The 50,396-nt window shown below is 58.2% G+C and carries 75 protein-coding genes (1 of these 75 running past the window's edge); 8 read left to right on the top strand and 67 right to left on the bottom strand.

All coding sequences use genetic code 11. From position 1 onward, the window contains the following. Positions 1-45: 45 nt before the first annotated feature. From AB4Y43_RS01535 to AB4Y43_RS01505, 7 genes are all read right to left on the bottom strand, one after another. Positions 46-531 (bottom strand): hypothetical protein, encoded by a 486-nt coding sequence (locus AB4Y43_RS01535; protein ID WP_368726861.1) that lies wholly within the window; start codon positions 529-531, stop codon positions 46-48. Positions 532-540: 9 nt separating this feature from the next. Continuing rightward, positions 541-846: a hypothetical protein gene (locus AB4Y43_RS01530; RefSeq protein WP_368726860.1), complete on the bottom strand. Its 306-nt coding sequence runs from the start codon at positions 844-846 to the stop codon at positions 541-543. Beyond that, positions 843-1,091, bottom strand: a complete 249-nt coding sequence (locus AB4Y43_RS01525; RefSeq protein ID WP_368726859.1) for a hypothetical protein — start codon at positions 1,089-1,091, stop codon at positions 843-845. The genes AB4Y43_RS01530 and AB4Y43_RS01525 overlap by 4 nt, the downstream gene beginning before the upstream one ends. A gap of 99 nt (positions 1,092-1,190) precedes the next feature. Further along, the gene (locus AB4Y43_RS01520; RefSeq protein WP_368726858.1) at positions 1,191-1,499 is read right to left on the bottom strand and encodes a hypothetical protein; all 309 of its coding nucleotides are present in this window, start codon (positions 1,497-1,499) and stop codon (positions 1,191-1,193) included. A gap of 40 nt (positions 1,500-1,539) precedes the next feature. Then, positions 1,540-1,827, bottom strand: coding sequence for a hypothetical protein (locus AB4Y43_RS01515; RefSeq protein ID WP_368726857.1), 288 nt, complete (start codon positions 1,825-1,827; stop codon positions 1,540-1,542). 2 nt (positions 1,828-1,829) lie between these two features. Beyond that, positions 1,830-2,450, bottom strand: coding sequence for a hypothetical protein (locus tag AB4Y43_RS01510; RefSeq protein ID WP_368726856.1), 621 nt, complete (start codon positions 2,448-2,450; stop codon positions 1,830-1,832). Between the two features lie 8 nt (positions 2,451-2,458). Next, positions 2,459-3,160, bottom strand: a complete 702-nt coding sequence (locus tag AB4Y43_RS01505; RefSeq protein ID WP_368726855.1) for a hypothetical protein — start codon at positions 3,158-3,160, stop codon at positions 2,459-2,461. Between AB4Y43_RS01505 and AB4Y43_RS01500 the strand changes: the two genes are divergently transcribed. Beyond that, a complete protein-coding gene (locus AB4Y43_RS01500; protein WP_368726854.1) occupies positions 3,159-3,548 on the top strand; it encodes a hypothetical protein in 390 nt (129 codons plus the stop codon). The genes AB4Y43_RS01505 and AB4Y43_RS01500 overlap by 2 nt on opposite strands. 721 nt (positions 3,549-4,269) lie before the next feature. Here the strand turns inward: AB4Y43_RS01500 and AB4Y43_RS01495 are convergent. From AB4Y43_RS01495 to AB4Y43_RS01475, 5 genes are read right to left on the bottom strand one after another with little or no spacing between them, the layout of a single operon-like run. Continuing rightward, the gene (locus AB4Y43_RS01495) at positions 4,270-4,704 is read right to left on the bottom strand and encodes a hypothetical protein (RefSeq protein ID WP_368726853.1); all 435 of its coding nucleotides are present in this window, start codon (positions 4,702-4,704) and stop codon (positions 4,270-4,272) included. A 3-nt stretch (positions 4,705-4,707) separates the two neighbouring features. Further along, complete coding sequence (locus AB4Y43_RS01490) at positions 4,708-5,064, bottom strand: HNH endonuclease (protein ID WP_368726852.1); 357 nt, start codon at positions 5,062-5,064, stop codon at positions 4,708-4,710. A 58-nt stretch (positions 5,065-5,122) separates the two neighbouring features. Next, positions 5,123-5,710 (bottom strand): glycoside hydrolase family 19 protein, encoded by a 588-nt coding sequence (locus AB4Y43_RS01485; RefSeq protein WP_368726851.1) that lies wholly within the window; start codon positions 5,708-5,710, stop codon positions 5,123-5,125. Between the two features lie 10 nt (positions 5,711-5,720). Next, positions 5,721-6,074, bottom strand: a complete 354-nt coding sequence (locus AB4Y43_RS01480) for a hypothetical protein (RefSeq protein ID WP_368726850.1) — start codon at positions 6,072-6,074, stop codon at positions 5,721-5,723. After that, positions 6,071-6,514, bottom strand: coding sequence for a hypothetical protein (locus AB4Y43_RS01475; protein WP_368726849.1), 444 nt, complete (start codon positions 6,512-6,514; stop codon positions 6,071-6,073). The genes AB4Y43_RS01480 and AB4Y43_RS01475 overlap by 4 nt, the downstream gene beginning before the upstream one ends. On the opposite strand from AB4Y43_RS01475, the gene AB4Y43_RS01470 reads away from it, so the two are divergent. The 4 genes from AB4Y43_RS01470 (at position 6,513) to AB4Y43_RS01455 (ending at position 9,302) form a co-directional block, all read left to right on the top strand. Next, positions 6,513-6,797, top strand: coding sequence for an XRE family transcriptional regulator (locus AB4Y43_RS01470; protein WP_368726848.1), 285 nt, complete (start codon positions 6,513-6,515; stop codon positions 6,795-6,797). The genes AB4Y43_RS01475 and AB4Y43_RS01470 overlap by 2 nt on opposite strands. Positions 6,798-7,018: 221 nt before the next feature. Continuing rightward, positions 7,019-7,660 (top strand): SGNH/GDSL hydrolase family protein, encoded by a 642-nt coding sequence (locus AB4Y43_RS01465; RefSeq protein ID WP_368726847.1) that lies wholly within the window; start codon positions 7,019-7,021, stop codon positions 7,658-7,660. Between the two features lie 4 nt (positions 7,661-7,664). After that, positions 7,665-8,360, top strand: a complete 696-nt coding sequence (locus AB4Y43_RS01460) for a hypothetical protein (RefSeq protein WP_368726846.1) — start codon at positions 7,665-7,667, stop codon at positions 8,358-8,360. 225 nt (positions 8,361-8,585) lie between these two features. Continuing rightward, positions 8,586-9,302, top strand: coding sequence for a class I SAM-dependent methyltransferase (locus tag AB4Y43_RS01455; RefSeq protein WP_368726845.1), 717 nt, complete (start codon positions 8,586-8,588; stop codon positions 9,300-9,302). Between the two features lie 199 nt (positions 9,303-9,501). On the opposite strand, the gene AB4Y43_RS01450 is transcribed toward AB4Y43_RS01455, so the two are convergent. The 3 genes from AB4Y43_RS01450 to AB4Y43_RS01440 all read right to left on the bottom strand — a co-directional run bounded on the left by AB4Y43_RS01450 (position 9,502) and on the right by AB4Y43_RS01440 (position 13,104). Further along, the gene (locus AB4Y43_RS01450; protein WP_368726844.1) at positions 9,502-10,776 is read right to left on the bottom strand and encodes a hypothetical protein; all 1,275 of its coding nucleotides are present in this window, start codon (positions 10,774-10,776) and stop codon (positions 9,502-9,504) included. Positions 10,777-10,968: 192 nt separating this feature from the next. Next, on the bottom strand, positions 10,969-11,676 hold the full coding sequence (locus tag AB4Y43_RS01445) for a hypothetical protein (RefSeq protein ID WP_368726843.1): 708 nt from the start codon (positions 11,674-11,676) through the stop codon (positions 10,969-10,971). A gap of 3 nt (positions 11,677-11,679) precedes the next feature. Further along, positions 11,680-13,104, bottom strand: coding sequence for a baseplate J/gp47 family protein (locus AB4Y43_RS01440; protein WP_368726842.1), 1,425 nt, complete (start codon positions 13,102-13,104; stop codon positions 11,680-11,682). Positions 13,105-13,141: 37 nt separating this feature from the next. Here AB4Y43_RS01440 and AB4Y43_RS01435 point away from each other — a divergent pair, with 37 nt between their 5' ends. Further along, complete coding sequence (locus tag AB4Y43_RS01435) at positions 13,142-13,660, top strand: helix-turn-helix domain-containing protein (protein WP_368726841.1); 519 nt, start codon at positions 13,142-13,144, stop codon at positions 13,658-13,660. Beyond that, a complete protein-coding gene (locus AB4Y43_RS01430; protein WP_368726840.1) occupies positions 13,657-13,965 on the top strand; it encodes a hypothetical protein in 309 nt (102 codons plus the stop codon). The genes AB4Y43_RS01435 and AB4Y43_RS01430 overlap by 4 nt, the downstream gene beginning before the upstream one ends. Positions 13,966-14,311: 346 nt before the next feature. Here the strand turns inward: AB4Y43_RS01430 and AB4Y43_RS01425 are convergent, their stop codons facing one another. The 52 genes from AB4Y43_RS01425 to AB4Y43_RS01170 form a co-directional block, all read right to left on the bottom strand. Beyond that, positions 14,312-15,025 (bottom strand): hypothetical protein, encoded by a 714-nt coding sequence (locus tag AB4Y43_RS01425; RefSeq protein ID WP_368726839.1) that lies wholly within the window; start codon positions 15,023-15,025, stop codon positions 14,312-14,314. Further along, complete coding sequence (locus AB4Y43_RS01420) at positions 14,985-15,974, bottom strand: hypothetical protein (RefSeq protein WP_368726838.1); 990 nt, start codon at positions 15,972-15,974, stop codon at positions 14,985-14,987. The genes AB4Y43_RS01425 and AB4Y43_RS01420 overlap by 41 nt, the downstream gene beginning before the upstream one ends. Further along, positions 15,975-16,244 carry a hypothetical protein gene (locus AB4Y43_RS01415; RefSeq protein WP_368726837.1) on the bottom strand — a complete coding sequence of 90 codons (270 nt, stop codon included), beginning with the start codon at positions 16,242-16,244 and terminating at the stop codon, positions 15,975-15,977. Next, complete coding sequence (locus AB4Y43_RS01410) at positions 16,241-16,981, bottom strand: hypothetical protein (protein ID WP_368726836.1); 741 nt, start codon at positions 16,979-16,981, stop codon at positions 16,241-16,243. Before AB4Y43_RS01410 ends, AB4Y43_RS01415 begins: the two co-directional genes overlap by 4 nt. Then, on the bottom strand, positions 16,981-18,837 hold the full coding sequence (locus tag AB4Y43_RS01405) for a lytic transglycosylase domain-containing protein (RefSeq protein WP_368726835.1): 1,857 nt from the start codon (positions 18,835-18,837) through the stop codon (positions 16,981-16,983). Before AB4Y43_RS01405 ends, AB4Y43_RS01410 begins: the two co-directional genes overlap by 1 nt. 124 nt (positions 18,838-18,961) lie before the next feature. Beyond that, complete coding sequence (locus AB4Y43_RS01400) at positions 18,962-19,516, bottom strand: hypothetical protein (RefSeq protein WP_368726834.1); 555 nt, start codon at positions 19,514-19,516, stop codon at positions 18,962-18,964. A 42-nt stretch (positions 19,517-19,558) separates the two neighbouring features. Further along, positions 19,559-20,008: a hypothetical protein gene (locus AB4Y43_RS01395; RefSeq protein WP_368726833.1), complete on the bottom strand. Its 450-nt coding sequence runs from the start codon at positions 20,006-20,008 to the stop codon at positions 19,559-19,561. A 10-nt stretch (positions 20,009-20,018) separates the two neighbouring features. After that, positions 20,019-21,398 carry a hypothetical protein gene (locus tag AB4Y43_RS01390; protein ID WP_368726832.1) on the bottom strand — a complete coding sequence of 460 codons (1,380 nt, stop codon included), beginning with the start codon at positions 21,396-21,398 and terminating at the stop codon, positions 20,019-20,021. 9 nt (positions 21,399-21,407) lie between these two features. Then, the gene (locus tag AB4Y43_RS01385; protein WP_368726831.1) at positions 21,408-21,782 is read right to left on the bottom strand and encodes a hypothetical protein; all 375 of its coding nucleotides are present in this window, start codon (positions 21,780-21,782) and stop codon (positions 21,408-21,410) included. Positions 21,783-21,847: 65 nt separating this feature from the next. Then, entirely contained in the window at positions 21,848-22,774 is a 927-nt protein-coding gene (locus AB4Y43_RS01380) for a hypothetical protein (protein ID WP_368726830.1), read from the bottom strand. 1 nt (position 22,775) lies between these two features. Beyond that, entirely contained in the window at positions 22,776-23,264 is a 489-nt protein-coding gene (locus tag AB4Y43_RS01375; RefSeq protein WP_368726829.1) for a hypothetical protein, read from the bottom strand. Beyond that, on the bottom strand, positions 23,261-23,734 hold the full coding sequence (locus tag AB4Y43_RS01370) for a hypothetical protein (RefSeq protein WP_368726828.1): 474 nt from the start codon (positions 23,732-23,734) through the stop codon (positions 23,261-23,263). The genes AB4Y43_RS01375 and AB4Y43_RS01370 overlap by 4 nt, the downstream gene beginning before the upstream one ends. After that, on the bottom strand, positions 23,734-24,243 hold the full coding sequence (locus AB4Y43_RS01365) for a hypothetical protein (protein ID WP_368726827.1): 510 nt from the start codon (positions 24,241-24,243) through the stop codon (positions 23,734-23,736). The genes AB4Y43_RS01370 and AB4Y43_RS01365 overlap by 1 nt, the downstream gene beginning before the upstream one ends. Positions 24,244-24,411: 168 nt before the next feature. Next, positions 24,412-25,428, bottom strand: a complete 1,017-nt coding sequence (locus tag AB4Y43_RS01360; RefSeq protein WP_368726826.1) for a major capsid family protein — start codon at positions 25,426-25,428, stop codon at positions 24,412-24,414. 9 nt (positions 25,429-25,437) lie between these two features. Beyond that, positions 25,438-26,316 carry a hypothetical protein gene (locus tag AB4Y43_RS01355; protein ID WP_368726825.1) on the bottom strand — a complete coding sequence of 293 codons (879 nt, stop codon included), beginning with the start codon at positions 26,314-26,316 and terminating at the stop codon, positions 25,438-25,440. 2 nt (positions 26,317-26,318) lie between these two features. Beyond that, positions 26,319-28,181, bottom strand: a complete 1,863-nt coding sequence (locus AB4Y43_RS01350) for an NUDIX hydrolase (protein ID WP_368726824.1) — start codon at positions 28,179-28,181, stop codon at positions 26,319-26,321. Further along, on the bottom strand, positions 28,172-28,381 hold the full coding sequence (locus tag AB4Y43_RS01345) for a hypothetical protein (RefSeq protein ID WP_368726823.1): 210 nt from the start codon (positions 28,379-28,381) through the stop codon (positions 28,172-28,174). The genes AB4Y43_RS01350 and AB4Y43_RS01345 overlap by 10 nt, the downstream gene beginning before the upstream one ends. A 36-nt stretch (positions 28,382-28,417) precedes the next feature. Beyond that, the gene (locus AB4Y43_RS01340; RefSeq protein WP_368726822.1) at positions 28,418-29,224 is read right to left on the bottom strand and encodes a hypothetical protein; all 807 of its coding nucleotides are present in this window, start codon (positions 29,222-29,224) and stop codon (positions 28,418-28,420) included. Further along, on the bottom strand, positions 29,221-30,645 hold the full coding sequence (locus AB4Y43_RS01335) for a phage portal protein (RefSeq protein WP_368726821.1): 1,425 nt from the start codon (positions 30,643-30,645) through the stop codon (positions 29,221-29,223). Before AB4Y43_RS01335 ends, AB4Y43_RS01340 begins: the two co-directional genes overlap by 4 nt. A 36-nt stretch (positions 30,646-30,681) precedes the next feature. After that, on the bottom strand, positions 30,682-32,226 hold the full coding sequence (locus tag AB4Y43_RS01330) for a terminase family protein (RefSeq protein ID WP_368726820.1): 1,545 nt from the start codon (positions 32,224-32,226) through the stop codon (positions 30,682-30,684). Further along, positions 32,162-32,659 (bottom strand): DUF2280 domain-containing protein, encoded by a 498-nt coding sequence (locus tag AB4Y43_RS01325; RefSeq protein WP_368726819.1) that lies wholly within the window; start codon positions 32,657-32,659, stop codon positions 32,162-32,164. The genes AB4Y43_RS01330 and AB4Y43_RS01325 overlap by 65 nt, the downstream gene beginning before the upstream one ends. Positions 32,660-32,690: 31 nt before the next feature. After that, the gene (locus tag AB4Y43_RS01320) at positions 32,691-33,347 is read right to left on the bottom strand and encodes a putative metallopeptidase (RefSeq protein WP_368726818.1); all 657 of its coding nucleotides are present in this window, start codon (positions 33,345-33,347) and stop codon (positions 32,691-32,693) included. A 42-nt stretch (positions 33,348-33,389) separates the two neighbouring features. Continuing rightward, complete coding sequence (locus AB4Y43_RS01315) at positions 33,390-33,758, bottom strand: hypothetical protein (RefSeq protein ID WP_368726817.1); 369 nt, start codon at positions 33,756-33,758, stop codon at positions 33,390-33,392. Then, the gene (locus tag AB4Y43_RS01310) at positions 33,755-34,081 is read right to left on the bottom strand and encodes a hypothetical protein (protein ID WP_368726816.1); all 327 of its coding nucleotides are present in this window, start codon (positions 34,079-34,081) and stop codon (positions 33,755-33,757) included. The genes AB4Y43_RS01315 and AB4Y43_RS01310 overlap by 4 nt, the downstream gene beginning before the upstream one ends. Positions 34,082-34,137: 56 nt before the next feature. Beyond that, on the bottom strand, positions 34,138-35,232 hold the full coding sequence (locus AB4Y43_RS01305) for an RNA-guided endonuclease InsQ/TnpB family protein (RefSeq protein WP_368726815.1): 1,095 nt from the start codon (positions 35,230-35,232) through the stop codon (positions 34,138-34,140). 526 nt (positions 35,233-35,758) lie between these two features. After that, positions 35,759-35,950: a hypothetical protein gene (locus AB4Y43_RS01300; RefSeq protein WP_368726814.1), complete on the bottom strand. Its 192-nt coding sequence runs from the start codon at positions 35,948-35,950 to the stop codon at positions 35,759-35,761. A 322-nt stretch (positions 35,951-36,272) separates the two neighbouring features. Then, positions 36,273-36,608, bottom strand: coding sequence for a hypothetical protein (locus tag AB4Y43_RS01295; RefSeq protein ID WP_368726813.1), 336 nt, complete (start codon positions 36,606-36,608; stop codon positions 36,273-36,275). Next, positions 36,605-37,330, bottom strand: a complete 726-nt coding sequence (locus AB4Y43_RS01290) for a GIY-YIG nuclease family protein (RefSeq protein WP_368726812.1) — start codon at positions 37,328-37,330, stop codon at positions 36,605-36,607. Before AB4Y43_RS01290 ends, AB4Y43_RS01295 begins: the two co-directional genes overlap by 4 nt. 129 nt (positions 37,331-37,459) lie before the next feature. Continuing rightward, positions 37,460-38,629, bottom strand: coding sequence for a hypothetical protein (locus tag AB4Y43_RS01285; RefSeq protein WP_368726811.1), 1,170 nt, complete (start codon positions 38,627-38,629; stop codon positions 37,460-37,462). A gap of 201 nt (positions 38,630-38,830) precedes the next feature. Then, entirely contained in the window at positions 38,831-38,965 is a 135-nt protein-coding gene (locus tag AB4Y43_RS01280; RefSeq protein WP_368726810.1) for a hypothetical protein, read from the bottom strand. Positions 38,966-39,347: 382 nt separating this feature from the next. After that, positions 39,348-39,782 carry a hypothetical protein gene (locus AB4Y43_RS01275; RefSeq protein ID WP_368726809.1) on the bottom strand — a complete coding sequence of 145 codons (435 nt, stop codon included), beginning with the start codon at positions 39,780-39,782 and terminating at the stop codon, positions 39,348-39,350. A 102-nt stretch (positions 39,783-39,884) separates the two neighbouring features. Further along, complete coding sequence (locus AB4Y43_RS01270; RefSeq protein ID WP_368726808.1) at positions 39,885-40,115, bottom strand: hypothetical protein; 231 nt, start codon at positions 40,113-40,115, stop codon at positions 39,885-39,887. Between the two features lie 8 nt (positions 40,116-40,123). Then, the gene (locus AB4Y43_RS01265) at positions 40,124-40,387 is read right to left on the bottom strand and encodes a hypothetical protein (RefSeq protein WP_368726807.1); all 264 of its coding nucleotides are present in this window, start codon (positions 40,385-40,387) and stop codon (positions 40,124-40,126) included. Positions 40,388-40,497: 110 nt separating this feature from the next. Then, positions 40,498-41,415 carry a DNA cytosine methyltransferase gene (locus AB4Y43_RS01260; RefSeq protein WP_368726806.1) on the bottom strand — a complete coding sequence of 306 codons (918 nt, stop codon included), beginning with the start codon at positions 41,413-41,415 and terminating at the stop codon, positions 40,498-40,500. Positions 41,416-41,422: 7 nt separating this feature from the next. Then, on the bottom strand, positions 41,423-41,950 hold the full coding sequence (locus AB4Y43_RS01255; RefSeq protein WP_368726805.1) for an endonuclease VII domain-containing protein: 528 nt from the start codon (positions 41,948-41,950) through the stop codon (positions 41,423-41,425). A 421-nt stretch (positions 41,951-42,371) separates the two neighbouring features. Beyond that, on the bottom strand, positions 42,372-42,584 hold the full coding sequence (locus AB4Y43_RS01250) for a hypothetical protein (protein WP_368726804.1): 213 nt from the start codon (positions 42,582-42,584) through the stop codon (positions 42,372-42,374). Beyond that, entirely contained in the window at positions 42,581-43,072 is a 492-nt protein-coding gene (locus AB4Y43_RS01245; protein ID WP_368726803.1) for a hypothetical protein, read from the bottom strand. Before AB4Y43_RS01245 ends, AB4Y43_RS01250 begins: the two co-directional genes overlap by 4 nt. A 413-nt stretch (positions 43,073-43,485) precedes the next feature. After that, on the bottom strand, positions 43,486-43,674 hold the full coding sequence (locus tag AB4Y43_RS01240; protein ID WP_368726802.1) for a hypothetical protein: 189 nt from the start codon (positions 43,672-43,674) through the stop codon (positions 43,486-43,488). Further along, complete coding sequence (locus tag AB4Y43_RS01235) at positions 43,658-43,861, bottom strand: hypothetical protein (RefSeq protein WP_368726801.1); 204 nt, start codon at positions 43,859-43,861, stop codon at positions 43,658-43,660. Before AB4Y43_RS01235 ends, AB4Y43_RS01240 begins: the two co-directional genes overlap by 17 nt. Further along, the gene (locus AB4Y43_RS01230) at positions 43,854-44,066 is read right to left on the bottom strand and encodes a hypothetical protein (protein WP_368726800.1); all 213 of its coding nucleotides are present in this window, start codon (positions 44,064-44,066) and stop codon (positions 43,854-43,856) included. Before AB4Y43_RS01230 ends, AB4Y43_RS01235 begins: the two co-directional genes overlap by 8 nt. Further along, entirely contained in the window at positions 44,063-44,302 is a 240-nt protein-coding gene (locus AB4Y43_RS01225; RefSeq protein WP_368726799.1) for a hypothetical protein, read from the bottom strand. Before AB4Y43_RS01225 ends, AB4Y43_RS01230 begins: the two co-directional genes overlap by 4 nt. Continuing rightward, positions 44,299-44,559, bottom strand: coding sequence for a hypothetical protein (locus AB4Y43_RS01220; RefSeq protein WP_368726798.1), 261 nt, complete (start codon positions 44,557-44,559; stop codon positions 44,299-44,301). The genes AB4Y43_RS01225 and AB4Y43_RS01220 overlap by 4 nt, the downstream gene beginning before the upstream one ends. A 91-nt stretch (positions 44,560-44,650) precedes the next feature. Then, entirely contained in the window at positions 44,651-44,980 is a 330-nt protein-coding gene (locus tag AB4Y43_RS01215) for a hypothetical protein (protein WP_368726797.1), read from the bottom strand. Further along, complete coding sequence (locus AB4Y43_RS01210; protein ID WP_368726796.1) at positions 44,977-45,354, bottom strand: hypothetical protein; 378 nt, start codon at positions 45,352-45,354, stop codon at positions 44,977-44,979. Before AB4Y43_RS01210 ends, AB4Y43_RS01215 begins: the two co-directional genes overlap by 4 nt. An 11-nt stretch (positions 45,355-45,365) precedes the next feature. After that, complete coding sequence (gene ssb / locus AB4Y43_RS01205; RefSeq protein WP_368726795.1) at positions 45,366-45,842, bottom strand: single-stranded DNA-binding protein; 477 nt, start codon at positions 45,840-45,842, stop codon at positions 45,366-45,368. 11 nt (positions 45,843-45,853) lie between these two features. Next, on the bottom strand, positions 45,854-46,153 hold the full coding sequence (locus AB4Y43_RS01200) for a DUF1064 domain-containing protein (RefSeq protein WP_368726794.1): 300 nt from the start codon (positions 46,151-46,153) through the stop codon (positions 45,854-45,856). Between the two features lie 89 nt (positions 46,154-46,242). Beyond that, positions 46,243-46,401, bottom strand: coding sequence for a hypothetical protein (locus AB4Y43_RS01195; RefSeq protein ID WP_368726793.1), 159 nt, complete (start codon positions 46,399-46,401; stop codon positions 46,243-46,245). After that, on the bottom strand, positions 46,401-46,805 hold the full coding sequence (locus AB4Y43_RS01190; RefSeq protein ID WP_368726792.1) for a hypothetical protein: 405 nt from the start codon (positions 46,803-46,805) through the stop codon (positions 46,401-46,403). Before AB4Y43_RS01190 ends, AB4Y43_RS01195 begins: the two co-directional genes overlap by 1 nt. Next, the gene (locus AB4Y43_RS01185; RefSeq protein ID WP_368726791.1) at positions 46,802-48,586 is read right to left on the bottom strand and encodes a toprim domain-containing protein; all 1,785 of its coding nucleotides are present in this window, start codon (positions 48,584-48,586) and stop codon (positions 46,802-46,804) included. Before AB4Y43_RS01185 ends, AB4Y43_RS01190 begins: the two co-directional genes overlap by 4 nt. A gap of 2 nt (positions 48,587-48,588) precedes the next feature. After that, positions 48,589-49,476, bottom strand: a complete 888-nt coding sequence (locus tag AB4Y43_RS01180) for a replication protein (protein ID WP_368726790.1) — start codon at positions 49,474-49,476, stop codon at positions 48,589-48,591. A gap of 9 nt (positions 49,477-49,485) precedes the next feature. Continuing rightward, positions 49,486-49,647 (bottom strand): hypothetical protein, encoded by a 162-nt coding sequence (locus tag AB4Y43_RS01175; protein WP_368726789.1) that lies wholly within the window; start codon positions 49,645-49,647, stop codon positions 49,486-49,488. Next, positions 49,644-50,108, bottom strand: coding sequence for a hypothetical protein (locus AB4Y43_RS01170; RefSeq protein ID WP_368726788.1), 465 nt, complete (start codon positions 50,106-50,108; stop codon positions 49,644-49,646). Before AB4Y43_RS01170 ends, AB4Y43_RS01175 begins: the two co-directional genes overlap by 4 nt. Positions 50,109-50,215: 107 nt before the next feature. Here AB4Y43_RS01170 and AB4Y43_RS01165 point away from each other — a divergent pair, with 107 nt between their 5' ends. Continuing rightward, positions 50,216-50,396, top strand: partial view of a hypothetical protein gene (locus AB4Y43_RS01165; protein WP_368726787.1) — the start only. 761 nt of this gene lie beyond the right edge of the window; 181 of the gene's 942 nt are visible here — the first part of the coding sequence; it begins with the start codon at positions 50,216-50,218; its stop codon lies beyond the right edge, outside the window.

Here is a 50,396-nt window from a genome sequence, read left to right as displayed (position 1 = left end):
CTGCGGTCCCGCTATTTTACACCCAATTACTTCGGATTGCTTAAATCACACGCCGCTCGCAGCCGAAGCCGGTACAGCGACAGCCGGGGCGGATGCGGCGCTAGCCGCCGCCGCATTCTGAACAGCCGTCACAGTGCCAACGCCGAGTTCGGCCAGCAGGATTGCGCCTTGAATCTGCGCCTTCGTGTTCTGGTTGAGCACAGCATCGGGAGCAGCGCCAACAACCACGCTGACAGCCGGGAACACGGTTGCCACGAACTTCGCGGGCGTGTCCGTCGAGATCGTTGCGCCGGCCGTACAAGCAGCATCAACGATGGGCTTGGCATCGGCGATCTTCGTCTGACCATCGGCGGGGATGAGCGCCGTCAAGGTCGGAGCGACTGCCATGGCTTGCTTGACGGACGGGCAGACGGCAGCGACGAATTGTGCGGGCGAGAGTTTCGGCACGGTCGGAGCCGAGCCATTGCAGCCGGCGAGGAAAGCGACAGACGCAACGAGTCCTACCGCCGCAGCGGTATAGAGAGATTTCATGTGGGAACCTCAGGGAGCGAGTTTGATTGCGGCAGCAGCAGCCGAGGAAACGGCACCCGCCACGGCAGAAACAGATTGGGATTGAGCGGTTATCGGAGCAGTCGCACCGATGGCGGTTGCGGTGTAGTGGACGACGATCGAGCCGTCAGCGGACTTGTTGGCGTCGACAGTCAGTGAGCCGATGTCGCGCCAGTCGAGAGCATGGAAGGCGCAACAGACCATCTGCCCGGCCTCGTCGCGGAATGGGCGGACATCGAATGTCGCGCTGCCCGCGCATCCGCTCAAGGCGAGGCAGAGCAGGGTGGCGCGGATCATTCGTTCACAACCTGCGTAGGCGCAGGAGCGTTGGAAGCAGCTTGAGCGACAGCATCTGCGGCAGCCTTCTGTGCGGCACGCGCGGGGCCAGTGGTCACGTGATACAGACCGAGGCCGCCGAGAAGGATCTTGATGTTCTCGACGTAATCTGTCGGCGCGACCTTGCCCATGAACACGAGCGCGGACCATGCGCCAAACAGAACGGCGCCAACGAGCAGTTTTTGAACGGTAGGAGAGAGGTTCATAGTTGCCTCACTTATGGATAATGCGGACGTGGAACGCCCGCACGTGCGGAACGGCGAGACGAACGGTCTTGCGCCGGCAGAACCACGTCAGCCACTTCATCACTGCACCTGAACGGCCACGCTGACCACGTTCGGGATGTCAATCGAGACATCGGGCTCGACAGTGAATTGCGCCGACGAGACCGAAGCGCCGAGCGGCTTGCCATTCGCATCGATACCCTGGACCGAGGCGCTGTACGTGCCGGCCGGAACGTTGGCGAACGACACCGACCACGGAGCGGTGGTGACGACTTGAGCAGGAACGGGATTGCCGGAAATGCTGACGCTGAGGCCGCCGAGCGTAGTGCCAGCGGGTGCGGTTACTGCGGTGGTGCCTTGAACGTCGAGGGTGACGATGACAGTTGCCAAAATTTGCTCCAGAGAATTGAGATTGACCCCGAGGTCTTTCTTATCGGCTCATGCACTGCAGTTGGAAACTCCGGCTGTCAGTGCGGCCTTGATTGGTTTGGATTTCGCACTCTATGAGGTACGAATTGAATGTCGTGCCGCCCGAGAGCCAGAACGTCACGACGCCTGCGTTGATGCTTGCGCCTTGTGCGAGCGTGATGCCGGTCGGAACGTTGATCGTTGCGGTGGAGATGGTTTCGTTCGTCGCCAGCCACGCCGACCAATCGAACGCGTAATCGAGCGTGCTGAGCGGATCTTTGTTGGGGATGGTCTGCGACAGGAGCGCCATGATTAGCTCAGCGCTTGCGAAAGGGCTGCAGCGGGGAAGGACGGAGCCGCATCCCCGCTGTTGAGTGTCTTGGGCGTCGAAAGTGCAGAAAACGACCAGCCATTACCCGATGTCGAAGCATCCGTGAGCATTACGCCGAACACGATCGTTGGGCCGCTCGTCGGGGCGCCAAACGTGATTGCGTTGTTGTTGCTAACGAGCCCCGACGATCCGCTCGATGCGACGGTCGTACCTGCGCCCTGAGTGCCCGACCAGTTAGCCAGCGACGAAGCAACCGACACACGCGCGTAGCCGGTATAGGCCGCTTCGGGGAACGTACCGCCATTCATCGCGGTCGTCTGTTCCGTCCACGTCACGCCACCATCGGTCACGGTGCCGCCTGCCGTGGTGGGCCACGTCGGCGCAGACGAGCTGGAGGTGCCAGCAACCGTACACTTATAGAGCCTGCCATTGCCACCAGTCGGGATGACCGTATCGCCCGAGCTATAAGCGGTTGATGCTGCCCAATAACCTTTGGTCGGTGCGATCAGCGCCACATAAAACGTCGCCGGCAAGCTGTTGGTCTGGCCGCGAAACAGGTTGTCGAGGATCTTGTTCTGCGCGTAGTTCGTGAAAGAGGCCATTGTTTTCCTTAAGCGGCAACCTTTAGGGTCCGCGATTCAGATGCGACTTTTAGGATTCGCGACTCAAGTACGACCTTGAAAACTCGCGATTCAGATGCGACCTTGAATGTCCACGGCTCGACCGTGACCCTGTATTTCCGACTCTCCGCCTGGACGGTGAATGTGATTGGGTTGACTGGGTTAAACGAGAGGAACGACGCGCGGAACGTTGCCGACCCAACAAGTGCTGCAGCGATCGGATTGATGGCGGCAGAAAGCGCTGCGGACAGCGACCCTTGTTCGGTGAGCGCAGCGGCGAGAGTCGCCGGGAATGACGCGGAAAGCACTTCCGTTTCAGCGAGTGATGCGGAAAGCCGGATGCTCGTCGTCAGGCCGGCAACGACGGCGCCATTCTCAGAAACGCTGGCCGATAGTTGAACGACCGTCTGAAGCCCTGCGGATACCGAACCGGATTCAACGAGACCGGAAACAAGGTTGACTTGCGTCGTCAGGCTCGGCGTCAGGAACGATGATTCGTTCGCCGCGGCCACTAGCCTGATGCCCGTCGTAAGCGCCGCTTGAGACGTACCCGACTCGACCAGCGCCGCAAACATCGAAGACGTCGGCAGCGAGCCTGTGACGGTTCCGCTTTCCGCCAATGCCGCATTGAGCAGCACTGAAGTCGAGAGAGACGATGTGACAGATTCAGTCTCAGCCAGAGAGGCCGCCATGTTGACAGCGGTCGTCAGGCTTGCCGATGTCGAGCCGGACTCGGCCAACGCAGCCGAGAACGAAGCCGCGTTGGCTGCGAATGACCCGCTAACGGACCCGACCTCGGCGAGCGAGGCAGACATCAGGACCGACGTCGTCAGAGCGCCTGAGACTGCGCCGCTTTCAACTAACGACGCCGAAGCATTGACGCCCGTCGTCAGTGCTGAAGTGACTGACTTGGATTCGGTCAAAGCGGCGGCGAGTTGGACCGAGGTCGTCAACGCCGCGCTAAGCGAACCAGTTTCCGCCAGAGCAGCCGCGCCCGTGACCGAAGTAGTCAGAGATGCACTGAGCGTTTCGGTTTCAGATAGCGGGCCGGCGAATGTCGAACCAGTCGAGGCCGAATAGGTGATGCGGATTTGAGCCCCGCCGCCGGTGCCGCCAGCACCGCCGCCACCCGCGCCACCTCCGCCAGCGCCAGGAAGCCCAGCGTTGCCGCCTAGACTCGCAGTGCCGCCATCATCGCCGCCACCTCCGCCACCTCCGCCGTTTGCTGCTGACGTACCTACCGAGCCATTGCCAGTGCCACTGCCGTTGCTGCCTGCGCCACCCGCACCCCCGAGAGAGTTATCGCCAGTGCCGCCAGTGCCGCCAAGCGAACTTGTGGCATTCGTCCCGACCGCTCCAAGTCCGTCCGGGCCAGGAGCGCCAGCCCCGCCACCACCATTGCCGCCACTGTATGAGTTACCACCAGCGGAGCCTGCGCGGAGGATTTCTCCAACGGCACCAGTAGTCGAAGCGCCCGCACCACCTGTGGGTGCATCGTTGGCGACATTGGTCGCGCCGTTCGCGCCGCAATACGAGGTTGCGAGCGATGTGCCGCCGAAATAGCAGGGTGACTGCGATCCACCGGCGGGAATTGAGACATTGAATGTCCCGCTTAGACTCGCAAGAACGCTAGAACGAGACTCGGATGAATAGCCGCCCGAACCTGCACCAGCAGCCGGAGTGCTGCCGCTGCGGTTGCTCGCGGTTCCGCCATTCGCGCCCGGCCCCCACGTTTCGAGGAGCGTGATCGTATTGCCAGCGGGAAGCGACCACGACGTACCTGACGTGATAATCGCTATCGTCATAGCAGGCTAGCCGACAGGGAGGACGACTCGTGAATGGCTGCTGCCATCAGCGGGAACATCGGCGTCGTGGGCGTGCCAAGCGATGTATTGGGCGACGTTGATTCCAGCGTCAGAACGACATTGCCCGGCAACCCCATACCGTGCGAGTAGTAGGCCAACCCGGACGCGATGAGCATTTCCGTCGAGACCGGATCGACGCCATCGGGAAACGCGACCTGCAGTGAACACTTGCATAGCTGAAGGCCGGGAACCTGCGGATTGGCCACGCTCGATGTCGGATCAACCGAGATCGATGTAACGATAGAGTCGCCGCTATATCCCGCGTCCTGCATGGCGAGCTGGACAACGCCGGCTGAGACACCCTCAATCTGCGCAGCGGTGTACGTGACGGGGAGGTCTCCGTAGACGGTGTATATGCCGAGCCAGGTCATGTGTCAGGTATCAGCAAGAGGGCGATTCTTGATCTTTGCAGACCATTCGGCGGCATCAGTGCGAACGTCGACGTTGAAGCTGCGGAAATTCCCGAGGTGACCGGCAAAAAGATGGCAGTTCACGCCGCCTTTCTTCGCCTCGCACAAGACGATCAAATTCGCGGGGTCTAACTCGAGATCGGGGTGCAGATGGAAAGGGCGCACGTGGTGTACGGTCAGGGTGTCGTTGCCGCCGCACAATTCGCACGCCGGGTGCAGCTTCAAATACTCTTCGCGAACCTTCGGCCAATGCGACGAACGCGCAGCGGTGATCGGATGCTTGCCTTGGGCAGCATCAATGAGATGGCGAACGATGGGCATAAAAGAAAAAGCCCGCGAGTGCGGGCTAGTGAATATCAGTGATACCGATTTCTGCGGATTATTGCTGTAGCGAATTAGCCAAGCCGAGCGCCTTTTTCGCCGCTCCGTACAGAGCCAGGCGTTGCGAGTACTGCAGCGGCGTTCCGGTCGAATGGGGATTGCCTAGGTTGATGGCACGCGAGACGGCCAGGAAGTTGCCGGCATCGGCCCACTGATTCAGCTTGTTGTTCGACCAGAACCACGCGGCGGAAAGGGCGGCGTTGTCGGGCTGTTGAAGCAATTCAGGATGGTCGATCAGCGGGAGATTGAGCGCGAGGCCGCAGATGGCGTAGTTGGCCTTTCCGGTGATCTGGATGAGGCCGCGCCCGCGGTATTTGAAACCGTCGCCCGGATCGGTATTGCCGAGGCCCTTAGCCTTCACTGATGGCGGGTCGTATTCCTGCTGGGCTAGCGTCGGGCCCCACAGCTCGGCGGTGAAGACTAGACGCCCAGATTCGACGCCAATCTCAGCCAGGAATGCCGCCACGCGAAGCGGCGTATCGATCTGGTAGGCATTGCATGCCGACTGGATCGGGGCTAGCCATTGCATCGCTCGAGCAATTGGAGCGCCACACCCAGCGCTCACGATGGATGCGGTCAACTCCATGTCAACTCCTTCAAACGATCTTATGTGGAATCCAGGCGTTCGGGTCGCGGATCAGGACGCCACAACAGCGGTGCCATCCGTCCGCAATAATTACTGGCCGTCCTCGCAGGAGTAGGATCGGAGACATGGGCGTTCCCTTGTCCATCTTTTCAAGGTCATGCGCCACCGCGTGATCCTTGGCTGTCAGCGGCACGTCGCCAGACATGCGGATGATGTCTTTCGCCTTGGTGCGCGTGATCGGGGCGGCCCGCAGTTTCTTGACCACTGCGGCGCAAAACTCGTCATCAAAGGCGAGATTCAAATACGAGTAGGCCGCGTCGTAGTCATGAGCCTCGACGTCATCCAACCATTGAATCTGTTTCACGACGCGCTCCCCGGCCACTTGCCATGCGCCAGCGCCCATACCGCAGCCGCAAACGCGATGAACGGGCCGAACCACACCACCATCTTTCTCAGCACGCGCCCTGTCGCCGTGAAGAAGCCAACGCCAGACTTGGCGAGCTTCAGCAGCTCAACCAGTTCTTTCGTATTCGATTCGACGCGCAACGTTGCCGCTGTGTTGTCGGCCAGTGAGGTTTCAATGCTGTTCATGCGCTCTTCAAGCGCGTGGATGCGGTCGTTGGTCATGGGCTGAAAAGAAAAAGCCCGCGCGGGCGGGCAGGTTTGTTTGTGCTTGACCAACGTACCCGTTGGCCCTATCATTAAATCACTGGGCTTCGCATCGTGCGCGGTCCGACACTCCGAAAGGAACCCATCGTGAAAACCTTTTTTCGCGCGCTTGCTCGCGCTCTTGGACCTCGCCATGCGTTACGAACCTCCATCAGCGGAGGCCCTGGACAGGCTGAAGAACGAACTCGGCAAGACCAGTTCCGAGATGGCGAAGCTGTTTGGCCTTTCGACTGGTCGGGCATGGCGCCGGTACTCATCCGACGTCGAGGGGAATCATCGGGACATGGGCATGCACATGCTCTTCTTCGCGATGGCGCGGCTCGAGCTGGGCGAAGAGAGTGTCGAGCGCGTGCTAGAGCGCATGCGCAAGGTCGGAGCGTCGGTCGATCTTTCGGCGGATGGTGGCGAGCAGGAGTAATTGGTGCTTTCTCGGCGTGTCTCGCTGCTTGCGGTGGTGGCGAGAAGCCCACCGTAGCGCCTGACGTCATCGCCACAAACCCCAAGTCATCCGCGCAAGTCGTTGTGCCGGCATCGGATGCGGTGGCGAGTCAGCCAGCGGCAACGGGTCCGACGACTCCTGCATCGGAACCGGTAGCGGCGTCATCGCCCGCGGCTTCTGAGCCGGTGGCGGTGGCTCCTGTGCCGGCCAGCACGCCCATCGTTCAACTTGCCGTCTTCGGTGACGATCAGGCCATGGGCATCGGCTACACGTCGATGGGGATGGCCCAGCCGATCACACCCAATGCGCCAGCAGCGCTCCAGGCGTTGTTGCAAAAGCAGCTTTCCGACACCGGGATTCAGGTCTCGGACCTCGCTACTGGCGGCCGAGCATCGAGCTTGGCGAATCTGTTGGATGGGATGGACGGGGGCGGGGCTCCGTTCGCGCAACGACTCACGGCCAACCCAGCATCAATCGTCGTCATCTCATACGCGATCAACGATCAATACGGCGGTGAGACACCCTCAGACTTCGGCGGCTATCTCACTCAGGCCATCCAGACAGCCCAAAGCGCCGGCCGCACGGTTGTCCTAGAAGAGCCATCACCAACCTGTGATACGGACCATCCGCGCCTCGCGGATTACTCATCTGCCATCGATGCGGCAGGGAAGGCGCTTGGCGTGCCTGTCATCCAACAATTCGCCTTCGTCTCGAGCATCCAGGGATGGCAAGCGCATATGGATGCTTCATGCACCGTGCCTGACGCCTACATCGACGCCATCAAGGCCCAGCAAGAACTCGCGGTGATCGCGCCGCTTGTCCGGAACCTAATCAAGGGGTAATTCCATGCGCACGATAAATATCGCGACCGCGGTCGCGGGGGCGGCGCTCGTCCTGGCGATTCAGAATGCTTCGGCGCAGAGTTTCTTCGAGATCGAAGCGGGTGCCGGAGCAACTTACTACACCCTTACCGAAGGCAAGTGGTTTCAGGACGGGGCGCTAGACAATCACGTTGTATCGCATGCCCCTGCGCTGATGATCGGCCTGACGGGAAATGTCATCGATCGTGCTAATTGGGGCGTCGACTGGCACGCGGACCTGAACTACTTCGGGGGCGTCTCGGCGTCGTGCCAGTGCACAATCTCGGATGCGGATTACAATCCGTCGACGCACCAGGTGCGAAAGGGTGCGACCACCGAAAGCTATTACGGTTCGGGGCACGCGATGGGCGTCTCACTCATGCTCGAACCGTACCTCAAATACGGCGGCTGGAAGTTCGGCGCTGCGGCTGGCGTGCTCGGTTACAGAAAGACATGGGTCGAGAACGTCTCCGGCTGGGCTGGCAACTTCGGCGATCCGCGACCGGTTCCGGTGCACCTGGAATCTGCGCACGGAATCAGTTTCGCGCCGGCTGTCGGCTTGGACGTGTCGTATGAGCGATTTACGTTCTCATACCGCTACTACTTTACAAGCCGTAATGAGGGCAACACGCCGCCCTTGTGGGATGACGTGCAGACGATGATGGTGACGTATAGGTTTTGAGGTGCCGCGCTCGACCATGGGCGGGTTTGATACACTCACGCCGATAGCCGCCAAGGAGATTCTATGAAAGCTTTACGTCAGTTCGTCCATAAGCTTGAGTTCACATGCGGGTTTGCATGTGCGTGCGTTGCCGGCATTTCTATAATGCTCGGATCGGTCGCGCTTGTACTGCTGCCCGATTCTCGCGCCCGTCAATCGCTGGTGAAAGCACTGATGCATTAAGACATGAAACAGGACAACAAATGGCCGAAGGTTTTCCCGCCGCTATCTCCTGAGCAGAGGCGAATCAGCGACGATTTCATGAAATATTGGCATGAGGTGTTGCCGGCGCGCTATGGCGTCGTGAACAAGTTCAATCACGGCTACCCCGTGAAGAATGCACCGGCTGGATTCATGAGAACGCTGGAGATCGGTTGCGGAGACGGCGAGCACCTGACTTACGAGACGCTGACGCAAGAACAGAAGAATGGGTACTACGCGGTCGATATCCGGCAGAACATGGTCGATGCGCTAAAGAAGCGCTTCTCGGAGATCAATGCCGTCGTTTCAGACTGCCAGGAGCGCATGCCATTCGACGATGGCTACTTCGATCGAATCCTCGCGATCCACGTGCTTGAGCATCTTCCGAATCTTCCCGCCGCTGTGCGCGAGTTGCATCGCCTCTGCGACAAGCAGAAAGGCATTCTTACCGTAGTAATTCCTTGCGAGGGAAGTCTAGCTTACAGCTTGGCGCGCAAGGTGTCTGCCGAGCGAATATTCATGAAGCGCTACAAGCAATCCTACGACTGGTTTATCAGCCGGGAGCATATCAATGTTCCCCGCGAAATTCTCGGGGAACTCGATCCATATTTCGAGGTTATCTCAAGTTCCTACTTCCCAATACCGCTGCCGATCATGTCGTGTAATCTCTGCATAGGACTTACGTTTAAGCCAAAAACATAACGTCCTATTGATTACACGGGCGCCGGAAGACCCTGCTGCGCACTCCATGGCTGCGCAGCGAAGTAGGTATGCCATTTCGTATCGGACGTATCGATGGTTCCTTGATTCGCATACCAGTCAGCAGGTTGCGGACTGGAGAAGTACGAAATAATCGCGGTTTTCGTGCTATCTGAAAACTGTACGTTAATGGTCGCCATGATTAGATCGAATAGCCCGAAACGAAGATTGTGAAAGTCGGCGTACCGGAAGAACTGGCCGTCGAATAGACCATGGTCTGAGCGGAAGATAGTTTAAGACGGTTAAATGTACCACCAAAGCCCGTGCCAGCCGCAACCGTTCCAGTTATCTGCTGGTAGCCCACACCAACAGTAGATTCAAGGACGGCTAGAGTAATGTTGGAAAGGGCCGTGGAGTTAACTGACAAGCTGCCCGATACAGTAACCGCATTAACGGGGATGTTAGAGGTCAAGGACAGTGATGCGCCGCTCACAATCGATGAACTGCCCAATACTGCCACATTTGCTATACCAATATCACGGTCTCTCTGCATGCCAATCACAAACTGCCCACTCCCGTTCGTAGGCCAGACCGAAAGCAGGGCGCTCGCCGTATACCCGGCAGGCATATTCGCGCCGGAATAAACGTTAGTGCGCAACGTCGATGCGTTCTGCGCTACCAACGCACTCGCCCCCGTAGTCGGGTTATAGATCGCATACAGCGCGACGAAGCCCGATACCGGAGCCGTCCCCGTATCCATCCCTCCTGCGCCAGTAGTAGCGAGGTTGATGGTTTTGGAGAAGGAGGGGAGGCAGTAGCGCAGACCGCCGAGTGCAGTCTCGACGATGATTTCGTCTGCCGTGAGCGTGGCCGTTGCGCTGGCTGCGGTGACGGACATCACGAGGTTGCGGACGGAGCCGACTACGCCGGCTACCTGGCCGAACTGCACCGCATGCTGGCTTGCAGTGGCGGGGGAAACCTGTGTGGCGCCCCCAGTGTTCTCGAGCAGGATGTAGACGGGGTTCCCGCCGTTCAATGTCGGGTTGTATTCGACCTCGACATACCCGTTGGCGATGATTTCGCCACCCTGGATGGCCGAGTGTGCGGAGCCCCAGATGGGGTAAGCCGTGCCGCCGTTGACTGCAAGCGTCGACGCACCAGTGTTGGCGTGGGCGGCCGTGAAGCCGACGATTGCGCCTTGGGCTAGTGTCGGGGCGGGTGAAAGCGCTACCGCATACGCGTTCGCTGCGCCCGTGTCGGCGGCATACGTGTACGAGTTGTTCTGGACGCCCGGGATCTGAGCCTTAGCCGCATCCTGTCCCTGCGTGTAGAAATTGTTCGCTAGGTCGCCGGCCAGCCACGATTTGGCAGTCGTGCCTTCCTGCGCCCGCACCATCGACGTGATCGTGTCGCCCGAGCGGCCCGTCACATAGACGATCTCATTGTTCAGGCCCGTCGCTGCGTCGACAAACGTCATCGCGAATTGCTGTCCTGCGCCGGGATTCGGGAAGTTCGCGCCAGTCCCGGGGGCGAGTGCGCACGTTGTGGCGGACGCCGATATTGCGCCCGCAAGCGTGGTAGACGCGTTATTCGCAGTGAGGAAGATCGTCATGTTTCAGGCAATAAAAAAGCCGCCTCAGTGGGCGGCTTGATTGGACTCAGGAGGGCGTCAGATCACGTTGACAACGTAGGTGAACTGGAATGGCAGCTGCAGCGCTCCGGACTGGATGGCTGAGGCGAGAATCTGGGCGCTAGGTAATGGCGTGAGCCCAACCGTCGAAACCTTGTAGGCGTTGAACGTCGATCGGTTAAAGCCGAACCGGTTGAACATTGCCCCGCTCTGGAGCGAGTCGTTGTTCTGTCGGATGTTGATGTTGACCTGATTGTTGAGGCCGAACGTCACGCTAATCTGGTTGGTTTGACTGATGCCGGGGTCAGTGCCATTCGTGCCGAGGAGGAAACGCAGCACGCGCCGTTTCAGCCATCGGATGTTGAAGACCTGCCCATCACCCTTGTAGAAGTTCCATGTGATGACGCGCTTGAAGATGTCGTCGTTCGTCTGGTAGTAGGTCGACGAAGATTTAACCTGACGACCGTTGAGGGGAAGGGTATTGAACGCGACGGTGTTGAGCGGGCCGAATATCCTCGTTTGCCCAGCACCCGGGAGCGAGGGGCGGACAATGCCGTAAAGACCCTGAGCCACCCAGTCCAGCAGTGCGCCGACGATCAACGTTCCGGTATAGATGGGAAGGCCAATCTGGTTGAACCAGTTCACGTACTCTTGCGCGAGCGTGTTGAACGCCGTGATGAAGGCCTGGATATCCTGGTCGTCGTTGTATTCTTCGTAGGCGTAGCTGGGTATGAGCGTGTTCAGCATGCCTTACCCCTGGTTCACCGTGATATTGGCTGTGGTCGTGTAGAAATACGATTCTGGGTCGCCTGCGATGACCCCGGTCCCGGTTCCTGGCGCGACAATCACTCCATTGATGATCACCTGGAACACCATGCGCGTCAGTAGCTGGGGCGGAATCACGGCCGATACCGCGCTCTGGAAAACGTTCTGCAACTCGAACAGATTCATCGGCTGCCCCACGGCAATGCCATTGACGTAGTTAGCCAGTGGTTGCTGGGCAAGCTGGGCTATTGCGGCCGGCGAGATGAAGTTGGTCGAGATCGTGTTCCACGTCACCGTGATGGACACGGTTTGCTGCGGAGGGTTGACGAAGACGACTTGATATTGGTCCGGATAATCGTTGATCGAGACCGTGACGTTCCGCGGATTCGGAGAGAGCGTCGCGCCGCTCACGTATGCGCCGAATCCGCTGCCGTTCGTTGTCGTCGTAATCGTCGTTGCCGTGGCCGACGCCACCGTATAGGTCACGTTATATGCGCTCGGCGTCGCGCCCGTCACCGTGACCGTCTGGCCTGCGGTATAGCCATGGTTCAGGTTTGTCGAGATGACAACGGGATTGGCATTCGTCATTCCCGTGATGGCAAGTTGCGAGCCGATCAGCGTCGATATATCGAACAGGGCCGAATAGATCGCATAGGCGGTCTGGTATGGGTCGCCACCGCCACAAATGACCCTCCACCCACCGCTCGCACCCTGCTGGACAGAAATCAGGTTGGGTTGCACGCCCGAGACGTTTTGAAGCAACGTCTTCAGATGCGTCGCCATGCCCTGAGACGTTGCCAGGCCGGCTTGCAATACTTGTGCGCGATATGCCTGCTCGGATTGCGATGCGAGGCCTGGCGTGCCAGCGTTCGGGTTGTTAACCGTCAGAGCAATGGTCGACGGAACCGAGGTGATGAGCTGCTTGACCGTGTTCTGCGGTACGGCCCACGTCCCCGGTAGAACCGCCACGCAGAACAGCGGGAGCGACGTTCCGCCCGAGCCAATGATGCCGCCGTCCTGAACGATGTACTGGTTTGTGCCATCGGACACAGTGAAACCCTGCGTGATGACATATCCTGCCGGGCCGGTGAACACGACATAGACCGACGTGTTAGAACCGACGCCCTGTTGAACGCCATAGATCGCGCCAAGCTGCGTCAGGAGCGACGGATTGGCGGCGAACGGACTGAGGGAATTGATCAGATCGGCGCGAGCCTGATCGATCATCGCCAGTGCGGCCGTGTCCGTGCTCGAGATATCCTCGATGAGCGAGCCGGGGAGGTCTGCCGTCAGGCCGGGCGATAGTTGGGTGGCCAGCGCGATCAGTTGCGCGTTTAGAGAAGTCGGAGATTGCGGCTGCGGCCCCGCCGACGTCATGGTCAGCGGCGGCACGGTCACGATGTCGGTCATGGGATAAACTGGGGAATTCCTCCCCGAGCTTTAGGAAATGAGAACGGTGCGCGTCCACCCTGAGCAGCGCGTTACGCTTACTCGCGTGGCCGCGTGCGTGCGTTTTGTCTACAACTACATGCTTCGGCTGAGATCCGACACGTGGTACTTCAGGCAGACCAGAATTGGCTACCCGGAGACGGTCAGCGCTCTCACGGTCATTTCGGGGCTGAGGGAATATCGGTTTCTTGCCGAGGCTCCGCCGAAGTCACTCGACGAAGCGCTGCGCGATCTGGAAGAGGATTTCCGCGCGTTCTATGTTAGAGAGGCGCACTATCCGAGGTTCAGGGGCATGGAAGCACCGGAGCCAAACCTGTCCGAGAGCCGCGATTATCCGACCGCCAATCGATGTCACGACTGCGGATACTTTCTCGAGCAGATACCGCGGACACCCGAATGGACGTGCCCCGACTGCGGCGTGGTTCACAGGACTTCAGAGAACACGGCGCGCAACGTCGAGGCGGTAGCGCGTTCGATAGCATTCAATGCCTCGAAACTAACCGACAAGCCACCATGAAATCACTGCTGTTCGCACTCCTGCTCTCCATCTCCATCAACGCTTCCGCCGCAGTCGATGTATGCAAGCACGGCCCGCGCGCCATTTCATCATTTGTGAAGGCGCGCGATAGCGGAACGTCTTATGAGATCGTCAGGGATTCGATCGAATCTGCACCAGGGCAGCAGACGGAGATAAAAGACTTCTATCTCGATATGGCTGGATGGGTTTACCAACACCCGGATTGGAGTGCCGACTATCTGATCGATACTCTTTTTCAGACATGCTTTGTCAGAACCCCGCCACCGGGACTTTCCATCCCCTAAACCGGGATGCTCGCCGAGATCGTTGCGCCATTGTGCGTGATAGCCTGGATGTTGTACGTCGGTGTCGCAGAATTGACCTTAGTGATAGTAAGCGAGGCAAAGTACGGCGCGAACTGTTGTTGCGTCTGATTGACGTAAAAATCCGGGAATACCTGGGTTACCACGGAGGGATGTGCGGGGATCCCGTAATTAGAGAAGAACGGAGACTCACCTAGGTTTAGCTTTAGGCACTGGATAAGCGTTGTGATATAAACGGCGTCGTTTTGCCCGCTCGCATCCGTCGTCACCTCAACCCACTTGTAAGTGCCATCGGGGTTATATACGCGCCCGTACGTTCGGAGATTGCTCATGGGGCAATATTTCCAGTTGGCGCCGACGTCGTTGGGACGCCAGTGTTAGCCCCGCCGTTTCCGTTGCTGTGCTCATGGCCGTCCAGCCACGCAAGCAAAGCGGCCCACGTCGAATTCATCAGCGATACTGACGTCGTATGCGAGCCATCAGACAACGACCCATTGGAGCCGGTAATGCTCCATCCGGTCGGCGTCAGTGTCATCGTCGTTGAACCCGTCTTTAGCTGGATCTGATTCGGCGCTACGATGGCGATACTCGATGGGGTGAGCGTGATGATCGAATTGCTTCCGGTGTCGCGCAGGACGACTCCGTTCGGTCCGTAGATCGTGACTGCGTTCGGATCAACCGAGGTCCACAGCTTGTTCCCGATCGGCAGGAACACGAGTGTTGACAGATTGGCTCGCTGCGTCAGATCCGCAACCCCTCCGCCCAGCCCACTCATCCCGCCCAGGTAGGCATCGAACGGGACTACCGCTCCCTTGTCGCCCTTCTGAATCGGGTAGCGGATGTACTCCGGGCCAAAGAGGGGCACCGTTACGTTCGGCAGCGTGAATTGGCTGTTGACTTCGAACTTGACGGTGATGATCGCCCCGGAAACCGACACGACGGAGCAGGGCAGGCCCTTGCCAGTCATCTGAAACGCGTCATTGATAGACTTTGCAGCGAACTCATTGAGCGCTGGCGCCAGCGGAATTCTGAGATGATCCATCGGTTTGCACTGACGTTGCGTCGATTACAGTCACCCACGATGCGGCGTCTGGGTCGCGAAAATTCCCTACGTGCCGTACGCGCGTGACAAGGAAGGATCCCTGAAACACCAGGCTATTCCGAAACGCAGAATAGGACTGCGCCGTTGTTGTCACCTGAGATTGGGGGAGGGAAATATAGTCTCCCACCTGAATGTCAGACCTCAGAACGCAGTAGATTCCAATTGTCGCGAGATCCTTCCAGACCGGCTGACCGATGATGTCTGTGAAGACGATCGGTTTCGGCGTCGTCGGCGTCGTGCCGTCATACACCAGAAACGTGTTATCCCGGATCAGCATCCGAACGCCGCTGTACGATCCGCCAACGATGGACCTGCTGATCGTATTGATGTGGCTGGCGAACTGGCCCAGGGATTGATACACCCCGGGCTCATCGTGCGACAAAACCAGATTCGAGCTGATGTTGATCGATTGCTTGTATGTCGGAAATGCTGTTTGCAGAGTGTTGGAGATCGCCGTGCTTAGCAGCATGCCGGCCGTCCAGTTGGTCACCAGATTCTGGGGCGCGTCTGCGCTTCCAGTGTCCGCATAGAACACGAAGTCAAGCGTCTGGTTGACGCCCTGCCAGTTGCCGAAGGCCTGGAATATTTTTCCCTGAGCGATCAGGCCGGCTTGCGCTGGATTGGCTAATGGCAGGCCCTTCGCCATGCCGGCAAATATCCTGACCGTCTTCCCGTTGAAGTTCGATGACTGCCCGATGTCCGTCAGCGCGATTCCCCACACCCGGACATACGCATAGCCAGCCGGCGCATCATAGGTGTAGATCGGAATGTCGAGCTCGATATTCAGAGCCCCGGGCAGCGTCGACCCACTAAACGGATCGATCGACGAAAACTGCTTGACGACGTTACCGTTCGTTGAATCCAAAATCTGAATGGTGTAGTAGCGCATTCATGGACTCACTTCGAACTGCGCGCTCGAGACCCGGTACACGAGGGTCGATGTGAAATTCCCCGACACCATTGAAATACTGTAGTTATCGGGTGATCCGATTAGCGGCACACACAGCACCAGCACATTTTGCGATGTGTAGAGGTTCAGGTAGTACCGCTGCCCGAACATGTTCCACGTCATGATGGCGGTGTATTGCTGTCCATCCAGTGTCGGCTGAAAAACGAAGTTCGATGACGGCGACGGCGTGAAAGGGATGTATGTCGTCATGGAAGGGCTGTCACGATGCTGGTCGGCGTCGGCACCGCGCTGGCAACGGCACCCGTCAGGCTACTTGTCAGACTCGATGCACCACTCACTACATTGCCGATAGTCGACTCGACGCCAGACCATGCGGGGACGCCGCTGAATGGAAGTCCGCCCGCTATCTTGTTCATTAACCCGTTAAGGGCCTGGGCGGCACCGGACTGGGATATAAGTGGCCGCTCAAAGTCCCACTGCCATTCGGTCTGAACCTGCTTTCCCGCGCCCGAGGAGACGTCTCTCAAGCTTGTGAGAATGCATCCAGTGTAGATGTACGATGGCGTCGCGACGGTATATGTACCGCCCGCGGCGTTATGCGCGTCGAGCGCTGTTTTAAGCGCACTCATCGTCATCAGCTTCGAGATGTACCCACCCTGAGAATTGGCCGGGCAGGCCATCAGGAGGGAAACATTGAGCGGCTGGGCAATGATCGCGTTCGCCGCGACCGCCTGATTGGCGAAGGGATACTTGCCAATCTGGTTGCTGACGAGGGTTGTCCCCTGCAAAGGTCTGAACTGGGCAAAAAACGAGTCTAGATTCAGGCTAACATTCCCCTGCAGCAGGCCGAGAGCAAAACTGCCGGGTTGAGTCAGCGCCACGATGGGCAGCATCCCGCCTGGGATGAACGCCGCCAGACCATCCGTGAGGATCACAGGGCTGATCTGGTATCCAAGCTGGAAAAGCGTGCGTTCAAACGTCGACATTACTGTGCCAATGCGTTAGTGGTTACGATGGCGCTGCCGCCCGTGTTATTGCGAACTTCGATGAGGACCGGAGGAAGCCCGCGATTGTGAAAGCCACCGGGCATAACTGGGCCAGATGTTGATGTCGAAGAATTCGAAGGCGACGCCATAGCGATATAGTCGCGGGTTTCCTTCGGGAGATGCGATTTCCACTGGTCACCGTTGGTAGCCAGATCCTTGTCCACATTCCCCGCACCCCAGTTGTATGCAGCCGCGGCCTTTTCGAAGTCGCCCTTATACTTCTTCATCAGGTCGCCAAGAATCTTCCCCGCCGTCTCAGCGGAATCATGGAGATTGAACGGATCATCGAGGCCATATTGCTTTGCCGTCGACTCCATGATCTGGAATGGCCCTTTGGCTCCCTTGGGCGATACCGCCTTTGACAGATCCTTGCCCGAGAACTCGATTCTCTGGATTTTCTCCAGAGAGCCGGCCGGAAGTTTGTTTCGCTTTTCGATATCCGGAAAGTAGTTCGGCTGATCGTCGGCCAGATTCCGCACCTTCCACGCCAAATTGTCTATCGATGTTGGGGTCAGGGATCCCCACCCTGACGCCTCCTTAGATTGACCTGTCTGACCGGTGGCGTTTGGTTGAGTGCTTCCGGTTGGCTCCTTGATAATTCCAAGGAACTTGAGCTTGCTATAAATCCAGTCGAACAAATCTCCCAATCCAGACGCGACTTTTTTGACCTTCTCCGCGAAGTCCTCCATATCCGATTTGAACTGATCGGATGTGAGGTACGTGGCAAACTCCCTGATCTTGTCGCCGAGAGTCTGGATATAGCCGGGCAGATCCTTGTCATTCGCGAACATCGTGATGGCGTCAACCACCGCGCCAGACAAGGAGGATAGGGGATCCGAAAGACTGGATAGTTTTGTGATCAGGACATTTTCAATCTGCGTACCGGCGCGGTCGAGTTGAATTTTCAGGCTCTGCCAGCCCCTCAAAGTCTGATCGCTGACGTCGAGCGCTTGCTTGTCGGCTTGCTGCTTTCGTACCGAATCATCGATTTCCTGGTCCGTCATGGCATGGAGTCGACGCAGATCGTCCATGCTGAACAATTCGGTCAGGCCATGGGCCTCGGCGCCCTGCTGGGTCATGCCAGATTGCTCAAAGGCATGCTTTGCGGCCTTCAGGGAGTCTGCAAAGACGTCAACATTGCTGCCCCGATCGGGATTGACGCCGAGCGCCGAGAATACCCACCGCTTGCTAACATCGGATCGGGCATTCGCGACATTCTCGAGCGTCGAATCGACATCCGTGAACTTGCCAAAGTTGATGCGAGCGGCTTGGAGCTCACCCGGGCTAACGCCCAGCCCCTGCGATTCGCGGCGGATGTTAGACGCCGAGTTGGCGAGCCGGTCAATACCAAACAGGCCCACCCCTCCCAGCAATCCAGAGAAGATCGACGCTAGGCCGCCCCACTTGAGCAAAGAGAGTGTGGCTTTCCCGATATTCTTTGCGATCGAGAATGCGCCCTTGGCGATCTTGTCGACCACTCCGACCACCGACTGAGCGATGACGCGCATTTTGCCCATGAACGTCGGCGCGTCTTTGAGACGCGAATTCATCACCGACACCGATGCAGCGATCCTGACGAATGGCTGAACCGCTGCGTTCATCGCCTTGCCGATCGATCCCCACGTCGCCGGCATGGAGGCAAGTTGTTTCTTGTGGGCCGCAAAACTCGCCTGCACTTTGGACCATGCCGTACCACTATGCGCAACGGCTTCCTGGTACTTCTGGAAGCTCTTCTGGAATTCCTTCCACGCCTGGTCACGGACGTCGATCGTAACAATTGCACGAGTGCCAGACATCAGAGCGTTCCTCTTTGTTGCTTAATCGCGGCGATGAGATGGCGCTGCCTGAATTCGTGCGCCGATTCATACGGGTAGTTGTATTGCGAGAAGAACGTTTCGAACCCGGACCCGGAAATCCAGCTCAATGCGGAATGGACAAGGCTGTCGCCGTCTCGCCAGAACTCTCGCCCGGCGTCGATGTCGGCAATGAGTTCGCCCACTCCGTAGAGTTGAGCAACGTGTTTTGCGATTCCCAGATCTCGTTCACGCCTTGAAGAAGGCCCTTGACTTCCTTCGCCTTGTGCATCCACGAGACGCATGTAAAAAAAACGATTTGGCCCTCGACTTCGGAAACCGTGTCCGCATCGATTGCTTCGTTGCGAACGGCGTCCTCATAGAGCATCGTCGTCCAACCTCGCTCTGCCGGGAGAACCACGTTCGTCAGGCGCCTGATTTCGTTCATTAGGACGTTTTCCACGCCGTTAGGCCCCTCCCAGATACCGCGCTCGATGGCGATGTTTTTCATCATCGTCGCTGCAACGCGCGGGCCGGCGAATGCGGTCAAGCCGTCTTCGTATAGCACGCTAAGCGTCTTCGAGATGATGAAGATGTTCGCCTCAAACACATCCCGCGAAATCGGAGTCGAGTGCACGTAGATCATCCCGGTTTCAGTTTCTACCGGGATGATCAGATTCATTTTTTTATCAAGGCGCATTTATTTTCCCTGTGCTAAATGCGGTTACAGCAGAGACCACATCGCGTTGTTCACGATGTAGTAGCCGCGGAGCGTGATCGTCCAGCCCGCCTCTTCGCCGTTGATCTTCATCGGGCGCACATCAACGATGGATGCGTTGTTGATGTAGTAGGTCGGTAGAGCCGATGTATCCGGAGTGATCACCATGTCGCCGATGACGGTCGTGTTCTCCATCTGGGCCTTGTAAGTTGCCGCAAGGCCGTTCGTCTTCAGGATGTTGATCGTCACTGCCGCGATCATGTACGGCTCGGGGCTCGTCACCACACCGACCATCGTCGGAATAACCGTGGTGGCTTCACCCTCGAGCGCAATCTCAATCCCGTCTTTCACGACATACGAGGCCGTGACGTTCAGGGCGGGATTGCTGACATACTTGACGCTACCCCGCAGCCGATTAAGAGTCCCTTGCGGGATCATGGGATTTGAAGTTGGCATTTGTTATCCCTTAGATCGGAACGAAGTTCGACACGTTGATGTTGAAGATGATCGTCGTGAATCCGCGTGCCGGCGTGTAAGCGATCGACAGGCCGCTGTACTTGCCCAGCGGAAAGTCGTTCGGGTTCTGCGTGACATACGTGATGAACGGCACGGCATTGACGAGCACGCCGATTGGGGCGTTGCCACCCGTAAGCAGTTGGACGAACGCTTGCGGGCTAAGGGCGGTAGCCGTCACCGGACCCAGCGCCAAGCCACTATTGACCGCTTGCGTTGCGGTGCTCTGCGAACGGATCTGCAGGCGATCAACGCCCGGCTGATCGTAGTAGAGCGGCGCAATCGAGTTGTTCGAGCCGTTGATGATCTCGTTGGCAATGTTCAGATCAACGTTGATCTGCATCCAGTCAACCGAATACCAATAGTTGAACGGATTGCCATCGCACATCGTCCCCCACTTGATCATCGTGTTGCTGATCCCACCCTCGGCCCCGGTCGCAACGTAGTTGACGTTGTTGGTGCGGAAGGTTTGCAGCAGCGACGAATTGCCTTGGGTCGGATACGGCGTGACGCCCACTACGTACTGGAAGCACAACGGAGCAACCGGGGTGGTCGAGCTCGGGCTGTACTTCAGCGTGTTGTAGAACGTCGCAGCAAGGCTGAATTCAGACGACGGGATAGAGGGAGCCTCGATCGCCATGTACACGTTCTTCATCAAAGCGGTGAAGTTCGTGTAGTTCGCCTGAGTGACAGTCACGAAGAAATACTGTTTCGCGGTCGTCGACTCGTAGCTCGCAATCAGCGCCGGGAACGTCGGCTCGCTAGCCCATTCGCGCGGAACCAGATACGAATAGAACTGAAGCGGGTTGGCGGCCATATAGGCCGTTAGCGCCGTGACGCCCTGAGCCGGCGTACCGGGACCCAGCTCAAGCACGGTCACCGGGACCTGAGAGCCTTGCGCGAAGAACGTAGTGTTCTGCGAGTTAAGCTCAGCAACGTCGGCGTCGGTCACTGTGCCTTGCACCGTCACCGTTCCGGGGCTGGACGCCAACGGATAGGTGAACGTATTGGCGCCGGTAATGGTCGCCGTGAACGTGCCGTTGTAGCCTGCCGGAGTCACGCCAGCAATAGTTAGGAGGAGCTGATCGCCGTTCGGGTAGCCATGCGGGCTTGTGGTCGTGACCGTCACAAGGTTGCTCGCCCACGCCATCGACGTGATGGCCTGAGCACCTGCCAGAATCGACGTGATGCTCGACAGCTGAGTCAGGAGCGCGACGCCGTTGGTGGTGAGGGTCGTGCCGCCTTGCGAAATGATGACGCCGGTCTGCTGGAGCGTACTCGGAGCCGGCGCAATGCTTTGAGTGACGTTGACCGTCACAATCTGATTGGCCATTGCTTATCCTTAGTCGAACGACACCGAAACCACGCCGCTCGTACCCGGGTTCACGACGATTCCGGCCGTGCAGGGGAAGTCGAGATTGATGATCTGGCCAGCCGTCAATTGCGCCGAGGCAACCGAGAGAACGAGATTCGATGCGGCCGCGCCGCCAGTCGTCGTCACATCGTTGACCGATACAGCGCTGGAAGTCGGGACCGTGTTGACGGTGATTTTGCAGACCCGGCCGGGGGCCGCCTTGATGACCGTGGCCGCCGTCACATTAAGCTTGTTCAGCGAGCCATTGCCGATAAGCAGGTTGCCCGACGCATCCGTCGTAAGCGGAGCGCGCGCGTTGTTGGGATTGGTTGCTACGTTTGCTTGAAGAGCGCCTTGAGGCATGATTGGGTTCCTGAAATAAAAAAACCCGCTCAAGGCGGGTGAGGGGGTTTGCTCGGTACAGCCGTTTAAGGGAATGTTGCTGGCTGTATGAAAAATTGAGCCAAAGCGTTCGTGATGAACTGCCGAGCCAGTGTGTTGACGCGGGTCTGGTAGTAGCTGACTTCGATGTCGAAACGCTTTTTCATCGCGATTACACCCAGTTCTGCCTGAGTGCGCTTTTCATCGCGGATGATCGGCGCGTTCATCAGGCCGATGATGTTGTCGTTGTTCGTGATGTACGTGAAAACGTAGTCCTGAAAATCCAGCGCCTGCTGGTTGTTCAGGCCGTATATCGTGATTCGAACCCTGTCTCGAGTGAGCTGGGTATGGGTCATGGCGCTGTCAAATGCTGGCGCAGCCCCAATGGCCTCCGTGTCGTCAGGTTCGATATGGACCGACGCATAGGGCGGGGCTATGTCAGACGGCAACGCAAAGGACGGATACATCGGCATGTATTTCGTCAGCGTCATCCAAACCGGCAGGCTATTTGAGACGATGACTTTCGTCGGATCGATGTTGGAGGCGCTATTGATCAGCTGCGACGCCATCGCAGGATAAACAGCGTCTCCGGTGTAGTGAAACAACCCGGCCTGCTGATAGAACGCGTCTCGGCGACTGAACGAGAACAGTTCGCCGTTGAAATTGCCGATGAAAATCGTCGTCGGAGAAACCTGATTGAACTCCTCAACCTGCTGCTCAGACGTGAACACTATCCGGTTGATTGAGATCGTCTCGTCTTCGTTCTGGCGCTCTTCGATTGACTGGTGGAGAGAGCCGGCCACCGAGATCTGCGCGCCAGTGTTGACCCAGAAGATGTAGCCATCCAGCGGAAGCACTAATTGCTGATATTGCACGAACTGGATGGTCTGGCCGGACGAGATCGTGTCAATACCCGCTGCCAGTCCTGCCGCAAGTTCGCTTGGCGCAGCGGAGGTTTCTGTGATGCTCGGCATCTTATTCCGTCCAAACCTTCATTGTTGACTCGTACTGACCCGTATCGATGAATGATGGGCGGCTGGCACCTTTACCTTTTTTCAGGCGATGATTCACGCCCTTCAGCGCAGCCTCAGTTGGCACGCCTGCTGCGCCAGTCTTGACGATTTCTTCCTTGTCCAGATAGGTGAACTTGAACAGGGTCTCGATCTCGCTGGCAGCCGCACCGAATGGATTGAACGAGGCCGGCGCGCCCATCATCAAGCTTTCCAGAGCCCCGGAAACCGACTTCTCGATCGCCTGATTGATGTCTTTTTGGTGCAGGTCGACGAAGCGCTCCATAACCTGATACTTGTTCTCAAGCCACGTCGCCACGTCGCCTGTCGTCTGCTCTGTGGGATTGACGACATGGACGGGCTTGTTGGCTTTTCCCTTCTTCGCCTGCGGGATCTTCTTTTGGCTCGGCGGGTTCTGATAGGGGATATCGATGACACCGAGCACGAGTTTCATGACAATCCCCAGAGAGTTCCGAATGCCTGCGCGAAGTAAAGATATTGCCGGCCGTATGGCGTCTTGAGGTTCTGCAAGTTCTGAAGCGTCAGGTTCTTCATCGCCTCCGGAACAACCATCGATTCCGAAGTCGTTGCGTCTGCGCTCGATCCGATTACACCAGCTTTGAACGAATTGATGCCGTAGCTCGCGCGCGCGTTCTGGAAAAATACCTGCCCGGGCTGATCGGCCGCGAAGTTGATCAGCATGTCGCCGCCCAGGTTATAGACGGCGAGCTCATAGATTCCTGGGCCCGTGTAGCCGAGATTCGATCCTCCAGGCAGGCTGATGTTCTGCAGCGCCGGGTTGACGATCTCTTGCGCGAGCGCCAGTGTCTGCAGGATGAATGGGGAATTCGTCGGCAATGCTGACGTAGGAATCCCCATCGTCTGCTGAATGAACGTCGTGTAGTCGGTGACGTTGACGGTCATCAGTTGCCCCTACGGCGTCCGCCACCGCGCTGACCGTGATCGTTTTTCACCGTGATCGTCTCGGCGAAATTCGCTTCCTTACCCGGTTGCGCGAGTTCCTTGATCTCGACGTCTACACTGCCCAACGCATTGCCGGCATCCTGCGCCACCTGGTTCAGCGAGTGACTGATGACCTGAGCGGCCTGCTTGCGGGCCTCCAGCGCGCGCTCCTCGAGCACCGTATCGTTGTTCTCGACCGTGTACATGATCTTGTTCACGTCGATCGGCTTGTCGAACTGGTAGCACATGCCGACGAAAAACTTCGAGCGGTCGATATCGGCCACCGAGATCAAACCGTAATGCTGATGCTGCTCAACGATGAGACCAAGATCTTCCTTCGCCGCATCCTTCCACACCATGATCTGCTGGCCGATTTCGATTACCTGAACTACCGGATTCTTCTGCTCCGGCGCACGGTACATGAATTCGTGGCGTTGGCGGGTGCAATTTGCGACGTAGAGTTTGGACATTCTGGTTTCCCTGTAAAAAGAAAGGGCCTCGCGTGGAGGCCCTTATTTCCCTGTTTAAAGGCTGCGGCAACTCGCACAGGGGACGAGCTTTCGGTTCCGGCACCTAGCCGCAGCACAGACGTAAAAAAAGCGCCATCGGCGCCCTTTATTCGCTCACTACAGTCCGACTCAATAGCCGGCCGAGATGATGGTCAAAGCCTCCGGACGCACCGCCCAACCCGACGTCGCACGCAGTTCCGACGTGATGTCGATTGCGCCACCCGGCAGCGGGCACGGCAGTTCGCGAGGCGCCGCCATGTCCATGTACTGCAGGTTGCACGCAGCGAGGCCCGGCGTGATTTTCGCAAACTCGTTCGTGTTGAGCTTATGCGCGATCGGCTTTTTCACTTCCGGAATCGTGATCATGATCACGTCCGTGCCGCCCGCACCTTGACCGATGAGCGTGTCATCCGTCACCCACACGATCTCGTCACCATTCCAGCCGGCAGCAGTATCGACCACCACACCCGGCGAACCCGAACCCGCGCCCGGGCGCTGGAACTGCACCAACTGAACGATCTGGTAAGCAAGCTGCGTCATGATGCGCTGCGTGGTCAGCACGGTCACGCGCAGCGGAATGCCGACCTGCATCGTGCGCACCTTGGCCGCTGCGATCTGGTTCAGGATGAACTGAGCCAGCTGGCCGCTATCGTAGGTGCTGATCGTGGTATTGCCGTTCGAATCGGCCGGCAGATTCAGCGTCGTCGCGCCCTGCGTGTTGAGCAGGCCTTCGCCGTTGGCCGGCGTGAAGCCCTGCAGCAGGCCGCCGCGGAGCTGCTGGAAGATGCCTTGGCGCATACCGAGACGTTGCGCCTCGACGATCGAGATGCCCCAGCGACCCATTGCTGCCGTGTCGTGATGATCGTACTCGGCGCGCACACGCAGAAGATACGTCGGCGTCGAGATCATGTCGTTCGTCACCGAGACGCCCGGCAGGAGGTTGCCAGCCGACTGACCGGCACCAACCTTCGTGCGAATGTCGAGGTGCTTGATGTAGACCTGGAGGTCGCCATCGCTCAGGCGAACCATCGGATCGCCACCCGCCAGAACTTCGAACGCGCCGGAAGCCTGCTGGTATTGCGTCAGGATTTCGGGGACGATGTACGACGGGTTCTGGATGACGTAACTGGATGCAACGTTAGCCATTTCTGCCCCTTAAATTTGGATGAGGGCAGTCGTGCCCGTGTTAAGCCAGTTGGCCGTCAGCAGGTTCGCGTTCCACAGAACGGTCTTGCTGTTGCCCTTGTTGATTTCCAGCACCTTGACCGGAAGCGCGCCCGTGCCTTCGTTCAACACGATCGTGCCCGAGAGAGCGCCCGTCGCGATCGCACCGCTAGCCGCCGTGATCTGGAAGCTGAAATTCTGGTTGTTGGTGAACGACGTAACGACCTGGTTTCCGTTCACGAGCGCGGCACCCGTTCCCGTCACACCACTCAGGTTGATGTAGTCGCCCACAGCGCCGACGTTCGATGCGGCAGCAGCCACCACGACGAACGTGTAGACGCCATTCGAAAACGACGACGTCACCGACGTCACCGAGACCGTAGCCGTGCTAGCGTCGTACGGCTGGAGGACGTTGTTGTTGAAGTCCCACGACACTTGCTGGCTGGTCGCGCCACCTTGCAGCGACACAAGCGACGGATCGCAAGCAACCGGAATGCGCGCGTTCGAACCAAGGCGGAAGAACGGAACCGTGCCACCTTGACCGACGATGGGCACCTTGTTCTGCGGCCAGTTCACCATCGCATGGCCTTGGTTGAACACCGAGAAGCCCTGGATGGTAGCGATCGACGTCGAGCGGCCAACGGACGGACCCGTGATGTTGCCGAATCCCGGATTCGGGATGTTCTCGAAAATCGGCACGCCGCCCCACATCGGGAGCGATTCGGTTTGCGCCAGCACGCCGTTCATCAACTGATAACGGATCGCCGGATCGTCAAGGGCATTACCCTGGACGTAACCTTCCGACTGAACGGAGAACGAACCGGCAGCGTTCGTCGTCAGCATCGGATTAAACGAGACGAAGTTGCTCATGCTCAGTTCCCTTTGTTAATACCGACTTGCTTCATCGGAATGGTCTTGAAGTCGCCCATCCAGGCGTTCGGATCGCCCACAAACGTGCGGATGAGTTGGCCGTTGCTGTCCTTCTTCTCGATCGCGCGCAGCGAACCAGCAGGGAGGTCGACCGGATGCGAGGCAGCAGCGACGGCGTCGGCGTAGATCTGCTTTTCGGCGATCTCGACTGCGGTATCGGGCAGGCCGTTGATGTCAACGCCCTTCCAGTTCTCGCTATGCTTCTTCAGGCTACCCATCAGGCGCTTGCGGTAGCCGAGCAGGTTCTCGCCACGCAGGGGGCGCGGAGCCGCATCACCGAATGCCGAATACACGCTGTCGGCTTTTGCCTGGGCATCGGCCATTTCGGCGTAGTCTGCGTCGGACATTTCCTTAGGCATGCGCGACTCGAGGTCGGCGATGCGCTTGCGCGTTTCTTCAGCGTCGGCCTTGGCCTTCGCCTCTTCTTCCTTGCGCTTTTCTTCTTCCTCAGCGTCGGCCTTGGCCTTGGCTTCGGCTTCTTCCTTCTCTTTGGCTTCAGCATCGGCCTTGGCCTTGTCGGCAGCGGTCTGGACCGGCTCCGTGCCGTCGGCCTTCTTGAAGCGCTCTTCGAAGGAGTCCATGCGCTTCATGATGCTGTCGCACATGTTCATGACCTTGCCCATCACTTCGGCATCAGCTTTCGCCTTTGCCTCACTGTCAGCCTTGGCTTTCGCTTCGGCCTCTTTCGCCTCGGCGTCCGCCTTGGCCTTCAGTTCATCTTCAGTCATTTGAGGTTCCTGAACGTTGGTGGAGGAAACGCCTGACGGCGGACCGCCCTTATCCCACACGCCTTGTATGCAGATCGCTACATGGTCGAGCAGGCTTGGTTTTCCCTCTATAAGGAGGGTCGCGCCATCCTCAAGCTTGATGGTGCTATTTACTGCGGGTTCACGAAAAACCACGGTCGGCGAGGTTGAGAGCTGATGCTTCTCCATGATCTCGGCCGCGGTGGCGTCGTAGACTTTTGCGATTGCCCACACCTCTTTTTCTTCTGGCTTGAGGTAGGGCAGAAAGACCGACCCAATGGACCGGTCGGCGAACTCTTCGGAGTTGAGGGTCGATTTCTCGGGGTGCTCGCAGACGACCTGCAGGCCGTTGCAGCGCGCGAGGAAGTCGTCGTTGAGGTAGAGGTTCGGATTCCGGAAGACGAACTCTTTATGCGCCGACCGGTACGCGACGCCGGTTCCCGTAATCCGGATGTTGAACAGCCAGACGTTCTCGTACTTCTGCGGCGAGGGCAGTTCGCCGGCCGCCATCGCGCGCGCGAGGTCCAGCTCGTTCATCTTGCGCGGATCGATCGCATCCAGCGCGCCCGACTCAAGCAGCATGACGCAGCCAGGATGCATCGGCTCAGGGGGTTTCGCGGGGTCCGCCCAAACCCAATCCGTGCTTTCGTCGGAAAGCGTCGGTTCGAACTCCGCAGCGGCTTTCCCGAAGGTCGTGAACGCTACCTTTCCGTCATCGGTGAATGACAACTGGCGAAGGGCGCCGGCAGGTAGATAGCCCGTCTCTTCGACGCATTCTCGGACGGCGGCTTGTTCGGCCGTTTCGCCGGGCTCAATGTGGCCGCCCGGGAATGCCCAGTGACCGGGAAAATCGCCACCATCGCCGCGCTTGAGTAGCAGAGTCTTGCCGTTGGCGATGAAGGCGATGCCCGCGGCGGAAATGAGATCGGCATCACTGCGGCTCTTGCCGGCCTCTTTCATGGCGATCGCGACGCTCTGATCCTCTGGGTGGCCAGCATGGCGCAGTTCGGATATGTTGCGCCCGATCGCTTCATTGCCTGAGCCTTTCTCTAATGGCATAAAATCGCCGCCAACAGAATTATCAAAAAGGGAGTGGCCAAAACGAGCCCGAATATCTCGGCGTCACGCTCTCTTGACTCCCGAATACGGGATGCCCACTCTTCGTTTTCGAGCAGGGCCTTTTGTGCATCTTCGGCTATCTGCCTTTGCATTTCCTGCCAGTCAATCTGAACATAGCCCGCGACCATTGCTTCATTCATTTCATCTCCTCATCGCAGCGATCTTTCGCGGGTTTGTCAGGTTTGCGCAGAAGTGAGCGCCTTGCGGCCTTTATCGGTCAGAAGTTCGTCTGGGAGATCGCGAAGGTTGTAGATGTATCGATATTGGCATTGGCAGAACGGGCGCTCCGCGGGGCGGACGCGCTCATCCGTATAGCCCGCACCCTTGTTCATCAGCCCCTTCTCAATAGCCCAATTGCCGCGAATGACGAAGATTTCGCCATCCAGCGCCTTGTGGTCGGGATCGTAGTGATAGCCGGGACGACGCCAATGACTCTTCCATTCGGCGGCAATAGCCCCGCCATCGACGGCGATGATATTGTTCAGTTCCGACGACAGCTTGTGGCCTTGGTCAATCAGAACGCGCCGCGTCTCGAATGACAGCGCCGAGAACGACTTCTTCAGATTCGCTGCCACCTCACGCTTGTCGACGGCCCGGCTTCCGCCACTCGGTATGGATGTCGACCAGCCGGCGAAGCGCTGCCGGGTCTGCTCAAGCATCTGCTGACGATTGAGCTTGATCAGGTTCGCGCTCGCCATCAGTCGGCGATCGAGCTCGGCACGAAGCTTCGGCTTCAGCCGCTCGATCGTGTAGCGCGAAATGCCCTTGTGCAGTTGCGTGTAGCCGCCACCGTCGACCATCCTGCTATAGATGCCATGCATTGCGCGTGACATCGTTTCCTGAATCAGGTGATCGGGCATCGTCGAATCTTTCGCGGCCTGCTCAATCTCCGTGATCCACCTGTCAATGCGCGCCTGGGTATCGAAGCCGTGCGCCGTGATGTCGGCTATGGCGGCCTCGATAGTGCGGTAGAAGTTGCTCACGATTCTTCGCTAAACGGTCGCGGCTCGGCGGGCTCGGCTTCAGGAGTAGGCGGCGTATATTCCATCAGCGCCTGGATGTCCAGAAGCAACGGATGCTGGATGAGCGTCTTGCACTCATTGAAGTTCATTGCCGCCCAGTCGATCAGGATGGCCTTGTTCGCCGGGTCAAGATCGGGCTTCAGCACTTCGACCATTGCGATGATGGCCTTGAGCTTGACGTCCTCGGTCTTTGCCTTTTCCGATTCCGGCTCTTCTAGCAGGTTCGGCCATTCGGCGTGAAACGCGTTCTTCCAGTCATACAATGCCCGGGTGTACGGAATCTTCCTGTACTCCGGGAACTGGTTCTGCACCGTCTTGTAGAACTCGGGATTCCACGCCCGATTCATGACGATCGGGTCAATGAAGTCGTACAGCGGCTGCATGTCCTTGCGGACGCCATTGATGTACCGCGCAATGTCCTTCGCGTCTTCCGAGCCTTCGCCGAATCCTTCTGCGTATGACTCCGAGAGCAGCAGCTTCGCCGGCATCTTGGCCGCCGATGCAGTGTTCTCGATGATGTTCTTACGCGCCGTCGTCATTGCGACGTCGGTGTTCTGCATGTTCAGCGTCTCGATGGCTTCCGAGATATCGATATTCAGAACATTACCGCTCTGAGCCTCCTGAAGCAGTTGGCGCTTGTACCCAGCCAGCGAGGACATCAGGTTGTCTACGATACTGCCCGCGCCCTTCATCTTGGCGATCAGCAGCCCCGCCTTGAGCGTCACCAGATCGTCGGTGATCATCGACTGAATGAACGACTTCAGCGGGAAGAGTGCACGCTGATAGACCGATCGTCCAACGTAGCCAAACGCCGAATTGGTATACCCGAGATAGACCGGGTTTTCATTCATCACCACGACGGCGCGCGAGCGGTGATACGGTTTTCCCGATACCGCGATGGCTGCGTGCTTCAGAAAGTCCGGAGCGTTCGGATCCTGGTTCAGAACGAGCGAACCCGCCGTGTTCAGCGGATCGAGCGTGTTGAAGTAGATCGCGAGATCGGCCAGGTCCTTCGGATCGATCGGGCGGTCAGTAGGGACGCCCTCGGCGCCGTACGCAAGCGACGCAACGCCATAGACGCGCGACAACACCTTCGTCTGGAAGATTAGGCCGTTTGCGTTCATGGATGCCCATTCGCGCTCGAATGCCTCCTTAACCATCGATTCCGGCGAGCCAGGGATCGTGATAATCCGGGGCTGGCTCATCGCCATTTCAACCGGCAACTCGGCCATTTTTGCGCCGAGGGGGTGCCACAGGTAAATCGTCTTTGCTAATTGGTAGCTGACATCTGAACCCGGCTCCAAGTCGTCCGCCATCAGCAGATCGGTCAACTGTGTGCCCAGTGACGAGCCCGGGAGTACGATGGTGCTGTTTTCAGCCATTTTCCGCTTCAGGTTATGCCGCCTGAAGCGGCTTGTTTATACCCCGTCGCTATCTCCGAGGCCGATTGAAATCCCGTACACGCCGGTGTCATACAGGTCATCCGCCTGATTGGGGATGCCCAGCCGATACCCGAAGAACTGCGTCAGGAAGTGGTTTTGCGTGCGCTCTTTATAGTCGACGGTCTTGTTGTAGGCGTGCTCGCAAATCTTGACCTTACCGTGATGGATGAAATCCGACACGCCAGTTCCTCGAGCGTCCTTGCTCATTGATGTCAACTTGCTGTCGATCGGATGGGCGGGCCATCCATTGCGCCGCGAACGCTGAAGCAGCGTGATGCCGCTTCCCTTGTCCTCAACGAAGGTGCCGATCACACCCATACGCGCGCCAGCCAGTTTCCCGAGTTCAACCAGGCGAGCCATGACGGTCGGGAACCATTCGGCGATCATGTCGGATTCGATCTGCGTGATGTCCCAATCCAAAATGACCAGAGGATGCCCAAAGAACTTGTTGCGTGCGAAATAGGTAACCGCAGTGCCGTCGTTCTTATCACCTGCCTTTAGGGCGCTGTCGACCACCGCAAAGACCGCATCGCAGCCATTTGGCATCGGGACCGGCTTACCATCCACCAGCATGTTCGCCAGTTGGAATAGCGTGCCTTCGGCAGGCCGTGGTAACTGCTGATAGAGCGACGTCCATGTGCGGACATTCGCCTGAAACTGCGACCAGTGCTTTTCCGTGAACCATTGCGGCCACAGATATTCGCCAATCTTCCGGCCTAGCGGGTCGTTCTGGACTTCGCAGCGCGCCTGCAGACAGACGACTTCCCAGACGTTGCCATCGCGACACAGGATCGGGCCGCTTTCGCCCTTCCAGTCTTCAGGAAGGATGCGGCCGGCGAGATCGTCTTCGTGCCAGCGCGTCTGGATGATGACGACCCACCCGCCAGGAATCAGACGGGTCTTCAGGTCGTCGTTATACGCATCCCACGTCTTGTCGCGGATCGTCGGCGAATCAGCCTGCTCACGGCCCTTCACCGGGTCATCAATGATGATGCCGTTGGCCCGGTTGCCGGTGACGCCGCCGAGAATACCGGTCGCGATGTATTCGCTACCGTTTGTCAGCGAGAACTCTTGTGCGGCGGACGATTCAGTCGTCAACTCACAGCCGAATATCCCCTTGAACCGCTTCTGCTTGATGATCGAGCGCGTACGGCGCCCCATCTTGCGAGCGAGGTCATCGCCGTAGCTGGCCAGAATGACCTTGCGATTCTTCTCCGCGCCGAGATAGCGAGACGGGAAAACAACTGATGCGTACGTCGACTTCGCAGAACCGGGTGGCATGAAGAACATCGCCCGACCGTGCGGAGTCTTGCTGACCCGCTCAATCGTCTCGAGAATGAGGCGGTGGTGCTGCGCCATCGTCGTTTCGATGGGCTCGAAGAACTCGGTATCGGGATCCTCTCCGGCAGGCTTGCCGGGAATCTCTATCGCTTGAGCGTACGAGAGTACGTCTTCTCTAGCCCTGCGGCGGATCCACAGCTCTTGCGCCGCTTGCTCCAATGTAGGCGGCGAGTTCGTCATCCGTCATGTCCTGCGCGCTCTTGGCGGGAATCAGTGGTGCGCCGTCCTTGCCAGTCATTTCCCGGCGATTGGTGAATGCGCCCCCCGATTCCTTCGCGGCTTGCTCGATCAGTTGGGCGGCCAGCGCCATGTTTCCCTGACCCTGCACACGGTCGTACATGCGATTTAACGCGCGGAGCCGGAATGCCTGGTTAGCAATGGGAATGGTTGAAACGTCATCGAGAAACTTCTTACGCGTCTCGTCGAAAATCGTCCGCCACTTCTCGCTAAGATCCTTTGCGACGCGACGCTCGGGATGATACGCGGATACCTGTTGCTTGGTGACTTCGAGGCCAAATTCCTCTTTCACCTGACGGCACACATCGGTCGGAGAATCAAAGCAGGCAAGGGCGCGCACGATGAACGCCTTAACGTCATCTTTCAGCGCTGCCATAATGTGAAATTCAGTAAAAGAAGGGTAAAAGCTATGCCGCCCTTAATAGGCACGTCCCGCAAGCCTGCGCGATGTTGAATGAGCCGATCTCTGGTGCCTTCTGTGCGGCGGCAACCAGTTTGGCCGTGTCGCCCGCGCCGATACCGTATCGACGGACAATGCCGACGAACTCTTCGACGTCGTGACCGCGAATGCCAAGCTTCGGTAGGCCGTCCTTGGCGAATGCTGGCGCGCCGAACTCATCGGCCTTCTGGGCGATGTGATAAAGCTCATGCTCTATCAGCGCGCACCACTCGACATCTGAGCACTCGTTCGCATAGATGGCGTCAAGCGTGATCAGGTAGGCAGGAACACGCCCGAACCATTCGTGCATCTGCTGCTCTTGCCGGCCTTTCTGCCAGGCACCAGCGCGGAATGTCACTTCCTCGCACTGGCCGACGACGCGGCGCATCTGCTTCGTGTTCTCTTGTGCCGCCCACAGGAACTCGACGTCTGCATCCTTCAGGTGGAAGTGGTCGGCGTTGTAGAGCGGCGAATGCTCACTCAGCAGCGTCTGGTGCACCCAGTCGGCAACGCCATCAGCGGGCGTGAACCGCCTGAACCAGTTTCCTGCGTCGAACAGTGAGTTCGGTGGCCGAGGGCGTTGCGCGAAAGGTTCTAACTCAGGATTGGGCTTTTTGCTTCGCATTTCTCGCTTTCAGACCCGCGAGGCCTTGGAGGAATTTACTCTCTACCCTAGGTATTCCAAGCGAATCCTCATCGCGTACTGCGGCGAGCCTGTCGCACCCGCTAGAGTCGTCGAATAATTGATGCTCTGGTTCGCCGCGCTGTAGAGCGTGAATGTCGCCGAGAGCTCACCTGTCGCTGAAAGCGAGAGCGCGCCGGTCGTTTGGCTGGGCGACATCGTGCCGTTGTTGCTGGTGATCGTCGCCGTCACCGTGCCAGCCGTTCCAACTGCCGTCGTGATCAGGTCTACCGTTGCGCGATAGACGCCTGCGGCAGCGCCCGTCAGTAGGCTTGTGCTCGAGATCGACGCCGTTTTCCCGGTGAGATTGACAGAGGCGCTGGCCGTGTTATTGGAAGCGGCACGCAAACTCATGAGCCGACCCCCACCGATGCAACCAGCGTGGATCCAGTGGCCGCGCCAATCACGCTGATCTGCGTCACCCCAGCCGGAAACCCGAACGACTCGACCGTGTTGGCCAGCATCAGGACACCGTTTGTCATCGACAGGTTCGCATTGACGCCGTAGCACCAGGCGATATTCTGTGCGCCATTGTTGACCAAGCGCATCGTACCGTTCTGCACGAGAGAGGCCGGCAACGTCAGTTGCTGAACCGCAGTCGTGACGGCAATCTGCGTGCTGCAGGTCGGCGTAGCGTTAAACGAGCCGTCCGGCTGGAAGTCGAAAGTCGGAATCATGCTCAGATCTCGGTAATAAGAAACACCCCTACGGGCAAATTGACATCTCTTCCGCCTTAAGTGGCGGGAGCTCCTACTGCTAGCGCTTGATGTCCCAAGCGGAGAATGTTTCGTGCTGCATTGACATCGCGGTCGTGAACCGCTCCACAATCGCTGCACGCCCACTCTCTTATTCCAAGTCCTGCGATACCTCTCGGCCGCGAGTCGGGGATTGATCCACAACTCGAACAGGTTTGGGTTGAAAACGCTTCGTTGACTTCCTCGAACACCACGCAATGCCTGATGGCCTTGTACTTGAGTTGTGTTCGGAACATCGTCCAGGCGACGTCATGCACGGACTTTGCCATCCATGTTTTCGCCAGCCCGGACGCGTTCGCGTTGCCTACGAAGATTGCTGCATGCTTCCGTACCAGCGCCGCTGCTTCCTTGTGGATGGCGTCTTTGCGCTGATTCGCGATCTTGGCGTGTATAGCCTTCACGCGTCGTTTCTTCCGAGCTCGTTGCGCAATGCCAAGCGCTTGCTCGGACAATCTGTAATAGCGCGGCATTTCAAACTTACCGCCATCGCTATAAGTTGCCATCGTCTTGAGGCCAAGGTCGATACCGATCGACGTTGCACCATCCGGCAACCTTTTTTCCTCTACCTTCACGCGCACTGCGATATTGACGTACCACCGGCCGCGCGAGTCCTCATTGAAGCTGCCGCCGCGAAGTTCATATTTCGACAGGCCGTATGAGTCCCACACGCCAATTTTGAGTCCGCTAAGATGCAGTTGGCCGTTCTTGTATTTTATCTGCTCTCCCTTGAACGGCACCCATCCAAGAGAATATCTCGAGGACCGATGGTCACTCACACGCCAACGGAGTTTCTGGCGTCTAAACTGCTTCAAGCGCGCCGCGAATTCCTCGCAGGCCAGTTGAATTGTGGCGGAACCTATAGTGACGCCATCGCACTTGGTGAAGCCGGCCGTCAACTTCTGAAGGTCATACCCACTCAACCAAACTTTCGGGCGATTGCAGTATCGCTTGAGACTTCGATACTGCGTTTCGTTGCAGAAGTTCCAGACCGTATTGACATCGCACGCCATCGCGAGCAGGACTTTGGCGTGCTTGTCTTTGATGCGAAACTTCAGTGTCTTTACGGTTTCCATCTAGTTATTGTGATTCAAAAACTAGCATGGAGCAAGAGATTTTGTGATTCTTTTTCTCGTGTAGAATCCCGGTCATGGAATCGAAACCTAAACACCCCGGTGGGCGCCCGAAGTTGCCCGATGACCAAAAGCTTGTTCAACGCTCGATACGGCTCTCGCCAGATCAGTGGGGCAAAATCGATCTATACGGCATGGAATGGCTACGGAAATTAATCCAGCGTGCCAAGCCGCCTCGCAAGGTCGACTGAAGGAGTGGCGAAGGCGCGACGCTCGGCCCGGCTAACCCGTGGGGTGCGATCGCACTGCGCGGCCGTTGTGTTGCCTTCGCAACTGACGCCTTACCCGGCCAGGTCTGTTTACCGCCGTCGATCGACAACGGAAAGCGTCATGTGCGAAGGCCCCGCAGGCAAACGCGCCGGTCACCGACCAATTCGCGCCGCCATCGGGGTTGGTAATCTATGCTTTCGGGAGTTTGTCGGCGCGAGGGCGAATGTCATCCCGCAGCCGGTCAATGGCTTTGAAATGATCACGCATCGCGCGGCTCCTTGTCTTCCGGCCATTCTTCGATGGCGAGGGTCTTGCCCTGCCATACGGAGAACGTCGCCTTCTCATTGCGTCGCACCCAGTGCGGAGTATCGGAATGCGGATAGGGCCAGCACTCGCGCACAAGCACTTTTACCGGTTGATCCGGGCATTCGACGGTTACGATTACGGTCATTTGATGTCCCTGTGTATTGGCCGGTGTTGTTTATGCGCCCGTTATCGGTGCTTGGCAGAATCCGGCAACTGCGCATTCCATCTCACACCCTCCAGCACGCCCGCGCCATCTGATCGTAATACTGCGTCCAGAAGTGGTTATAGCGCGCTAGGGCGTTCCAGAAGTGGCCGTAGGCAACATGCAAGTTCATTTGCGCACCTTTCTGCACATTTGGCGTTGGGAATGCGATGGTTGCGCGTGATCGTGCGCATCCTGGCCGTGTTATTTCACTTGGCCGTGTTTCCCCGCTTTAGGGACTACTATCCCCATCGCGAGGATCGAGTCAGGTGCGCGTGTAGTGGTCGCGCCCAGCGTAGGCCAAGCTGAATTCATGCATCAGCACGTTCGACACGATCCGGAAAGTCTCGGCCTCGGTCAGATTCCTGTCGCGAATCCGCTTGAAATATTCGCTGTTTGACGACGAATCAGTCAGGACCATGAGCAACTCAAACCATGACAGGCCGCCGCGCTCGGCGAGACGTTCCACCGTTTGCGAATGATTCGCCATTGCTTGCTTCTCGTGGCGCTTAACCAGGTCGAACGAGACGACCAACGGCGTCGAGAAGTGCTGTTCGTGGCAGCGACGCACGCAGGAATTGAGAATCGGGAAGGTTTTCACGCTGCTTCCTCGAACATCTCTGGCACGACGGTATTGCGCGCCACGAATTCCCATGTATAGCCATAGACGCGCTTAAGCACACCCCTGCAACAACGCGAGATAGAACCGTTGTCGGCCTTGGGATGCCCGTTTTCGTGCAGCCAGCGCTTTGCTGCATGGACGGACTCAAACTCTGCGCCAGATTCAACGCAGCGTACGCGGCGCGAGCGTTTGGCGGTCTCGGCGGCTAATGCTGCCCGCTGAGTATCATTAATGGTCTTGCCAAGTTGCCACACGCGGCATGCTTCTCGCTGCTCTGGGGTGAATTTTTTCCCGCGCCTCGCCTCAGCCATTTTAGCCCTCACCTCGGCGCTGCGAGGAGCGTGCTTCATGCCTTTGTGGGCGGCGGAAATCGCGGCCCTATGCTCTGCAGAGAACGGCGCTCGCTTCATACCGAGCACGCTACCGGCTCTCGGCGCGACGTTGTATTCCGGAGAGAGGGCATCAATAAATCGTTGCTCGATGGCGATAAGGTCGGTTACAGGACACAGCGCCACCTTATCGAATCTCATCCCACTCTCGCCATACTTATTGAAGGCGTTCTGCAACGGTTTGCTGTGGTGCGTCCCGCGCCTCAAATGCAAGAGGTGAATTCGCCAGCGTTTCTTGAAAGAAACCGCCGAGCCGATGTACTGCTTCCCGCTAGGGCTGGTAATGGAATAAATGCCCGTATCGTTGTTCATTGCGCCAAGCCAAATAAAAAGGCGGCCCGGAATTAACCGAAGCCGCCTGCTTGCATGACTCTAGACGCGACCACCCGAAGGGCTCGGCATCTGCCGATTTAAGGATGTCTTGAAACAACCACAGTGCCGCTAGGCGGCCTGCTGAAGCATGTTGCTGTTGATCCTCACGCGCGAAACCTCGCCGTACTCACGGTGATAGCTGATCACCTGAGCATCGCGCCCCGATAGCCAACCGCCTCGCGCTGCGTACGCATCAGGAGCAGCCAGCGTGCGGTGCTGCTCAACCACCATTAGGTTGTTTTCCTTCACGTCGATGCTGTGAAGGTGTCCCGTGTGGGCGTATGCGTATTGCGTGCGACCGAATATCTCGCGGAACTGCGCTGCGAACACTTCGGCGACGTTCGTCACCTTGCGTTTATGGCCGTGGTGAAAGAACAGGGCCACCTTGCCGAATTCGTACGCGTTGTATGGCGACGGGCTGCGATCAACCGTGATGCGCGGCTCGTTCTCGTAAATGGCAGAGAACCACTCGCGCATCCAGATTTGGCTTACCGGGTCATGGTTCGCATCGGCCATGACGATGTGCAATCGCTTGTGCTTCGCGAGAAGCATGTCGATCACGGTGCGCAGGATGCGAATCGCCGTCCGGACAATCTTATGGAACCGCGTATCCACGTCTAAGACGTGTTTTGACGCAGGCGTAAGGGCCTCGATCGAGTCGCTGTGTAGCAGATCCGAAAGCTGCGCGAAAACTGCGGTTTCCGCATCCGGCGACTGAGCGATTGCCTGCTCAAACCACCTGATAATCAGATTCTCGGCGATCTTGATATCCCAGTCAGCGCCAGTCTCTTCCTTATGGCTGAGCATTCCGAGGTGAAAGTCGGTGATGACATAGCAATTCAGCAGATCCGCGTTGCCATGCGCCGGAGCGGGGTGGGGCCGAACGCGCGGCAGCGTTTCCGCCATCGCTGCGAATGCCTCGCGCAGAGTTGCTTCTTGCCGGTCACGATCAACCGCCGACTTCACCCACTGCCCCCGCGGCTTGCCTTCGTCGTCGTAGTAGGTGCTTACGCCCTTGACGAGGAAGCCGTCAGGAACGGTATGCGTCATGTCGTGGGCCGGGCTATGACCCATCTTGGCGGCCTTAGCCTTCAGCGCCGCAATGGCATTGCTCACCGTGCCGCGAGCCAGCCCAAGCGCCGCGGCGGCCTTGCGCTCCGATCCATGCGCCTCAATAGCTTCCAGGAACTCAACCTGGCGCGCAGTCGCGTACGACAGAAGAGTCTGGTCTATGGGCATGGTCAGGAATTCAGTTGAGCGGCGAATTCTCCGCAGTAGTCATCCGCCGCGACGACCGGCAGATAGAAATCGACACATCCGTCTTGCCCATCCGCCACAGGGACCGGAGGGTATCTGCGACACCTGATTACGTCCTTACCGAAGTGGGCCCAGCGGCATTCCCGACAAATCTCGGTGCGCTCGGCGACGACTGCGATCTTTTTACGCGCCGCCATGCTTCACCTTCTCGCGCAAAGCATCCAGCCTCGCGATCATGCTGGCCAACAGTGCAGCATCCAGATTTCGAATGCGCCCGATGTCGGCTTCCAGGCTGTCGATGATTTGCTGGGCGCTCATAAATCCTCCCCGACTTCGGGGCGGCCATCATTGCGATGGGCGAGACTCGTGGACGGCTGAACAGCCGAGTCTGCGGGAGAGAATAGGGCTTCCAAGGCTTGGCGAGCCTCACGCGATTTGCGCTCTTTGCTCCAGCCGCTTTTGCAGTGCAGCGTTCCAGCTTTGCGCTCGCGCTCTTCCTGCGCCTGCTTGCGCTCGCATAGCTCCGCCGGGTCCACGCCGAAAGTGCGGGACTGGAAAGTTGCGGAGCGAGCCATGGCAGGGCAGAAATGACAAAACCCGCCGAGCTTTCGCTGGGGCGGGTTTCTTTGGTGACGCCTACACCTCGCATTCCGCGAGGGTAAGCTCAGGCGCTAGGCCGAATTCAGCAATCTGGTGCCGATTATAAAACACACGATTCCGGTTTACAAGCATCTTCGGCAACAAATTTCAAGATTTTTTTGGCGGTCAGTGTGGAGATGTTCTTCCGAAGCTCAGATTTTGCGCCGGCAATCACCAAATCGAACTTTGCTCCCCGAAGGTTCGCATTATGGGTCTTGCGCATCCGAGTCTGGACTTGCTCGGGCGACATGTTCCACACATACGAGTATTTCAGGGTCCATTTCGAAACGTGGTTCGGCAACATCGCCCACGCCTTCTCTACTAGCCACCCATCCCATTCATCCTTGGTCATGGTCGGCGCATTCATCGGCTTTCCAGAATCTCGGAGCAGGACGTACCACTTGGCCCACAGCGCGCATTCGCCAGATTGAAAGCGGGGCGAGCGGACGACGCGTGACCAATTCTCTAAACGCGCTTCAAAGTTCTCAAAGTCCATCTCTATCCCCGCACACTATCTGTTGTGGAAACAGCGCTAAGAAACACACGATATTCTATCACATGTTTCGCACTACTACGAAAGTTCGCTCCGCGCAATAGGTCATTCTTCGCTACCCGTCACACCCAAAAACTCATACCGCACGCCCGGCTCGCCTTGATACGCCGCAAGCCAGTCCCCCGTTATCTCTCCCGATACCTTTGCGTTTTGGCCGGGGAGTCGGCGGCGATGTTTGGTGATGCCCCGCGCCTTTTGCGCAAGCACAACAAGCAGAATCACCGCGCTGAATACGCCGCAGAACTCGCCGATTAGAAGGCCGATGGTGAAGGTCATTTGGTGCCTCAATAAAGGTTCTCGGAATACAGCGTGCCGCCGTTCGCCTCGTCGCCTCCAACACGCCGGATGATCTGGCCCGCCTCTTCGGCGATGCACCATGCGGTGTGACGGTCCACGAATTCGCCGCGGTTCGTGATGAATCCTTGTTCAACCGGATCGCCTTCGGTGTCCAACTTGTGCATAAAGGCATCCCAATGGCGAATTCCGAGCACAACTTCGCCAGTGAAGCGCTTGCGATTTGCGGCACAGACTATGCGGTAGACGCTCATCTCTTCTCCGTTACCAAATAAGCGATAGTCGCCAGCGCACCGTAGACCAGTAGGGCGGTCCTCCAGTGGTCTCCGATGATGCTGGCGATGGTTGTCATGCTGCTTCCTCGTCACCCATTTGAGAGTAGGGTGAATGCTGCTGCAGCCACTCTTGGTACTTGGCCGTTTCCAAGGGCTTTAATGCGGTGTGACCGATGGGCCATCCCATCAACCACTCGACCCATTCCGGGTTCAGTTGGCCACCGTCCGAAGCCATAACTGCGTGGTCGATTCGGTCGTTTGATCTGTCCTTCCCGTTCTTCCTGGTCAGGGCCGCCGGCGACGACCCCTTGGCCGCGCTCGCGCATGGTGTCGGCCACATACGCGACGACACCGCCTCGATTAGCGTCCCGCCCTCGCGCCCCTTGCGTGGCGTTACTCGTCCTCCCTTGCTGCCCAGACTCGCCGTTGGCGTCGGCCAAAGCTTCACCGCTGACGCTAGACCCATCCCGCTCGTCGCACTCGCACCCGGTCTGTTGTAGTTCCCGCATACCGTTGGCGTGGGCCAGAATCCAGATTCGCTCGCGCAAATGGGGAGCGCCGGTATCGGCCGCAGAGAGCACTCCCCATTCCGCATCGAACCCCATCTCGGCCAAGTCTCCAAGAACTCGTCCGAGTCCTCGAGAAGTGAGCATTGGGCTGTTTTCCACTTCGACTCGCTTGGGTTGTACCTCGCGAATGATCCGCGCCATTTCGGTCCAGAGTCCACTTCGCTCGCCGTCGAGCCCTTCTCCGGTGCCCGCCGCGCTAATGTCCTGGCAAGGGAATCCTCCAGCAACGATGTCAACAATGCCGCGCCACGGTCTCCCGTCAAAGTCGCACACGTCATCCCAAATCGGGAATGGCGGGAAGGTTCCATCGTTTTGTCGTGCCACAAGCACGGCTTGGGCGTAAGGCTCTCGCTCGACGGCGCAGACGCATCGATTTCCTCTAAGCTGACCGGCGAGTATGCCTCCACCAGCCCCGGCGAAGAGGTGAAGTTCTCGCATTGCTCCACTACTGCGCGGCTGAAGATCCATGACATTTAAGGTACTCAATGAGGTTTGAAAGCGTTTCGATGTTTTCGTTTGTGATGCCCAGAACCGAATTGCACGCGTTGCACAGAAGCCCGCGAACTTTGCCGGTTGTGTGGCAATGATCGATATGCGGTTTCGTCTGCTTGTCATCCCAATCGAACGGCAGGAGGCACGTCGCGCACTTTTCAGACTGTCGCTCGAGCATCTGCGCGTATTGCTCCCGCGTGATGCCGTACTTCCGCGCCGACTCCGTCAGGTAAATATCTCGGCGATTCGTCTTTCGGTATTCCCGGACGTAATCAGGATTCGCCTCACGCCATGCCCGTGCTTTTGTGCGCCGATACTCCGGATTAGCCGCATACCAATCCTTCGCCGCAGCCTTCGAGCATTCGATGCACTGGTTCTGCCGGCCAGTGCCGCGCCGATAGAAAGCCTCTGGCGGCTTCGGCGTGCCGCACTTCGAGCAACTTTTCATGCCAGCGCCCGCGAATAAATGAAGCTCATTCAAGCTGCCTCCTTCAATTCCAATCCCATCTTTCTCGCGCGCCGCGGAATCCACCGCTCCAGCGCGCCCTCAAATTTCGCCAGCTTTTCTTCGTATGGCGCGGGGCCAGTGTCCAGCCACGAGTGACAGCGCATGCATCCTGGCACGCTGAATTCGTGATCTGCCTTGCGCGCGCCGGCCTTCCCATGCTTCGCAAAGTTGCTGTGGCACGGCACGACCGTGGGGTCAGCCCAATCCGTCCACGGGCAGCAGACGTTCAGGTAACACGGCTCATTTCTACACGCCGCCAGATACTTCGATCCCTCTGCGACGCTAGGGCGCTTCACCCTCGCCTTGATTGCCGATCGCCGCATCGCTGTTGATTTGTTGGCGAGCGGGGTGGTGCGTTTGAGCGTTGACTTACGTGGGCCGAAACCGGTTCTCTTTAGAGCCACTTCGGAACCTCCTTGATGACTATGTTGAGAATCCACAGAACGATGACCGCGCAAAGCGTCCATTCGCGGGCTAGGTCCCACCTGGTACGCCGCAACTCATCCCGCACTTCGACGGCGCGGATGACGCACTTCGCAATGTCATCGTCCTCGTACTTGTCGTAGACGGCGCGCAGCATCTCGACCAAATCGCGCTTCGGCTTCATGCCAGCCCCCTATCTTTTCGCCACTGCACCCACGGCTTACGGATATACGTATGGAAGTACTCCGCAGCCTCTTCGTTGCTATCCAGTTCTGCGCGGCTCTCGATTCCGCATTGCTCGCGCATCCATTCGGCGCACTCGTTGGCCTCGCTTCCTTGGTGGAAGCTCTTGCCGAACTCGTGGTAGACGAAGTCATGGAACTCGACGTCGTTGCAAAGCTGCGCCGCCAACCGAGCCAGCGCGCCTCCCTTGGCCGTGTTATTTACCGTGGCCGTGGTAGGCTGCACAGGCTGCTCGTCGTCCCCAATCTCGACCAGCACCGCGGCGAGGCGATGGCCCGCCTGCTGCCCCTTGCGCACAGTCATGGCGCGGAAAGCGTCAAGGTCTGACGGGTCGGGAAGCCAGAACGTGACCTTGCATCCGCCGTTATGTGATTCGCTCCAGCCTGCAAGCTGGAATTCGCCCGAGAATGTCGGAGTGATCGTGCTCATTGCATCTCCGCTACGTTGCCTTCCTGCGCCCATTTCCAAGTCTGATAGACAATCTGCGGCGTCACGCCCGAGCAGACGGCAACTCACCAGGGAATGTCAAATACCAGATACCGTTCTGGCGATAGAGATGCGGCTTTACTCGCACGCCGAGACGCGCCTGCTGCATGCGCCACTCAATAGGATTGCCGGTCCGGCAATTGCAGCGTTCCGGACCACAGTAGACCAAGCAGTGCTTGTCTTCGATGAATCGAGGGAAATGACAAAGGCTCATACCATCCACCTCCCGGCGACAAACGCGCCCACAATCGCCACCTGAACCGCCCACCACGCAAACTGTCCGGGCGCGATGCGCCGCGATGCCAGAACCGTTGTCGCGCCTACTACTGCGGCGGCTAGAAACATTCCGCTGGCGTTCATCGCGCGCTCCGGTGATTGGCCGCCCAGAATTCAGCCGTCGCCAGCGAGAGCAGGGCATCGACCGACGATTCGAGCTGATAGAGCAGCTTGAGCGAGTCGCCAGTGACGAAGCCCTTTGCCGTGGCCTCTTCAATGCGCGACGTCAGGCGCTTGATTTGCGTCACGATTTCAGCTGTTGTCTGCATTTTCCTGCTCCTTTAGTCCGCGCCAGGACACTTTTTGGCACATCAATCGCCAGCCATTCGGCTCGTTTCTCCAGTCCTGCCCATCCCACCAAACTCGCAGCTCATAATCCCAGCCCGCGTCGAACCATTCGGTGGAGTACCAGCCCACATGAACCGGCTTTATCTCGGGCGGAAACAGTTCAGTCATCTCCACTCGGCACCTCCTGTTTCGTCAGATAGCGGTCGAGGGCTTCTTCGCTGGTTGCGATGGCTATGGGGAGTAGGGCGCGGCGTTGAATCTCCACAGCGAATCTCACCAGGTGATCCATAGAGCCAACGTGGATGCCGTGATGATTGGCTATTTCGTACAGTTCGGCGGGAGTGCTCACGCCTGCTACGTCTCGAATGTTCATCGTTTGCCTCCCTGCGCGGCATGTACCTGCGCCATGCCCTTGGGTCCGCACACGAGTTGACGACCCTCTATCACGTAGAAGCGATTCTCGATACCGAAGCGCTTGAGCATCCACGCCTCAAGGTCATCGACCATCTCTGGCGTCATCAGGCGGCGAAACTCCGCGCTGGGCGTCATGCGCGGTTGGTCGTCCATCATCGGGTTGATGATTACTTCGAGGCCGTGCAGGTAGGTCATGCCAACTCCTTGATTTCGTCGGTTACCTCGTCTTCGATAGGCAGCCCACTGACCGGCTTCAGCCACGCATCCGGGATTTGCGGGAATCGAGTCATCCGACCGGACCACGTCCGAACTTCTCGCGGCGTTTCGACATTCCAGAGGAATCCGTATTCGGGGTAGCGCCCCCATGCGGAAACCACCTTGAGAACCATCCCGATTCCATCGCCGTTTTCTGAATGGATCACGATCGCTAGATCGCCAGCCTTAACGTTCATTTCCCCTCCCTCCGTCGATTCCATTCCGCCATCGCAGCGCGCCAGTCGAAAGGAAGGTCAAAGAAGGCGGCGCTAGGTAAATGCAGGCCATTCATGCGGCACCCCCAAAGAATCCACGCATCGCGTTGTTGAGTGCGTCGAAAGAGTGTTCGCGTGCGGCTTCCGCTTTTCCGTGGCGAACAAGAGTGCGCCCGACCTTGGCTGCATCAATCGGCTCGCCGGTGAGCGAAAAGACCACGGCACACTTGCGGCGCGGCACTCGCGGCGTCTTGCCGGTGCGCTCGATGAAACCCAGTCGCTCCAGCTTGCGGATCGCGCTATCGACCGTCTTTTCGTACAGGCCGAATACGCGCTCAAGCTCCGGGCGAGTCGCTTTGCCGTGCTCCTGCAGGTAGGAGACGATTTGCTCTGCGGCTGTCATGCGGCCTCCAGGTTGTCGACGTCCATCGATTGGCGATAGATGCGGCTGGGGAGAGTGCATTGCCCCAGTGATGCCGTCAGAGGTCCGCGATTGAATCCGACCGAAACCATCGCGTACATTGCGCGAGCCAATACATAGACCGGGCCATCCGATTCAACAGGCGCCTTGACTTCGCAGGCCGGGACGTAGCGCGGCGGGTTGCTGTGATCCGCCTCGATATAGCCATGGATCTTGAGCGGCCCGATATAGCCTTCAATGGTGCTGTCGGACAGGTGCAGCCCAGCCGCAATTCCGCGCTTCGTCTTGCCAGGCTGCGTGCGCACAAACTCCACGATACGGTTGGCGGTCTTGTTGAGTTTGAATGGGTGGCCCATGTCGATCTCCGTCAGAAGGGAATATCCGAATCCATTTCATCGAACCCGCCACCGGCAGGCGCCTGATTGCCGCGCGTGGGCTGACCCCGTTGGGAGGGGCGCTGTTGGCGCTGACGGCTCGGCTGTTCGGTATCGTTGCTGCGCGGGCCATCGCGGCGGTCGCCGAGCATCAGGAGTTCGCTGGCGACGATCTCGGTGGTGTACCGATCCTGGCCGTCCTTGTCCTGCCACTTGCGCGTTTGCAGCTTGCCGGCGATATAGACCTGACTACCTTTCTTCAGGTACTCGCCAGCGATCTCGCCAAGGCGACGCCAGAGGCTGACGCGATGCCATTCGACGCTCTCCTTCATTTCGCCAGATTGCTTGTCCTTCCACTTCTCGGTCGTGGCGACACTGATTGATGCAACGGCGTCACCATTGGGCAAGTACCTAAGTTCCGGATCGTTGCCGAGGTTGCCGATGATTTCTACGCGGTTCAAAGATGCCATTTCGTTTCTCCTTAAAATTCCTCGACGGCCCATCCGCCGCCATCCTTTTTCGTTTTCGCCTTGACCGCAACAAACCGGAACGGGTATTGGTCCGCAGCGATCTTGATCTTTGCTCTGGCGTCGTCTTGCCAGAACCCCTTCACTTCGTGGCACTCCATCGCACCATCGGCCAGCATCGCGGCAAAGTCAGGCGTGTAAAACGTGTTGTCGGCGAGGCGCAACTTGATCCCCTCGAAGCGATACCAGGCGACTTCGCCAGCGTGCTTACGGTCGGCCAGCGTCTTGTCGTAGGCCGCTTCGGTCTTGTTCATCGCGCCAGCCTTCAATCGGCCTAGCGCTTGCATGCGCTTAGTAGAACTACCTAGCGATATCGCTCTCTGGTTCAATTGGTGGGGCCTCTTTACTGGTTCCAGCGCTCTGTCAGCGCGTCTCGAATCTGTTGTGCTGCTGCGGGGCCGAATGCTCGTTCGAGGTTCGCGATGTACGAGCGGCGCTGCTCAAGGGTCCAGTCGATAATCTCGTCGATCACTTCGGCGAGGCGCGCGGGATCGTGGATCATTAGAAGGGAATTTCCGGATGCTCTTGGAACACGGCTTCAACAATTCCGACGTCGTCGAGGTAATACATGGCACGCTCAACCAGATCGTGGACCCTCACAAGACTGATCCGCCGCGGTTCGCTGCCGTCAACCATCTGTGCGAAGAAGTCGTGATTGCGACAGAGAACGCTAATAAAACTGGCCAGTGAATATGTCTTGCGCAGCGGGAGTTGATCGTGCGTTATCAAGGTCACAGCCGGCTGATTCTTATGGAAACTGAGTTCTGCCGAGAACGCCTCGAAGTCGATCAACCAGACAGTTCCGAACTTTTCCAGTGTCGTGCGCGTATCGACCGGCTGACGGTCTGCCCGTACCTTCATGCCCTTTTGGCGAAGGATTTCCAATGCTGCAGTTGCTCCGCTCATGCTGTTTCTCCAATTTGCTGTTCGCTAAAGTCGAGGTAGTGATAGGCCCGGCGAGAATCGTCGGTACTGAATTGCATGCAAGCCTTATTGAAGAAGAGGGCCAGCGCGCGATGTTGGGTTTCGCCGTTGCGGGACTTCCAGAGCGTCAGATAGGCATCCGGTTCCTCGGTGCTCGTGTCGCCATCTTCCTTCTGGGCCGACCAGACCGAGAACACGTTGTCTGCCGCATCGGTCAACTTTCCGCTACCCGACACGTCCATCTTTCCGGGCGAGCGCTTCTCGTCCTGTCCTTTGCGCGGGTGAGCGACAAGGTGAACGTGAACGTTCATGCCTCGAGCGAACGTCGCCAGTTTGCGCATGGCGTCCTTCTGGGCGCTCATTGCGCCAGCGCCGTCCTCGGGTACGTCCGTCATCATCAGACTGTCGATTACGAAGTGGCGGATGCCGTAGCGCTTGAACGCGTACGCAAATACGGTCAGGAGTCGATCGATCGATGCGGTGCCGAGCAGATCGAAAATCCACATGCGGTCGCGCAGCCATTCGCCCATCGCATCCAGGTAGCGGTGCGTCGGGCGATCCACGCCGCCGAGTTGTTTGGCCATGCGTTTGCCCTGCATCTCCGGCTTCATCTCGCCAGAGAACACACATACGCGCTCGCCTTGGGTCATCAGGCCCAGCAGAACCTGATTGAGCAGGAGAGACTTGCCATGGCCGTTGTAACCGGTCCAGATGGTCAATTCGCCGTTGCGGAACTCAAACCACGTTTGACCAACGCCGCAGAACGTCAGGTATGGCGTTACATCTTCTTCGTGAGCCGGGTAGAAGAGAGATTTCACGCCCGACCAGAAGTCGGCCATGGAGCGCAATTCTTCGGGGTCAAACGTCTTGGCCTGGGCGAAGTGCTTCTTGAAATCGTCCTGCGTCGCGCCGGTCAGAAGAAAATCGTTCGCATCCTTTTTCGGGAACACGACAACCTTGCAGCGATCCAGGCCGAGCCGGTTAGCTACTTCCTTCGCGCCCTTCTGGCCCGCTTCGTCGTTGTCGTAGCAGAGATAGATTTCGCTGAAGCGCTCGAGGCGGTTCCAGTCGTTGTCGATCCATTGGTGATTGCCAGCGCCGGCATTGACAGACAGGGCGGGGATGCCGACCTGATACAGGCTCATGGCGTCTAGCTCGCCTTCGGTAATGGCGATGCCGCGCTTCTTCGGATCGATCAGGTGCCAGCCGAACAGGCAAGGCTCCGCGCCGCCCTCTTGACGCATGTCCTTCTTGTCCGCGATGTTGCGATACTTGACGTTGATCAACTCGCCTTCGCGAATGTACGGGAAGAGGGCATAGATGGTGCCGTTACGATCCTGTTCACCCACGCGGAACGCCTCGAGCGTCGCAGCGGTAATGCCGCGGGTCGAGAACCATTCGCCGAGCGCGCCCTGCGGGGACTGGCGCTTCGCCTTGGCGGGGCGCTTGTACGCGGGCATCTCGCGACGCGGCATCGTGTCCTGAACGCCGAGGAACTGCTTGGCCTCGCGCATCGCTTCGGCGATTGACAGGGCGCGGCACTGCACCCAGAGCTCGAGCATGTCGCCCGATGCGCCGCCGTTGAAATCCTTCCAGACGCCGCGCTTGGCGCCGGTCAGGCACACAGACAACGACTGACCGGGCTCGCCCGACACGCTTCCGGCTTTCCACTCCTTCGCAACCTTCTTGCCCTGGGGGAGCAGATGCTGGGCGATCATCGCCGCGTTATCCGCCATCAGAGCCGACAGTTCTCGAGCATCCATGCTCACCCCTTAATCCGTTTCCCGTCGCGCCACTGGTGCGCGTTCGATCTCGTGCAGCCCGCGTTCGTCGCCTTCCATTCCTTGTCGAAGCCCGCCGCGATCCACCAATCGGCATCGGAGCCAATCTTTTGGCCCCAGGCTTCGGTGTAGTGCCCATCCGGCCCGAAGAAAGTCGCCGCCTGCTTCACGTACTGCGTACCGATGTCACCCTTTTTCGTGAGATACGCGATGTACCGCTTCAGGCCGGCGGTCATCTCGGCGGCCGTTTTGCCTTCACGAATTCGTGCATTCCAAGCCTTCAATGCCTTCGCTTTCGAATCTCCACCATCACGCTCCGGGTACAGCCTCCACGCCTCTTCGAACTCCGGATTTTTTTGCGCGCGCTCCTTTTGTGTTTCTTTTGGAAGGTTTTCTTTTGTGTGTCCCGAATTGGGACTATCGACCTGTCCCGATTCGGGACTACTTGAGTCCCGATTTAGGACTAGTCCCGATTTAGGACTACTACCAGTTGTGTCCAAATCGACATCCTCCGTACTAGATGTGGTAGTCCCGATTTGGGACAGGGTGTCCCGATTTGGGACTACCCAGCGGCGATAATTCTTGTTGATGCCAACGACCAATCCGTAGACGCCAGGACGCCGGGTGAGCACATTCATGCCTGCGAGCTGGCCGATAACTTCGGAAACGTGATTGCGTTTAACGCCGCACATTTGCCCGATCTGCCCCGCCGACATGTCGTCCTCCTTCTTCCCGTACCCGTAGGTCTTGCGAAGCACCGTCAACAAAACAAGAAGCTGCCGCTGGGTGAAGCCGAACCCGAGAATCGCTTCGAACAGTTCGTTCGCGATTCGGGTGTATCCGTCCTCGAGTTGCGGAGTCTCGTCTTGCACATTTCAGCCTTATCTAACCTTCTTGGCCTTGATCATCGCCACGAGGGAACGGCAGAGCATGTGCGCCTGCTGTTTCTTCGCCTTCGGATCGCTCAGCTTCGCGATGTTCTCCGCCATGCGATCTTGCTCGCGCTGCTGATCGGGTTTGATGTTGAATAAATCGCGTTTCATGCCGCTACCTTTATAGAAGAGGTAAGCATCGCGGCCAGCGCAGCCTCCAGCGCGGCGCATTTGCTTTCCAGTTCGCCGATCTTTGCCTGCTGTTCCGCGGCGGCTGATCCAGCCTTGACAGCCTTGAGTTCTTCGTCGGCCTTCAGTAGACGCTCGTACTCTGCGAACGGCACAGGCACCAGGCCCAACTCATTACACTCGTACTGGACCGGCGCGTAGTTGCCGTTCATGCGCATCAACTTCAGGCGCTTATGGGTCGGATAACCTACCGAGCCGCTGACGATACGGGAAAAATGCCCCTTGTCGATCTGCAGCGTCTTCGCGATGTACTCATGCGTGTACCCGCTGAGCTGGATGCACAGCCGCACAGCGTCAAGCTCGTCCTCGCACATCTTCAGCAGGTCCATCGGTACGTCCTTTACCTTGCGGGGCTCGCCTAGAGCCGGTAGTTCGCGTTGCATGGCGTTTCTCCTTGCGGGTGATTGCAGGCGGATGCATTGAGTTGCATATCCCTCAGAAACAAAAATGGAACCAGTTCAGTTCCATCTCTCTCAGGCATCTACAACTTATGAACTACCCCCAGTTTCCCGGTGAACTGCTTTTTGTTTGCGCCAGCAACGCTGGTCGGATTGGTCATTCGTACTACTATTTGTCTAATCGAAACGCTATGCCGCTAGGCGGTCTCGCAATACTCTCGTTCGATCTCGGCAATCTCTTCCACTGTGAAGATTTCGGGCGCGAGATCGCTC

Origin of the sequence: Paraburkholderia sp. BR10872, from assembly GCF_040965835.1 — a bacterium.
GTDB lineage: Bacteria > Pseudomonadota > Gammaproteobacteria > Burkholderiales > Burkholderiaceae > Paraburkholderia > Paraburkholderia nodosa_A.
Note: the sequence above shows the minus strand (reverse complement) of the source record. Positions and strands in the feature narration are given on the sequence as shown.

What these genes read in the sequence shown, in the direction of transcription:
- AB4Y43_RS01400 (WP_368726834.1), bottom strand. Translation starts at nt 19,516, where the DNA reads ATGAATCTGATCATCCCGGTAGAAACTGAAACCGGGATGATCTACGTG.
- AB4Y43_RS01460 (WP_368726846.1), top strand. Translation starts at nt 7,665, where the DNA reads ATGCGCACGATAAATATCGCGACCGCGGTCGCGGGGGCGGCGCTCGTC.
- AB4Y43_RS01440 (WP_368726842.1), bottom strand. Translation starts at nt 13,104, where the DNA reads ATGACCGACATCGTGACCGTGCCGCCGCTGACCATGACGTCGGCGGGG.
- AB4Y43_RS01475 (WP_368726849.1), bottom strand. Translation starts at nt 6,514, where the DNA reads ATGGCGAGGTCCAAGAGCGCGAGCAAGCGCGCGAAAAAAGGTTTTCAC.
- AB4Y43_RS01265 (WP_368726807.1), bottom strand. Translation starts at nt 40,387, where the DNA reads ATGAGCGTCTACCGCATAGTCTGTGCCGCAAATCGCAAGCGCTTCACT.
- AB4Y43_RS01390 (WP_368726832.1), bottom strand. Translation starts at nt 21,398, where the DNA reads ATGGCCAATCAGATTGTGACGGTCAACGTCACTCAAAGCATTGCGCCG.
- AB4Y43_RS01385 (WP_368726831.1), bottom strand. Translation starts at nt 21,782, where the DNA reads ATGCCTCAAGGCGCTCTTCAAGCAAACGTAGCAACCAATCCCAACAAC.
- AB4Y43_RS01285 (WP_368726811.1), bottom strand. Translation starts at nt 38,629, where the DNA reads ATGCCCATAGACCAGACTCTTCTGTCGTACGCGACTGCGCGCCAGGTT.
- AB4Y43_RS01220 (WP_368726798.1), bottom strand. Translation starts at nt 44,559, where the DNA reads ATGAACGTTAAGGCTGGCGATCTAGCGATCGTGATCCATTCAGAAAAC.
- AB4Y43_RS01225 (WP_368726799.1), bottom strand. Translation starts at nt 44,302, where the DNA reads ATGACCTACCTGCACGGCCTCGAAGTAATCATCAACCCGATGATGGAC.
- AB4Y43_RS01310 (WP_368726816.1), bottom strand. Translation starts at nt 34,081, where the DNA reads ATGATTCCGACTTTCGACTTCCAGCCGGACGGCTCGTTTAACGCTACG.
- AB4Y43_RS01515 (WP_368726857.1), bottom strand. Translation starts at nt 1,827, where the DNA reads ATGGCGCTCCTGTCGCAGACCATCCCCAACAAAGATCCGCTCAGCACG.
- AB4Y43_RS01350 (WP_368726824.1), bottom strand. Translation starts at nt 28,181, where the DNA reads ATGCCATTAGAGAAAGGCTCAGGCAATGAAGCGATCGGGCGCAACATA.
- AB4Y43_RS01260 (WP_368726806.1), bottom strand. Translation starts at nt 41,415, where the DNA reads ATGCGAGAACTTCACCTCTTCGCCGGGGCTGGTGGAGGCATACTCGCC.
- AB4Y43_RS01365 (WP_368726827.1), bottom strand. Translation starts at nt 24,243, where the DNA reads ATGTCCAAACTCTACGTCGCAAATTGCACCCGCCAACGCCACGAATTC.
- AB4Y43_RS01300 (WP_368726814.1), bottom strand. Translation starts at nt 35,950, where the DNA reads ATGACCGTAATCGTAACCGTCGAATGCCCGGATCAACCGGTAAAAGTG.
- AB4Y43_RS01245 (WP_368726803.1), bottom strand. Translation starts at nt 43,072, where the DNA reads ATGAGCACGATCACTCCGACATTCTCGGGCGAATTCCAGCTTGCAGGC.
- AB4Y43_RS01330 (WP_368726820.1), bottom strand. Translation starts at nt 32,226, where the DNA reads ATGACGAACTCGCCGCCTACATTGGAGCAAGCGGCGCAAGAGCTGTGG.
- AB4Y43_RS01185 (WP_368726791.1), bottom strand. Translation starts at nt 48,586, where the DNA reads ATGGATGCTCGAGAACTGTCGGCTCTGATGGCGGATAACGCGGCGATG.
- AB4Y43_RS01420 (WP_368726838.1), bottom strand. Translation starts at nt 15,974, where the DNA reads ATGCGCTACTACACCATTCAGATTTTGGATTCAACGAACGGTAACGTC.
- AB4Y43_RS01275 (WP_368726809.1), bottom strand. Translation starts at nt 39,782, where the DNA reads ATGGACTTTGAGAACTTTGAAGCGCGTTTAGAGAATTGGTCACGCGTC.
- AB4Y43_RS01190 (WP_368726792.1), bottom strand. Translation starts at nt 46,805, where the DNA reads ATGAGCGGAGCAACTGCAGCATTGGAAATCCTTCGCCAAAAGGGCATG.
- AB4Y43_RS01170 (WP_368726788.1), bottom strand. Translation starts at nt 50,108, where the DNA reads ATGCAACGCGAACTACCGGCTCTAGGCGAGCCCCGCAAGGTAAAGGAC.
- AB4Y43_RS01450 (WP_368726844.1), bottom strand. Translation starts at nt 10,776, where the DNA reads ATGACGTTTGTCGACGCAGCGACGGGCCTGAACAATGAGATCGTCTAT.
- AB4Y43_RS01500 (WP_368726854.1), top strand. Translation starts at nt 3,159, where the DNA reads ATGTTGACAGCGGTCGTCAGGCTTGCCGATGTCGAGCCGGACTCGGCC.
- AB4Y43_RS01375 (WP_368726829.1), bottom strand. Translation starts at nt 23,264, where the DNA reads ATGAAACTCGTGCTCGGTGTCATCGATATCCCCTATCAGAACCCGCCG.
- AB4Y43_RS01470 (WP_368726848.1), top strand. Translation starts at nt 6,513, where the DNA reads ATGCGTTACGAACCTCCATCAGCGGAGGCCCTGGACAGGCTGAAGAAC.
- ssb (WP_368726795.1), bottom strand. Translation starts at nt 45,842, where the DNA reads ATGGCATCTTTGAACCGCGTAGAAATCATCGGCAACCTCGGCAACGAT.
- AB4Y43_RS01210 (WP_368726796.1), bottom strand. Translation starts at nt 45,354, where the DNA reads ATGGGCCACCCATTCAAACTCAACAAGACCGCCAACCGTATCGTGGAG.
- AB4Y43_RS01505 (WP_368726855.1), bottom strand. Translation starts at nt 3,160, where the DNA reads ATGGCGGCCTCTCTGGCTGAGACTGAATCTGTCACATCGTCTCTCTCG.
- AB4Y43_RS01370 (WP_368726828.1), bottom strand. Translation starts at nt 23,734, where the DNA reads ATGACCGTCAACGTCACCGACTACACGACGTTCATTCAGCAGACGATG.
- AB4Y43_RS01510 (WP_368726856.1), bottom strand. Translation starts at nt 2,450, where the DNA reads ATGGCCTCTTTCACGAACTACGCGCAGAACAAGATCCTCGACAACCTG.
- AB4Y43_RS01200 (WP_368726794.1), bottom strand. Translation starts at nt 46,153, where the DNA reads ATGAACAAGACCGAAGCGGCCTACGACAAGACGCTGGCCGACCGTAAG.
- AB4Y43_RS01395 (WP_368726833.1), bottom strand. Translation starts at nt 20,008, where the DNA reads ATGCCAACTTCAAATCCCATGATCCCGCAAGGGACTCTTAATCGGCTG.
- AB4Y43_RS01325 (WP_368726819.1), bottom strand. Translation starts at nt 32,659, where the DNA reads ATGGCAGCGCTGAAAGATGACGTTAAGGCGTTCATCGTGCGCGCCCTT.
- AB4Y43_RS01230 (WP_368726800.1), bottom strand. Translation starts at nt 44,066, where the DNA reads ATGAACATTCGAGACGTAGCAGGCGTGAGCACTCCCGCCGAACTGTAC.
- AB4Y43_RS01195 (WP_368726793.1), bottom strand. Translation starts at nt 46,401, where the DNA reads ATGATCCACGATCCCGCGCGCCTCGCCGAAGTGATCGACGAGATTATC.
- AB4Y43_RS01495 (WP_368726853.1), bottom strand. Translation starts at nt 4,704, where the DNA reads ATGACCTGGCTCGGCATATACACCGTCTACGGAGACCTCCCCGTCACG.
- AB4Y43_RS01315 (WP_368726817.1), bottom strand. Translation starts at nt 33,758, where the DNA reads ATGAGTTTGCGTGCCGCTTCCAATAACACGGCCAGCGCCTCTGTCAAT.
- AB4Y43_RS01175 (WP_368726789.1), bottom strand. Translation starts at nt 49,647, where the DNA reads ATGAAACGCGATTTATTCAACATCAAACCCGATCAGCAGCGCGAGCAA.
- AB4Y43_RS01250 (WP_368726804.1), bottom strand. Translation starts at nt 42,584, where the DNA reads ATGAAGCCGAAGCGCGATTTGGTCGAGATGCTGCGCGCCGTCTACGAC.
- AB4Y43_RS01485 (WP_368726851.1), bottom strand. Translation starts at nt 5,710, where the DNA reads ATGGAGTTGACCGCATCCATCGTGAGCGCTGGGTGTGGCGCTCCAATT.
- AB4Y43_RS01415 (WP_368726837.1), bottom strand. Translation starts at nt 16,244, where the DNA reads ATGACGACATACATCCCTTTCACGCCGTCGCCGTCATCGAACTTCGTT.
- AB4Y43_RS01305 (WP_368726815.1), bottom strand. Translation starts at nt 35,232, where the DNA reads ATGGAAACCGTAAAGACACTGAAGTTTCGCATCAAAGACAAGCACGCC.
- AB4Y43_RS01405 (WP_368726835.1), bottom strand. Translation starts at nt 18,837, where the DNA reads ATGTCTGGCACTCGTGCAATTGTTACGATCGACGTCCGTGACCAGGCG.
- AB4Y43_RS01455 (WP_368726845.1), top strand. Translation starts at nt 8,586, where the DNA reads ATGAAACAGGACAACAAATGGCCGAAGGTTTTCCCGCCGCTATCTCCT.
- AB4Y43_RS01430 (WP_368726840.1), top strand. Translation starts at nt 13,657, where the DNA reads ATGAAATCACTGCTGTTCGCACTCCTGCTCTCCATCTCCATCAACGCT.
- AB4Y43_RS01290 (WP_368726812.1), bottom strand. Translation starts at nt 37,330, where the DNA reads ATGAACAACGATACGGGCATTTATTCCATTACCAGCCCTAGCGGGAAG.
- AB4Y43_RS01530 (WP_368726860.1), bottom strand. Translation starts at nt 846, where the DNA reads ATGATCCGCGCCACCCTGCTCTGCCTCGCCTTGAGCGGATGCGCGGGC.
- AB4Y43_RS01410 (WP_368726836.1), bottom strand. Translation starts at nt 16,981, where the DNA reads ATGTCGACGTTTGAACGCACGCTTTTCCAGCTTGGATACCAGATCAGC.
- AB4Y43_RS01490 (WP_368726852.1), bottom strand. Translation starts at nt 5,064, where the DNA reads ATGCCCATCGTTCGCCATCTCATTGATGCTGCCCAAGGCAAGCATCCG.
- AB4Y43_RS01425 (WP_368726839.1), bottom strand. Translation starts at nt 15,025, where the DNA reads ATGGATCATCTCAGAATTCCGCTGGCGCCAGCGCTCAATGAGTTCGCT.
- AB4Y43_RS01435 (WP_368726841.1), top strand. Translation starts at nt 13,142, where the DNA reads ATGAGAACGGTGCGCGTCCACCCTGAGCAGCGCGTTACGCTTACTCGC.
- AB4Y43_RS01380 (WP_368726830.1), bottom strand. Translation starts at nt 22,774, where the DNA reads ATGCCGAGCATCACAGAAACCTCCGCTGCGCCAAGCGAACTTGCGGCA.
- AB4Y43_RS01235 (WP_368726801.1), bottom strand. Translation starts at nt 43,861, where the DNA reads ATGACTGAACTGTTTCCGCCCGAGATAAAGCCGGTTCATGTGGGCTGG.
- AB4Y43_RS01445 (WP_368726843.1), bottom strand. Translation starts at nt 11,676, where the DNA reads ATGCTGAACACGCTCATACCCAGCTACGCCTACGAAGAATACAACGAC.
- AB4Y43_RS01270 (WP_368726808.1), bottom strand. Translation starts at nt 40,115, where the DNA reads ATGACCTTCACCATCGGCCTTCTAATCGGCGAGTTCTGCGGCGTATTC.
- AB4Y43_RS01535 (WP_368726861.1), bottom strand. Translation starts at nt 531, where the DNA reads ATGAAATCTCTCTATACCGCTGCGGCGGTAGGACTCGTTGCGTCTGTC.
- AB4Y43_RS01525 (WP_368726859.1), bottom strand. Translation starts at nt 1,091, where the DNA reads ATGAACCTCTCTCCTACCGTTCAAAAACTGCTCGTTGGCGCCGTTCTG.
- AB4Y43_RS01320 (WP_368726818.1), bottom strand. Translation starts at nt 33,347, where the DNA reads ATGCGAAGCAAAAAGCCCAATCCTGAGTTAGAACCTTTCGCGCAACGC.
- AB4Y43_RS01280 (WP_368726810.1), bottom strand. Translation starts at nt 38,965, where the DNA reads ATGAGCGCCCAGCAAATCATCGACAGCCTGGAAGCCGACATCGGGCGC.
- AB4Y43_RS01240 (WP_368726802.1), bottom strand. Translation starts at nt 43,674, where the DNA reads ATGCAGACAACAGCTGAAATCGTGACGCAAATCAAGCGCCTGACGTCG.
- AB4Y43_RS01360 (WP_368726826.1), bottom strand. Translation starts at nt 25,428, where the DNA reads ATGGCTAACGTTGCATCCAGTTACGTCATCCAGAACCCGTCGTACATC.
- AB4Y43_RS01215 (WP_368726797.1), bottom strand. Translation starts at nt 44,980, where the DNA reads ATGACAGCCGCAGAGCAAATCGTCTCCTACCTGCAGGAGCACGGCAAA.
- AB4Y43_RS01355 (WP_368726825.1), bottom strand. Translation starts at nt 26,316, where the DNA reads ATGAGCAACTTCGTCTCGTTTAATCCGATGCTGACGACGAACGCTGCC.
- AB4Y43_RS01345 (WP_368726823.1), bottom strand. Translation starts at nt 28,381, where the DNA reads ATGAATGAAGCAATGGTCGCGGGCTATGTTCAGATTGACTGGCAGGAA.
- AB4Y43_RS01335 (WP_368726821.1), bottom strand. Translation starts at nt 30,645, where the DNA reads ATGGCTGAAAACAGCACCATCGTACTCCCGGGCTCGTCACTGGGCACA.